Source organism: Nonomuraea sp. NPDC026600 (assembly GCF_040638335.1).
Taxonomy (GTDB): Bacteria; Actinomycetota; Actinomycetes; order Streptosporangiales; family Streptosporangiaceae; genus Nonomuraea.
Genome location: NZ_JBEZYD010000004.1, coordinates 1 through 55306, shown reverse-complemented (window position 1 = coordinate 55306; position 55306 = coordinate 1). Strand labels below are relative to the sequence as shown.

Below are 55306 nucleotides of genomic sequence, written 5' to 3'. Positions count from 1 at the left end.
TCCGCGGTGTTGCAACGCGTACAGTCCGTAGTAGGTGAGTTTGGACACTTCCTCGCCTGGCGCCCAGACTCCGAAGACGCCACAGGCGTCCTGCGGAGCACGGTCTTGGGGGTCCAGGTCATGGCCGAGCCGGCCGTCGCCTTTCAGCACGTGCTTCAGTCTAGGTTGGCCGCTCCCCTGCTCGCGCCCCGGGGGCCAGATCAGAGGGCATGTGCCGACCGGCCGGCGTTGGATCCGTCGCGGATGATCTCGCCGGTGAGGTTGCGGTTCGCCGCGGAGCCGAGGAAGACGATCAGTGCCGCCAGGTCGTCCGCCGTCGAGAGCCTCCGGGTGGGGGTACGGGCGGCGAGCGCGTCCGTGACCTCCTGCGGGACGGGCCGTTCGCTCCCGGTGAGAGTGAATCCGGCGGCGGCCACGTTCACCAGGATCCCGTCCTTGCCGGCCTCCCAGGCGAGCGCGCGGGCCATGCCGTGCAGGGCCATCTTGGCCGTGCCGTACGCCCCGGGGCCCGGCAGCCCCTCCTCCGCCGCACCCGACGACACGAACACGATCCGCCCGAAACCGTTGCGCCGCATGCCGGGCAGCACGGCCCCCACGAGGACGGCGTTGCCGACCACGTTGGCGTGCAGGGCGGCCGTCCACTCCGCCGCGGGCACGTCCTCGAAGGGGACGCTGCCGGGCATGATCGTGCCCCAGCGCACCGCGTTGGCGACCAGCGCGTCGACCGGCCCCACTTCCCGCGCGGCGGCGGTGATGCTCGCGTGGTCCGCCAGGTCGAGGCGCACGGCCGCGGCCGTGCCGCCGGCCTGCTCCACTCGCTTGACCACCTGGGCCGCCCGGTCTTCGCCGGAGTTGTAGGTGATGGTGACGCGGGCTCCCGTGGCTCCGTAGGCGACGGCGGTGGCCGCGCCGATGCCGGAAGAACCCCCGGTGATGAGTACGTGCATGATGAACCCCTCTGTTGATTAGCCGACTAATTAGCCAGCTAATCTCATCCGAGCGCCGGACCGCAAGGCGGTTTCGCTGGGAGTGAAAGGGTTCTTAGGGCATGGCACGCAGCAGGCGGGCGAACGCGTCGCGCTCCTCCGCGTCGAATGTGCCCAGCAGTTCTTCGTCCATCCTGGCCCAGATCTGTTCCACGGGCTCGCGGACGGCCTTGCCCGCGTCGGTCAGCCAGACGCGGCTCACCCGCGGCCGGTCGGGATCGGGGGTGCGGTGCAGGAAGCCGGCCCGTTCCAGGCGCTGGACGGTCTTGGTGACGGTCGGCGGCTCGACGCCCAGCCGGCCGATGAGCTCGCTCTGGGTGAGGCCGTCCTGCTGCCATAGCTGGTTGAGCAGCAGTTCCTGACCGCTGTGCAGGCCCAGAGGGACCAGGGCCGCCGCCATCTGGTTGCGTTTCGTCTTCATGACCATGATCAGCGCGTAGGTCAGGGTCTCTTCCAGCATGTCCTCATCTTGCCTGCCGCCTGCCGGTTTGGCGCATGGTGACCCAAGGATGAGGGGGGTTTTACCGTGTCGTGCGGTTTCGGTGGTGGCATGCGCGAAAGGGTGAAGTATCCGGCATGCAGACCCGTCGGGAGACGCAGACGTGACCACACCTGGAGATCCGAACCACCCCCGGCCGAACGACGGCGAGCGCCCTTCGCGGGACGAGCCCGGCCGGCCGCCGAGCGAGGACGAGCCCACCGGCAGGGCGCCCGGCGACTCCGGCACGGGCGCCAACGGGGAGCCGGGCGTCGAGGAGCCGATCACGCCCGCGCCGCCGGTGGTTCCCCCGGAGGAGCGGCCGCGTCCCGGCGGGGAGCCGCGGACGCCGTTCCACCCCGACCTGCCCACCTCTCCCGAGACGCCGGGCCCGGCCGCGGACCAGGAGGGCGGCGCGGAGGAGACCCAGGTGTTCCCGATGCCCGGGGCGCGGCCGGCCTATCCGGGCTGGGAGCGTGAAGGCGGGGAGCCCGGTGCGCCGCGGTCCACGACACCGTCGCGCTACGAGCCGGCGACCACGCCGCCGGAAGAGCCGCCGCCGTCAGCGCAGGACGACCGTCCGTCGTTCGCGCCACCCGGCGCGCAGCCGCCGCCGTCCGAGGAGACTCGCCCGTTGACACCGTCTGGTGAGGGCGCGGGCCCGTCGTACGGGGAAGCCCGCCCGCAGCCGTCTGACGAGGGGGCTGAGTGGCCGTTCGAGGACGCCCGTCCGCAGCCGCCTGGTGAGGGTGTCGGGCCGTCGTACGGGGAAGCCCGTCCGCCCGGGTCGCCGTACGAAGGCGGCCCCGGGGGGTACGGGCCTCCCCCGACGTACCGGGACATTCCACCGAAGACCGAGCCCATTCCGGCCGTCCCTGGCACCTCGCCCTCCAGCCCGTACGGCGGCCCGCCCGGCGGCGGCGGTCCCCCCTACGGCCTGCCCCCGGGGTACGGCCCCTACCAGACCGGCCAGCCCGTCAAGCCGGGCAACGGCCTGGCCACGGCCTCGCTGGTGCTGGGCGTCGCCAGCCCGTTCCTCGTCTTCGTCTGCTTCACCGGCCTGCTCACCGCGATCCTGTCGATCGTCTTCGGCAGCGTCGCGCTCAGCAGGGGCGTGGGCAAGGGCCGTGCCATCACGGGCATCGCGATCAGTGTCCTCGCACTGATCATCTTCGCCATCGTGGCCATCTGGTTCTGGAACGTGGTCCAGGAGTGCGGCCACCTCCCCGGCCAGCTCGCCGACAAGTGCTTCGAGGACAAGTTCCCTTGGATGCGGCGTAACGCCTAGAGAGGGAGATGGCCGGACAGGTCGGCACGGGCGCCGCTCGCCGAGACGGCGCCCTTCGCCATGGCCTCGGCCCACGTGAGGCGGCCCAGCGCGAGCTCGATCCAGGTGCGGCCGTCCGTCTCCACGACGTTCGGGGGAGTGCCGCGCGTGTGACGTGGCCCCGCGATGGCCTGTACGGCCGCGTAAGGCGGCACACGCACCTCCACCGTCCTCCCGGGTGCGGCGGTCGCCAGCCGGTCGAGGAGGTGGCGCACGGCCTGCCGGGCCGCGTCCCGCTCGGGCCGGAGGTCGCGCTCGTAGGCGGCGAGCACCGCTGAGACCAGCGCGCCGGCCAGTGCCGACGGCGGCCCGTCGAAGGGTGGTTCGTCCAGCGCCACGAGCTGGGCGTCCAGTGCGGCCCGCAATTTCTCTGGGTCCAGTTTCCGCGAAGGCACCTCACCATTGTGTCCCCAGGAAGCGTTCATCGTGCCGGAGGTCGTCGTTCATCCGCGGTTTCGATGACGGTCGTAGCGTCCCCGCCGGAAGACCGTACTTTTTTGGAGGACCTGTGGCGAACCGGCTGCTGCCGCTGCTGCCCACACATACATCTGGCCGATCGGCGATGACCTGCCGGTTCCGCTGCGGCAACGCTTGTGCGCACGACGTGGCCAACCCCAGCGACAACACCTACTTCGGCGACGTGGTCGCGCAGGCGATCTCCCGACGGGGCATGCTCCGCGCCGGCACCCTGGGCGCCCTGGCCGCCGGGGTCGGCGTCGCCGGAGCCGTGCCTGCCCTGGCCGAGCCCACGGAGCCGCAGGCCGAACTCTTGGGCCACTCCTCGGGGGACATCCGCTTCACCCCTGTGCCGCCGAACAAGGAGGACGCGCTGCGCGTCGCCGACGGCTACACCTCGGCCGTCGTCGTGCGCTGGGGCGACCCCGTGACGGCCGACGCGCCCGCGTTCGACTTCGACCAGCAGAGTGCCGAGGCGCAGTCCAAGCAGTTCGGGTACAACTGCGACTTCGTCACGCTCTTCCCGATGGGCGCCAACCGCGGGCTGCTGTGGGTGAACCACGAGTACACCAACGAGAACCTGATGTTCCGCGGCTACACCAACGGCGTCGCCGCCACCGAGGAGCAGATCAAGATCGCGCTGGCCGCGCACGGCGGCTCGGTCGTCGAGATCGAGCGCGTACGCGGAACCGGCCAGTGGAAGCTGGTCACCACCGGCCGCAGGCGCTACAACCGGCGCGTCACCGCCCAGACGCCGATGCGCTTCAGCGGCCCCGCCGCGGGCAGCGACCCGCTCAAGACCGCCGCCGACCCGGACGGCCGCACCCCCGTCGGCATGCTGAACAACTGCTCCGGTGGATCGACGCCGTGGGGCACGGTGCTGACCGCCGAGGAGAACATCGACCAGTACTTCGTCAACGGCGACAAGGTCCCGGCGGCGCAGTTGCCCTACATCTCCCGCTACACGATCACGAACGGCACCCCGGCGAGCAGCCGCCGGTTCGACCGCGTCGAGGAGCGCTTCGACCTGGCCAAGCACCCGAACGAGGCCAACAGGTTCGGCTGGGTCGTGGAGATCGACCCGTTCGACCCCGACTCGACGCCGGTCAAGCGGACCGCGCTGGGCCGCCTGAAGCACGAGGCCGCCAACACCACGCTGGCCCGCGACGGCCGCGTGGTCGTGTACATGGGGGACGACTCCCGCTTCGAGTACATCTACAAGTTCGTCTCGAAGAACCGCTACATCCCCGGCAACGACCGGCACAACCGGAACCTGCTCGACGAGGGCACGCTGTACGTCGCCAAGTTCACCGGCGACAGCCCCGCCGCCGAGATCGACGGGTCGGGCAAGCTGCCGTCCGACGGCGCCTTCGACGGCTCCGGCCAGTGGATCCCGCTGGTCTCGGGCGACAGGTCGTACGTGGACGGCATGACCGCCATCGAGGTGCTGGTCTACACCCGCGTCGCCGCCGACAAGGTGGGGGCGACCAAGATGGACCGCCCCGAGGACATGGAGCGCAACCCGGTCACCGGCGGCGTGTACGTGGCGCTGACCAACAACACCAACCGCACCGCGGCCCAGGTCGACGAGGCCAACCCGCGCCCGTCCAACAAGCACGGCCACGTGCTGGAGATCGTCGAGCGGCGCGACGACGCGGGGGAGAAGACGTTCGCCTGGTCGCTCCCGCTGATCTGCGGCGACCCGAACGACCCCGCGACCTACTTCGCCGGCTACGACAAGACGAAGGTCTCGCCGATCTCCTGCCCGGACAACGTGGCCTTCGACCGTGACGGCAACCTCTGGATCTCCACCGACGGCAACCAGCTCGGCAGCAACGACGGTATGTTCGTGATGCCGGTGCGCGGCAAGGAGCGCGGGCACCTGCGCCAGTTCCTCACGGTGCCGCTCGGCGCGGAGACCTGCGGGCCGATGGTCACCCAGGACCAGCGCAGCGTGTTCGTCGCGGTGCAGCATCCGGGCGAGCTGGACGGCGCCACCCCGGACAAGCCGGCCAGCCGCTGGCCCGACGGTGACCAGCCGCGTCCGTCGGTCGCCGTCGTCTGGCACGCGCAGGGCAAGAAGGTCGGCGCTTGACCTGAAGTTAAGTTGAGCTCCTAGGCTGCCATGCATGAGCATGGAAATGACCGCATGGCATCAGCTTTACTCACTGAACAATCAGACGGAGCGTCGCCCGCTGTCCAGGGCGACGCTCCGTCGCATCGCCGCCTTCGCCCGCCCGCACCGGCGAAGAGTGGTGCTCTTCCTGGCGTTGAGCGTGGTGATGGCGGCCTTGGCGGTGGTCTCGCCCGTCCTCGCGGGCCGGGTCGTCGACGCGATCGTCAAGGGTGAGGCGTTCGGCATCGTGGCTGGGCTGGCCGGATTGATCGCCGTCCTCGCTCTGGCGGAGGCCGGTCTCGGGCTGCTGACCAGATGGCTGTCGGCGGGGCTCGGCGAAGGGCTGATCCTCGACCTGCGCACCGCGGTCTTCGACCACGTGCAGCGGATGCCGATCGCCTTCTTCACCAGGACCCGCACGGGCGCCCTGGTCAGCCGGTTGAACAACGACGTGATCGGCGCGCAGCGCGCCTTCACCGACACCCTGTCCAGCGTGGCGGGCAACGTCGTGACGCTCGTGCTGACCCTCATCGTGATGATCGGGATCTCCTGGCAGATCACGCTGCTCGCGCTGTTGCTGCTGCCGGTGTTCGTCCTGCCCGCCCGCCGGATGGGCGTCAGGATCGCCCGGCTGAGGCGTGAGGCGGCCGACCACAACGCGGCCATGGGCACGCAGATGACCGAGCGCTTCTCCGCGCCGGGCGCGACGCTGGTGAAGCTGTTCGGCCGGCCCGCCCGCGAGTCGGCGGAGTTCGCGAGCCGGGCCAGGCGGGTGCGTGACATCGGCGTGCGCACCGCCATGACGCAGTCGATCTTCGTCACCGCGCTCACCCTGGTGTCCGCGCTGGCCCTGGCCCTCGTGTACGGCCTCGGCGGCTTCTACGCGCTGCGCGACCAGCTCGACGCCGGCTCGGTCGTGGCGCTGGCACTGCTGCTCACCCGCCTGTACATGCCGCTGACCGCGCTGGCCAGCGCCCGGGTGGACGTGATGAGCGCGCTGGTCAGCTTCGAGCGGGTCTTCGAGGTGCTCGACCTCGAACCGCTCATCAAGGAACGGCCGGGCGCGGTCCGCGTCCCCGACGGCCCGGTCTCGGTGGAGTTCGACGACGTGCGCTTCGCCTACCCCTCGGCCGACAAGGTCTCGCTCGCCTCGCTGGAGGAGGTCGCCGTGCTCGACTCGCGCGGCGGGGCCGAGGTGCTGCACGGCGTCTCGTTCACCGCCGAACCGGGCCAGATGGTCGCCCTCGTGGGATCCTCGGGCGCGGGCAAGTCGACGATCGCCCAGCTCCTGCCGAGGCTGTACGACACCGACTCCGGGACCGTACGGATCGGCGGCGTGGACGTACGGGACCTGACCGCCGACTCGATCCGCGACACGCTCGGCATGGTGACCCAGGACGGGCACCTGTTCCACGAGACGATCAGGGCCAACCTGCTGCTGGCCAGGCCCGAGGCCGATGAGGACGAGCTGTGGGAGGTGCTCGGCCGGGCCAGGCTGGCCACGCTGATCGAGTCCCTGCCCGACGGCCTCGACACCGTGGTCGGCGAGCGCGGCTACCGGCTGTCGGGCGGCGAGCGCCAGCGGCTGACCATCGCCCGGCTGCTGCTGGCCAGGCCCAGAGTGGTGATCCTGGACGAGGCCACCGCGGCGCTCGACTCCACCTCGGAGGCGGCCGTGCAGGAGGCGCTGGGTGAGGCCCTGCAGGGCAGGACCGCCGTGGTGATCGCGCACCGCCTGTCCACGATCCGCGCGGCCGACGTCATCCTGGTGATCGAGGACGGGCGGGTGGCCGAGCGGGGTACGCACGCCGAGCTGCTGGCCGCCGGGGGCCGCTATGAGGAGCTGTACCGCACCCAGTTCGCCGACCCGGCGATCGAGGAGGCTGCCACCGGCGAGCCGGTCACTGTCGGGGCCGCGTAAGGGGTTACGTATGGGGTTTGCCGGAGGGAGGGGGATCGCGGTGGCTGGTCACGGCCGCCGGGCGATCGCGGCGGCCGCCCGTACCAGGGCGTCGTTGCCTGGCGCCGTGGTCCCGTCGGGCAGCAGCAGGCCGTCCTCGAACCCGATGCGTACCTGCCGCCCGTCCTCGACCGCGGCCCGCAGGACCGGCCAGACGGTAGCCTCGTCCCCGTGGTAGAGGATCGGGCACCGTACCCCGCCCGCGACCAGCCGCTCGGCCATGGTGCGGGCGTGCTCCACCGCCTGGAGCGGATCGGCGTCCTGCGGCTCGATCAGGACCCGGACGTTGTCGTGCAGGACCCGCGAGGCCAGCAGCGGCGGGACGTCGTCCACGCTCCACACCGCGCTCTCCAGCTCCATGCCCTTGGCCACGACGAGCTCGGCGGTCTCGGCCGCGCCCTCCTCGCTGAAGGCCACGGAGGCGAAGTCCGGCAGTTCCTTCCAGTCCCGCACCAGCTCGTACCGTTCCTGGGGCCCTGGGCACGTCCACAGGCCCGTGGTCGTGCCCACGACGGCCGTGGGGGTGGTGGTGCGGATCGCCTGAAGGACGGCGGCGAGCTCGTCCGGCCGGATGCTCTGGCCACCCTCGGCGTCGCGCACGTGCACGTGGACCACATCGGCGCCGGCCGCGAGGACCGCGGCCGTGTCCGCCGCGATCTCGCCGAGTGTGACGGGAGTGGCCGGGTGCTCGCTCTGGCTACGCCCGCCGTTGATGGCGGCCTTGATGAACAAAGGTCATCCCTTCCTGGGATCGAGGATCAGGTTCGTCGCTCCGGTGAGCTCGCCGAGCAGGCCGCCCTGCCACAGAGCGGCGACGAGGTCCGGTTCTTCGGCGTCGTCCGCGAGCGCCTCGTCCAGCACCGCCGCCAGCCGGTGGGCGGGGGCGACGAGCACGCCGTTGCCGTCGCCGAGAACCAGGTCGCCGGGCCGCACCGGGACGCCCGCGCAGGAGATCGGGACGTTGAGGCCGCCGGCGGCGAGGCCGTGCAGCTTCGTGGTGAGCAGCGACAGGCCGCGGGCGTAGACCGGCAGGCCGACCGCGCGCAGGGCGTCGATGTCGGTGGCGGCGCCGTCGACCACCGCGCCCGCGGCGCCCCGCGCGGCCAGGGCGTTCGCCACGACCTCACCGAACGGCGCGTGCCGGAGGTCGCCGCCGCAGTCGATCACCACGACGTCACCCGGCCGCACCAGGCTCGCCGCGTGGTGCAGCATGGCCGAGTCGGTGGGCGTGATGCGTACGGTCACCGCCCGGCCGGCCAGCTTGCGCTCCCCGGCGACGCGGCGCAGCGCCGGATCGCAGAACCCCTCCTCCAGGTAATGACCCAGAGTGGGGAAGTCCACGCCCAGCAGCCGGTCGAGCAGTTCGGCGTCGGCGGCGGGCGGCAGCTCGCGAATCTGGATGGGCACGGTCACCTCGGTCCGATGATGATGCGGCGGTTACGCAGGACGGGAAGCCGGGTGCGGGCGTCGTCCATCCGCTCCCGGTCGGCGTCGACCACGAGCAGGCCCCGGCGTTCGCCGCCGAGGGCGGAGCGGACCACGCCGAGCGGGTCGATCGCCGTGCTCATCCCGATGCAGTCGGCCGCGGATGACGACGACGCCACCACCCAGCAGGTGTTCTCGATGGCCCGGCCGCGCAGCAGCGTCGTCCAGTGGTCCTCCTTCAGCGGGCCCTTGACCCAGGCCGCCGACACCGACAGCAGGTCGGCGCCCATCTCCACCAGCAGCCGCGAGAACTCGGGGAAGCGCAGGTCGTAGCAGTTGACCAGGCCGACGTTGAACTCGCCGATCCGCACCACGCAGGGCGCGTTCTCGCCCCGCATGATCTCCCTGGACTCCTGGTAGTCGAAGGCGTCGTACAGGTGCATCTTGCGGTAACCGGCGAGCTGCTCGCCGTGCGCGTCCACCGCGACGATCGTGTTGTACGGCAGGGCCGTACCGCTGCCCTCGTAACCCCCCGCGATCACCGCGACGCCGTGCTTCGAGGCGATGGCCTTGACCCCGCCGAGGAACCCCGGCCAGTGCTGGTCGGCCGTCTCCCGCAGGGAGGCGACCTCGCCGGAGGGCGTCATCGACTCCTCCGGGAAGATCACGAGCTGGGCGCCGGACGCGACCGCCTCGGCCGTCATCTCGTCGATGACGGCGAGGTTGTCCGAGATGTCACCGGTGGGCGCGAACTGCGCTGCGGCGACCTTCATACGTGTCTCCTTCTGTTCACTGAGGATCCGAGCTATTCGCTGAGGATCCGAGAGAGGTCGGGGGACCAGCCGATCCACACGCGCTCGCCCACGCGGGGTGCCTGGTCGGCGGGCCCTCGCTGTTCGGCGACCGCGGTGGCGCCGTTGGCCAGGCCGAGGTGGTAGCGGACGCCGTGCCCGAGGTAGACCGCCTGCTGGAGCGTGGCGGCGAGCGCGACGCCCCCGGTGGGCAGCTCGTTCTCGGCACGGGCGATCCGCACGTTCTCCGGGCGGACGGCCAGGTGGACCTCCGTGCCGTCGGGCAGGTCGGTGCCGGGGATCCGGATCGCGCCGAGGCCGTCCACGACCAGGGTTCGTCCGGGGCCGAGCCGGCCGGTCAGGAAGTTCGAGGTGCCGATGAAGTCCGCGACGAAGCGGTTGGCGGGCCGCTCGTAGATCTCCTGCGCGCTGCCCACCTGCAGGACGCGGCCCTCGTTCATGACCGCGATGCGGTCGGACATGGTCAGGGCCTCCTCCTGGTCGTGCGTGACCGACACGAAGGTGACCCCGACCTCACGCTGCAGCTTCTTGAGTTCGAGCTGCATCTCCGCCCGCAGCTTCTGGTCGAGCGCGCCGAGCGGCTCGTCGAGGAGCAGCAGGGCCGGGCGTGACACGAGCGCGCGGGCTATCGCCACCCGCTGCTGCTGGCCGCCGGAGAGCTCGCTGACCCGGCGGTGGCCGTAGCCGTCGAGCCGGACCAGGGCCAGCGCCCCCCGTACGGCCTCGTCGATCGCGGCCCGCGGCCGGCGCCGGACCCGGAGCTCGAACGCCACGTTGGCGCCGACGTGCAGGTGGGGAAAGAGCGCGTAACTCTGGAACAGCATGTTGAGGTCGCGCTTGTGCGGCGGGAGCCGGTTGGCCGCCACGCCGCCCAGCTCGACCACGCCCGTCGTCGGCGTCTCGAAGCCGGTGATCATCCGCATCAGGGTCGTCTTGCCGCAGCCCGACGGGCCGAGGATGGAGAAGAACTCGTTCTGCGCGATGTCCAGCGTCACGTCCTTGACCGCGTACTGCCGGCCGAAGGACTTGGCCACGCCGGTGAGCCGGACCGCGGGAGCCGGAGTCGTCATGGTCAGGAAGCCTTGACCTTCGTCCAGCCCTGCTGGAAGTACTGCATGGCCGTTCCGGGGTCGAGCAGGAAGTCGGCCTTGGTGATGTCGGCGTCGGGTGCGTACACGGCCGGGTTCTTCAGCGCCTTGGTGTCCTTGATGTGCTCGCGGGCCGCCTGGTTGGCGCTGGCGGAGGAGCCGTCGTCCGTCGCCTTGGCGGCCACCTCGGGGCGCAGCAGGTAGTTGATGAACTTGTAGGCGGCGTCGGTGTTCTTCGCTCCCTTGGTGAGGGCGATGCCGTCGGTCCAGATGGAGCCGCCCTCCTCCGGGATCACGTAGTGGACGTTCGGGTTCGACTGGACGACCTTGGCCATCGCCGTGCCGCTCCACGCCTGGGCGGCGCACGCCTGCCCGGTGGACAGGAGCTGGGGATAGTTGGTGGAGTTGTAGCCCGCCAGCAGCGGCTTCTGGGCCAGCAGCGTCTCGGTGGCCTTCTCGATCTGCGCCTTGTCCGTGGTGGTCGCGCGGAACCCGTTGACCTGCAGCCCGGCGATGTAGGCGGCCAGCATGTTGTCGAGCATGTAGATCTTGCCCTTGTACCGCTGGTCGAACAGGACCTTCCAGCTCGTGGCCGAGGCCATGCACTTGTCGTTGTAGGCCAGCCCGGTCGTGCCCCAGATCCACGGGACGCTGTACTTGTTGCCCGGGTCGTACGACGGGTTGCGGAACTTCGGCGCCAGGTTGTCCAGCCCGGTGATCCTGCTCTGGTCGAGCGGCTGGATGAGCTGCTGCCCGATGAGCTGCTGCACGCTGTACTGGCTCGGCTCGACCAGGTCGTAGGCCGCGGCGCCCGCGCTGAGCTTGGCGGTCATCGTCTCGTTGCTGTCGAAGGTGTCCAGGGTGACCTTGATGCCGGTCTCCTTCTCGAACCCCTCGACCACGCTCTTGGGGATCTCGTCGGCCCAGGCGTAGACGTTCAGCGCCTTGCCGCCGCCACCCCCGCCGCTGCCGGCGGCGGGCTGCGACCCGCCACAGGAGGTGACGGCCAGCGCCGCCGCGGTCAACAGGGCTGTGGACAGGAGTGTTCTACGCATGATGGGGCCTTTCGCGGTGATCATGAGGAGGACCGGCCGATGAGGATCTGGCGCATCTGCCGCAGGCCGACCACCAGGATGACGAGGAAGGTGAAGAGCACGAGCAGCGTGCCCAGCGCGTTGATCTCGGGAGTGAGACCGCTCTTGAGCAGCGAATAGACCCGCAGCGGAAGGGTGGTGCTGCCGACGCCGCTGGTGAACGTGGACATCACGATGTTGCCGAAGGAGATCGTGAAGCAGAGCAGCCACGCGGCCACCAGCGCCTGCCTGAGCAGCGGCAGCGTGACCCGGCGGAACGCCTGCCAGGGGTTGCAGCCCAGGTCGGCCGCGGCCTCCTCCAGCGAGGAGTCGAGCGCCTGGTGCGCGCCGAAGACGATCATCGTGGCGTACGGCAGCGTGACCACGAGATGCGCGGCCACCAGCGTGGTCACGCCCAGGGTCGCGTCCATCGCGCCGAACACGGACAGGAGCGCCACGCCGAGGACGATCTCCGGGATGACCAGCGGCAGGAACATCGCGCCCGAGAACAGCGCCCGGAGCCGGGGACCGAGCCGGACCAGCCCCATGATCGCGAGCATGCCGGTGACGGTGGCCAGCGTCGCGGAGATGGCCGCCACCTCCGCGCTGGTCCGCAGCGCCTCCAGCAGGCTGGTGTCGCCCATCAGCTCGCCGTACCAGCGGGTGCTGAAGCCTGCCCACTTGTACGTGATGTCCGAGTCGTTGAACGACAGCACGACCACGGCCACGATCGGCACGTACAGGAAGACCAGCACCCCGCGCGCCACCCAGGCGGCGGCCGCGTCCAGCACGCGGCGGCTCATGCCCGGCTCCGCACGCGCCTGGCCCCGAGGCCGAACAGGGCGAGGGAGATGAGCATCAGCAGCAGCAGCACCACGGAGGCCGCCGCCCCCATCGGCTGGTTACGGAACTCGGTGTACAGCGTCACGATGAGGTTGCCTACCAACTGGTCCTTGCCCCCGCCGAGCAGGACGGGGATGACGAAGACGCCGAGCGTCGGGATGAAGGTGAGCAGCGCGCCCGCCAGCAGTCCCGGGCGGGCGATCGGCAGCAGCACCCGCCGGTGCACGCCCCACCAGCCGCAGCCGAGGTCGCGGGCCGCCTCGCCGAGCCGCGGGTCGATCCCGCGCAGCGAGGCGTAGATCGGGAAGACCGCGGTCGGCACGAACGCGTACACCAGCCCCACGAACGAGGCCCCCTGGCTGGGAATCCACTGCACCGGCCCATGGGTCAGCCCGATCGCGTCGGTCAGGCCGTTGATCGGGCCGCCGGGGCTGAGCAGGTTGATCCAGGCGAAGGTGCGGACCAGGAAGTCGGTCCAGAACGGGACGATGATCAGCAGCAGGATCAGCATCTGCCGCTGCGGCGGGCGTCCCACGACGTAGTACGAGACCACGTAGCCGAGCACCAGGCAGACCGCGGTGTTCAGCGCGGCCATGGCCAGGCTGTAGCCGAAGACCTTGAGGTAGACGGGGTCGAGGAGGTTCCCGTAGTTCTCCAGGGAGAATCCGGGCTTGATGCCCCCGTAGGCGTCGGGGAGGGCGAAGCTGTCGCGGACCACCAGCAGCAGCGGCATCAGCACCAGCCCGGCGATGGCCAGCCCGGCTGGGGCGAGCAGCGCCGAGGTCAGCAGACCACGCCTTGGGATCACGTTCACGCGTCCGGACTCCTTGCACGAGTCGTGGGAAGTGCACTCATCCTCAAGGTGGCGATACGGTGGCCACCAGGGGAAACGCGCGCGAAATCAGTGGATCTAGGCGCCTGTCTTCGCGAATTTCGCAACCGGGCGGCCGGAGGGCATCGGATGACGATCGACGATCAGGACCGTCAGATCATCGATCAGTTGCGGATCGACGGCCGGCGCTCGTTCGGCGAGATCGGCCGGTTGATCGGCCTGTCAGAGGCCACGGTGCGGGCCAGGTTCGGCCGTTTGCGCAGGCGCGGTGTCCTCCAGGTCGTCGGCATGACCGACGCGGTCAAGATGGGCGAGATCGAGGTGCACCTGGCCGTGAAGGTGTCACACCTGCCGGTCGCGCTCGTCGCCCGCGAGCTGTCGCGGATGCCGGAGCTGCGCTTCGTGGCCTCCTGCGTCGGTCCCTACGACCTGATCTGCGACGTCCGCTGCCGTGACCTCGCCCACCTGTCGGAGCTGCTCACCGAGCGGGTGCGGCGGGTCAACGGCGTCGCGCACGCGGAGGCGCTCACCGTGCTGGAGGTGGTCAAGGACAGCTACCTGTGGGCGGGTTTCCGCGAGCTGCCGCCCGCCCCTACCGAGCGGATCCTTCCTCCGTGATGGCCTGGCCGACCGCGCTGGACAGGCCCTCCCACGAGTAGTCCTTGAAGAGCTGGAGCAGCAGCAGGACCTGCACGTCCGACACGCCGGGCAGCATCCGGATGTCGTCCATGAGCTGGACGAGCTGGGCCTGGTCGCGGCAGGTGCCCTCCAGGAAGATGTCCTGCCCGCCCGCGCACAGCGCCACGTGATTGATCATCGGCATCCCGGCCAGGCTCTTCGCCACCGCCTGCGGCGTGAGGTCGCGGCACCGGATCATCAGCCGGACCGCCTGGTGGCCGAGGGTCAGCGGGTTCGACAGCGCCACGATCCGCAGCGCCCCGCTGTCCAGGAACTTCGTCACCCGGTGCCTGACGGTGGCCTCGGAGACGTGCAGCTCCCGGGCCAGCGCGGTGAACGGCGTGCGGCCGTCCTTGGCCAGGATCCTGACGATCCCCCGGTCTATCTCGTCCATCGCCTCACGTTAACCGGTGGTCGCCCGCTCCCGGCGGTCGGCCTGGGGCTGGTCCGCCGGGTCGCTCGTACGGCGGGTGCGGAGCGCGTACAGGCTGACCGGGACCGCCGCCAGGACGAGCACGGCCGCCAGCACCAGCGTGAACTGGTAGGCGTCGAGGAAGGCGGTCAGCGGCGGCCGGTCACTGGCGCTCTGCCTGGAGTTCAGGATGGCGCCCAGGACGGTGATGCCGAGCAGCCCGAACACCTCGCGTGACACGTTCAGCACCCCGGAGGCCACGCCCGACCGGCCCGCGGGCATGCCGGTGAGGATCGCCGAGGTCAGGGGCACCAGCAGGCCGCCGCCCAGGCCGTACAGCAGGAACCAGGGCAGCACGTCGCCGTACCCGCCGTCGGCGCCGATCCCGGAGAGCATGAGGATGCCGCCGCCCATCAGCGCCATGCCGAGCGCGACGGTCGGGCCGATGCCCAGCCGCGCGCTGATCCGCTGCGACAGGATCGCCATGACCGCCATGAGCAGGGCCATGGGCACGAACGCGGCGCCGGCCTCGGTGGGGGAGAAGGCCAGCACGTTCTGCAGCCAGAGAGCGCTGAAGAAGTAGATGCCGAACACGCCGAACGACCAGATGCCCATGGTGAGCAGGCCGCCGCTGAACACCCTGGCCCGGAACAGCGACAGGTCGATCATCGGCTCCGCGGCCCGCGCCTCGACGAGCAGGAACGCCAGCGCCGCCGCGAGCGAGAGGCCGAAGGCGGCCAGGATCTCCGGTGAGGTCCATCCGGCGCCGTCGCCCTCGATGAGCGCGTAGGTCAGAGCGAACAGCGCGAGCGCCGAGGTGGCCAGGCCCGGCAGGTCGAGGCTGCGCCGTACCCGGGTGAAGGCGGGACGGACGGCCCACAGCGCGAGGCCCAGCGTGACGCTCCCGATCGGCACGTTGATCAGGTAGATCCAGCCCCAGTGCAGGTGCTCGCTGATGAAGCCGCCGGTCACCGGGCCGAGCGCCATCGACAGCGCGCCGGAGGCGCTCCAGATGCCCACGGCCCGGCCGCGCTCGCCCGGGTCGGGGAAGATCTGCGTCAGCAGCGCGAGCGCCGTCGGCGTGAGCAGCGCCGCGCCGACCCCCTGCACGGCGCGGGCGGCGATCAGCGTGGTGCCGTCACCGGCCAGCCCGGCGGCGAAGGACGACAGCGTGAAGATCACCAGGCCCGTCGCGAAGACCCGCCTGGCGCCGAACACGTCGGCCAGCCGGCCGCCGACCAGCATGAGCCCGGCGAACACCAGGATGTAGCCGCTCACGATCCACTCCAGGCCGGAGAGCGTCAACTGGAGCTCTCGCTGGATCGTCGGCAGCGCCACGTTGGCCAGGTTGTTGTCGAGGTAGGTCATGAAGGTCCCGAGCGTCACCGCGGTGAGCGCCCACCATCGCCGGTCCATGTCTGTCTCCTATACGTCGTACTTGTACGTCGTATAGTTCAACTTGTACGTCGTATAGTTGTCAACCGTGATGGGAAAACTGACCGCGCGGGCCATCGTCGAGCGGGCCCTGGAGATCGGTGACGCCGAAGGGCTCGACGCCGTGACGATCAGGCGCCTGGCAGCCGACCTGGGCGTGACGCCGATGGCCCTCTACTGGCACTTCAAGAACAAGGACCAGCTGCTCATCGGCATGGCGGACCACCTGATCCTGGACTTCGTGGTCGGCGGCGGCGCGGACCGCCCGTGGCGCGACCGGCTGAGGGGGCTGGTCGAGGGCCTGATCAGAGTCCTGCGCACCCACCCTTGCGCGAAGAACGTGCTGGAGCAGGTGGACCAGGGCGGGGTGCCCAGCTTCCTGGCGGTCTGGGACGAGGCCCTCGGCCTGGCCCGGACGGCGGGGTTCACCGTGGAGGAGTGCTGCCTGATCTCCAAGTACCTGCTGCAGAGCGCCATCTCCATCGCCGACGCCCCGGTCCACTTCCGCTCCAGCCACACCACTGAGGAGATCGCCGAGATCGTCCGGGTGAAGCGCCTGGGCCTGCAGTCACTGCCGGCGGAAAAGTACCCGAACCTGGTGGAGATGGCGGGCCCGATGGTCGGGGGGCTGACCGCCGACTTCTACGACTCGTTCGGCGTGGACCTGGTGGTCAGCGGCGTGGAGGCGCTGGCGGCCAGACGCTAAAGTGCCGATCATGGCATTCGAGCTGGTCTGCGAGATCGAACCCCCCACGAAACCCGATCTGAAGCATGTCCGGCATCAGATCGGCACGATGAGCAAGATCGCGCACTCGTTCCTCATCCCAGACAACCACATCGGCCGGGCGACCGTGTCCAGCGTGGCCGTCGCGCATGAGGTCGAGGCGATGGGCGGGCGGAGCATCGCCTGCCTCAACTCCCGCGACCGCAACCTGCTCGGGTTCCAGCGTGATCTGCTGACGGCCGCGGCCTATGGGGTCGACCAGTTCCTGTTCGTCTACGGTGACAAGCCGGCGAGCGGCGGCCGGACCAGTGACCTGACCGTGCGCTCGATGATCGACGAGGCCAGGAACTTCGACGGCGGGTTCCGCGTCGGCGCGGCGGCCGGGCTGCGTCCGCTGCCCGCCTGGAAGCGCGCGGCCGACTTCCTGTTCCTCCAGGTCGGCTTCTCGCTGGAGGCCCTGCTGCGCTGGCGCGAGGCCAACCAGGTCGACGTACCGGTCTACGCGGGCGTGATGGTCCTGGCCAGCGAGCGCCACGCCCATGCACTGGCCGCGGCCATCCCCGACATCGCCATCCCCGACCGGCTGATCAGCGCGGTGGCGGCCGACCGCATGGCGGGCGTGGAGGCGGCCTGCGAGCAGGTCCTGGCCATCCGCGACTCGGGCGCCTTCGACGGCGTCCACCTGATCCCGGTCAGCCGCTACCGCGACGTCGAATCGAGACTGGCCACCGCGTTCAGATGAGGCCCAGTTTCAGCATCAGGGCGCGGTCCATTTCCGCGGCCTCGTGTGCGTCCAGTGTGCCCATGAAGTCGGCGCCCCCGCTGCTCGCGGTCCCGAGCGCCAGGAATGGCCTTGATCTCGTAGATCGCACCACGAAATATCACTCGGTGACGCCCATGAAGCGCTGGATCGCGAGCATCTCGGCCTGATCGTCGGGATCGTCGCGTAGCCGTTCGGCATCGGTTGCGGCCTGTTCCAGCAGCATCTCCCCGTAGAAACGCACCGCCTCTGAGTGCCTGCCGCCCGCCGCGCGGAGTGCGCTCTCCCTCGCTTCATCAGGGCTGACGTTGCACATGGTGTCAGGTGTAACACACTCTGTGGTTGTCAGGACTGTCGCGACCGCGCCAGGGAGGCGAATAAGGCGCCGGTCAGAGCGACCGCGAACAGCACCGCGTACGTTCGCTGGAACCCGTGCATCACCTGCCCCACCGCCACCGGCGACAGCTTCGCCAGAGTCCCCGCATATACCTGGGCCCGTTCGGCTGGGCCGACCGAGGCCGCCAGGACGCTCAGCGACACGCCCACGCTGATCACGATCCCTACGTTCATGATCATCACTCGGAATCCGTTGACCACCCCCAGGCTGTCCCTCGGCAGGGCCCGCATGACCTGCGTGGTGTTGCCGGTCAGGAACGTGCCGCTCCCGCACCCGGCCACGAACAGACCGACCCCGATGATCCAGTACGGCGTGGCGGGGTCGGCCGTCAGCATCAGGATGCCCAGGCCCAGAGCGCTCATCAGCGTGCCGCCGATCGACACGACGTACGGGGAGATCTTCAGCGAGCCCGCGAGCGGCGAGGCCAGGGCCATGCCGACCGGCACCGGCAGCACGCTCAGCCCGGCGGTGAAGGCGTCCACGCCCCTGGCCGCCTGGAAGTACAGCGCCACGACCAGGATCAGCGCCGAGCGGGCCAGCGCGTTGCAGAACGAGGCCAGGTTCGCGAAGGCCAGCAGCCGCCCGCCGAACAGCCGCAGGTCGAGCACCGGATGCGCGGCCCGGCGCTCCACCAGCACGATCAGCGGCACCAGCACCGCGAACACCGCCGCCCCGGTCAGCACCGCAGGGCTCGACAGCCCGGCGGAGCCCGCCTCGGAGAGGGCGATCAGCGCGGCCGAGAGCGCGGCGAACAGCAGCGCGTTGCCCAGCGCGTCCACCGGTTCGCGTGGGCCACGGGGCATCTTGCGCAGGACGACCGCACCCCAGCTCAGCGCGATCAGGCCGGCCGGCACGTTCACCCAGAAGATCCACTGCCAGCCGGCCGTCTCCGCGATGAGGCCGCCCAGCGTCGGCCCGGCGAGCTGCGCCACCGACAGGGTGCCGATGTAGACGCCCATGCCCTGGCTGAGCCGGTCGGGCGGGAATGCGTCGGTGATGATGACCGTGCCGTTGGCCAGGATCATCGCGGCGCCGATCGCCTGCAGCACGCGCATGGCGACCAGGAACCACACGCCCGGCGACAGCCCGGCCAGCAGCGAGGCCACGGTGAACAGCGCGAACCCCGTCAGGTAGACCTCCCGCCTGCCGAGCAGATCGGCCACCCGCCCGAAGAACACCAGGCTCGCGGTGTTGACCAGCAGGAACGACAGCAGGATCCAGCCCGACTCGAACGCGCTGGCGTGGAAGTGCCGCACCACCGTGGGCAACGCGACGTTCAGCGTGCTGCCGGCGATGCCGATGAGGACGAGCCCCAGGCTCGTCACCGAACACACTCGCCAGGCATAGCGGAGACGGCTGTCGTAACCGGGGGAGACCGCGACCATGCCCTCCACTATGACGTACGTCGTACGTCCGATTTGTCGCAGGTGGTCACCTGGCCCGCTTGCGCAGCCCTTCGAGATCGTGGATCACCACGCGCCGCCGCCCGGTCTCGATCAGCCCGCGGTCGCGCAGCGTCCGCAGCGCCTTGCTGACGGCCTCGCGCGAGGCCCCGGTCCACCCGGCCAGCTCGTCCTGCGAGAGCGGCAGCGCCACGCGTACGCCGCTGTTGGTCTTCTCGCCGTAGCGCTCGGCCAGCTCGATCAGCCTGGTCGCCACCCGGCCCGTGGTGTCGAACGCGCCGTACTCGATCCGCTTCCTGTCGGCGTCGCGCAGCCGCCCCGTGACGAGTTGCATGAGGAGTACGGCGATGCGCCCGTGCTCCTGCAGGAACGTGGGGAAGTCGCGGATCACCATGCCCGCGATCGGCTCCAGCGCGGTGACCGTGGCCGAACGCGGGGAGCCGTCGATGGCCGACATCTCGCCGAGCAGCGCGCCCGGCCCCCGCACGGCCAGCACGACCTCGGTGCCGCTGCTGGTGTGCGACGACACCTTCACCCGGCCCTCGGTCAGCACGAGCACCCAGTCGGAGGTGTCGCCCTCGCTCATCACGGTCGTGCCGCGCTCCCACCTGCGCGGGCGTCCCGCGGTGCGCATCTCCTCGACCTCGTCGGCTGTGAGCATGGTGAGGAACTCGCCGGGATCTGCGTTCATGCGCCGATTATGTCGGTACGGACATCGCCCTTCCAGGTCCTTCTAAGCCCTTCTAGGTCAGAGACGTCAGAACGTAGGCGCCCACGAGCTCTTCCTTGCCCTTGAGGCTCAGCTTTCCCAGAGGGTTCACCGTGACGCCGGCACCCAGTTGCTTGCGGGTCGTCTCGCCGATCACCACCGTGCCCGGTTCGGCGAGGCCCTGCAGCCTGGCGGCCACGTTCACGCAGTCGCCCATCGCGTTGAAGCCGCGCAGCTCCGGGCTGCCGATGTTGCCGACCAGGGCGGGGCCGGTGTTGACGCCGACGCGGAACGTCGGCCACGCCTCCGCGTCCTCCCGCTTCCAGGCGATCTCCTCGGCCACCTCGGCGGCGGCCTCCTGCATGGCCAGGGCCGCCCGGCAGGCCGCCCTGGCATGGCCGGTCTGCGTGGCCGGAGCGTTGAACAGGGCGAGCAGCGCGTCGCCGACGAACTGCACGATCGTGCCGCCGTTGGCCAGGATGCAGGGCACCGCGGCCGTGTGATAGCGGTTGAGCATCTCGACGATCTCGCCGGGCGTGACCCGCTCCGAGAACGTGGTGAAGCCCTTGAGGTCGGCGAAGAGCGCGGTGAGCTCCTTCATCTGGCCGCCGAGCGCCGCCTGGGTGGGGTCGGCGAGCAGGGCGGCGGCCACGTCGGGCGACATGTACTGCCGGAACAGCGTGTTGAGCTCCTGGTAGAGGCGGGCGTTCTCCAGCGAGATCGAGATCTGCCCGGCCAGGGTGGCGGCCAGCGCCTCGTCCTGCGACGTGCGGCCGACCGGCACCTCCAGCACTCCCGCCAGGTGGCCCTTGACGGTCAGCGGGAAGGCGAACAGGTTGTCGCGTCTGATGGGGGCGTCTCCGGAGAAGTCGTACTCGCGGGAGCCGATCTGCGTTCTGCCGTCGGCGATCAGGCCGATCCGCACGTCGCCGTACGCCTGCCGGACCCGTTCCAGCGCGGTGGCCAGGAGGTCGGTCTCGGACAGGTGCACGCGGGTCTGGGCGCTCACCGCCACCAGGGCGCCTAAACGCTGGGAGAGCTCGCGCTCGCTGGCCAGCGCCTCGCCGGCCCGGTCGAGAATCGCGGTCTGCCCCTCGGTGAGCCGGAACTTGCCCGACAGCCGGGTCGCCGCCAGCGGCTCGCCGCGCCGTACGTGCTCGACCAGCTCCTCCAGGACCTCGTCGTACTGCCGCTGGATGCGGGCCACGGTCGCCGACAGCGCGACCGAGTCGAACAGGCCGGCGCTCGACCCCTCACGCATGAACTGCAGGTACGCGCTGTAGGCGACGAAGACGAAGGCCAGCGTCAGCAGGATGTGCCACTCCCACCAGGACAGGTGCCAGTTGAGCTGCGACATCCCGGCGATCATGGCCTCGGCGAGCAGCGCGTAGGCGGTGATCAGGCTGATCAGCATGGCCGACGGCCGCTGCCTGTGGAGCTGGAACATCATCACACTGGCCGCGCCGTACAGGCCCAGGCCGGGCAGCGACAGCCAGACGAGCCAGTCGACCGGCTCCTTGAGCGGTGGCTCGCTGAGCGGCGTCAGCCCCGGGATCAGCGAGGCCGCTCCCCAGAGGATCATGAACCCGAAGAGCACGCCCCGGATGAAGTGCTGCGACTTCAGCACGGTCTGCGCCGCCCGCTCGCCCAGCGGAAAGGCCGAGACGAACGCGAACGCCGAGGCGATCGTGAGCCCGACCTGCTGCCCGAGGTCGAACCCCATCGATCCGGTGGGCAGGATGACCTGCGGCGTGGCCAGGCCGTGCAGGAAGAAGAACCCGGCGCTGGCCAGGAACACCATGGAGACCAGGAAGAGCCGGGCGTCCTGCCGTCTGCGCGACGCTTCGCTGATCAGCGTGCCGAGCACCACGTTGATGCCGGCCACCGCGATGATCATCAAGAAGTGGCTGGAGTGGTGCTCCCACATGATGTTGAGGTGGTCCTGGGCCAGGAGCAGCCAGAGGCCGAGCAGTGGCAGGACCAGATGGATGGCCCAGACCACCCCGCGCACCGGCTGCGTGGCAGGAGGGAGGTAAGGACTGGCGGTCGGCAAGGTCATCCTCCGTGGAATACGTGCGCCCCCGAACAGTCCCGATTATCCACGGCCGACAAGGCTCGCCAATGCGTCCTTTTACCCACAGCCGACTTTCATGACCCGTCAAGTAGCGTCATACTTATTGTCACGCAATGAACACGTTATGTAGTTTCTGTCATCCGTTGGAACGGTTGAAACGTGATTCTCATGCTCACCTTGAGCAACACACGTTCCTCGGAGGAAACCCGTGGCTATCAAGATTCGCGGTGGACGCACGCTCACCCTCGCCACTGTCGGAGCGCTGGCCGTGTCGCTCCTCGCCGTCGGCGGAGTCGCCACCGCGTCGTCGGCGTCAGAGGTGTACGCCTGCGTGCACAAGAAGACGCGATACGCCCGCATCGTCAACCCCACCACTCCGTGCAAGAAGACGGAGATCCGGATGGTGATCGGCGGCGGCGGTCAGTCGACGACCACGATCACGGAGGGCACCAAGGGCGACACCGGCCCGCAGGGCCCGAAGGGTGACACCGGCCTCCAGGGCAGGCAGGGCTTCCCCGGCAAGAACGGCAAGGACGGTCTTCCGGGCAAGGATGGCCTGCCGGGCAAGAACGGCACCGACGGCAAGGACGGCCTCCCCGGCAAGGACGGCCTCCCCGGCAAGGACGGCAAGGACGGTCTGCCGGGCAAGAACGGCACCGACGGCGTCGATGGCAAGGACGGCCTTCAGGGCAAGACCGGCGCTGACGGTAAGGACGGCAAGGACGGCCTGCCCGGTAAGGACGGCAAGGACGGCGCTGACGGCAAGAACGGTCTCCCCGGCAAGGACGGCGCCGACGGCAAGAACGGTCTCCCCGGCAAGGACGGTAAGGACGGCAAGGACGGTGCCGACGGTAAGGGCAGCACCTACACGACCTACACCCGTTCGAGCTCCTTCAGCTCGGGCAGCGGCTCCGTCTCCTGCTCCAGCGGCGACGTGGCGACCGGCGGCGGCTTCACCATCAGCGGCAGCGGCAACGTCACCAGCAGCGCCCCCAGCGGCGGGTCGGGCTGGTCGGTCACCGCGGTCAAGGACGACAACAACAACATGGCTACCCAGAACAGCGGCAACCACGGCATAAGTGGCACCGTCTACGTGGTCTGCCTCAAGAAGTCCTGACAGAAACGACGAAGGCCGGTACGGCGGTAACCCCGTACCGGCCCTCGCGGAAACCTCAGCCGAACAGCGCGGGCAGCGTGCCGGAGTGCGTCTCGCGCAGCTCCGCGACCGGCACCTCCAGCACCCCCTCGACCACCAGCGACGTGCCACCGGTGGTGCCGAGCCCGTAGCAGGGCACCTCGTGGTCGGCGCAGAGCGCGGCGAACCGGTCGAACGCCTCCGGCCGGATCACCACCAGCGCGCGCGCCGACGACTCGCTGAACAGGTCGGTGAACGCGTCGCCGCTCAGCGCCACCGTCGCTCCGATGCCCCGCGCCAGGCAGGACTCGGCGAGCGCGATGGCCAGGCCACCGTCGGACAGATCGTGGGAGCCCTCGACGAGCCCCTGCTCGGCGGCCTCCACCAGCACGGTGGCCATGGCCTGCTCGGCCGCAAGGTCGGCCTCGGGCGGCAGGCCGCCGAGGTGGCCGTGGGCGACGTGCGCCCACTCCGAGCCGCCGAACTCCTCCTTCGTCTCACCGAGCAGCGCGATGCGCAGGCCCTCGGCGACGAACCCGGTGGCGACCCGCTTGGCCACGTCGTCGATCACACCGAGCACACCCACGACCGGGGTCGGGTGGATCGGGGTCGAGCCGGTCTGGTTGTAGAAGGAGACGTTGCCGCCGGTGACCGGCACCCCCAGGGTCCGGCAGGCGTCGGCGAGCCCGCGTACGGCCTCGGCGAACTGCCACATGACCTCGGGGTCCTCGGGCGAGCCGAAGTTGAGGCAGTTGGTGACGGCCAGCGGGCGGGCCCCGGTGACGGCGACGTTGCGGTAGGCCTCGGCCAGCGCGAGCTGGGCGCCCGCGTAGGGGTCGAGCCGCGCGTAGCGGCCGTTGCCGTCGGTGGCCAGGGCGATGCCCCTGGTCGTCGGCTCGGCCCCGGCCATGATCTCGGAGATGCGCAGCATCCCGGCGTCGGCGGGCTGGGCGAGCACGGTGTTGGACCGGACGTAGCGGTCGTACTGGGAGGTCACCCACTCCTTGGATGCCAGGTTCGGCGAGCCGAGCAGCTCCAGGAGGGTGGCGCGCAGGTCGGCGGGCCGGTCGAGGCGGTCGGGGGTGTCGGCGTTGAGCGCCGACTGCCCGGCGGGCTCGTGGAACGGCCGCTCGTAGACCGGGCCGTCGTCGGCGGCGGTGCCGGGCGGGATGTCGACGATCGTCTCGCCGTCCCAGGTCATCACCAGCCGGCCGGTGTCGGTGACCTCGCCGATCACGGTGGCCGGGACATCCCACTTCTGGCAGATCGCCATGAACGCCGAGATGTCCGACGGCCGGACCACGGCCATCATCCGCTCCTGCGACTCGCTCATCAGGATCTCCTCGGGCCTGAGCGAGTGATCGCGGAGCGGGACCAGGTTGAGGTCGACGTGCATGCCGCCGGTGCCCTTGGCGGCCAGCTCGGTGGTCGCGCACGAGACGCCGGCCGCGCCGAGGTCCTGGATGCCCACGACCACGTCGGCCGCGTACAGCTCCAGGCAGCACTCGATGAGCAGCTTCTCCATGAACGGGTCGCCCACCTGCACGGCGGGCCGCTTGGCGTGCGACTCGTCCTCGAAGGTCGCCGAGGCGAGCACCGACGCGCCGCCGATGCCGTCGGGCCCGGTCGAGGCGCCGAACAGCACCACCTTGTTGCCCGGCCCCGGCGCGGTGGCCAGCTTGATCTGGTCCTTGCGCAGCAGGCCCACGCAGAGCGCGTTGACCAGCGGGTTGCCGATGTAGCAGGGGTCGAAGACGACCTCGCCGCCGATGTTGGGCAGGCCCAGGCAGTTGCCGTAGCTGCTGATGCCCTCGACCACGCCGGGCAGCACGCGCCGGGTGTCGTTCTGGTCGGCGCCGCCGAAGCGCAGCGCGTCCATGACCGCGATCGGGCGGGCGCCCATCGACATGATGTCGCGGACGATCCCGCCCACGCCGGTGGCGGCGCCCTGGTGCGGCTCCACGTAGGACGGGTGGTTGTGCGACTCGATCTTGAAGGTGGCGGCCCAGCCGTCGCCGATGTCGACGACGCCGGCGTTCTCGCCCATGCCGACGAGCAGTGCGTCGGACTTGGGGGCCTTGGTGGCGAACTGCCGCAGATGCACCTTCGACGACTTGTACGAGCAGTGCTCGGACCACATGACGCTGTAGATGGCCAGCTCGGAGCCCGTGGGACGGCGGCCGAGGATCTCCTTGACCCGGTCGTACTCCTCCTGCTTCATCCCCAGCTCGGCGAACGGCATCGGCTCGGCGGGTGTTTCGACGGCCCGCTTGACGCTGTCGGTGCTCACGCGTTCACCAGCTTCTTGAGGATGGAGGTGAAGAAGCCGAGCCCGTCCGTGCTCGGCGCGCCGACCAGGCTTTCGACGGCGTGCTCGGGGTGCGGCATGAGACCGACCACGTTGCCCGCCTCGTTGCGGATGCCGGCGATGTCGTTGAGGGAGCCGTTGGGGTTGCCGAGGTAACGCACGACCACGCGGTTGTCCGCCTCGAGCGCGGCGAGCGTCTCGGGGTCGGCGACGTAGCGGCCTTCGCCGTGCTTGATGGGCAGCACGACCTCCTGGCCGGGCTCGAACGAGTTGGTCCAGGGCGTGCCGGTCGACTCCACACGGAGCCGCTGGTCACGGCAGACGTAGTGCAGCGACGCGTTGCGCGTCAGCGCGCCCGGCAGCAGGTGCGCCTCGCACAGGATCTGGAACCCGTTGCACGTGCCGAGCACGGGCAGCCCCTCGCGGGCGGCCGGGACGAGCTCCCGCATCAGCGGGGCGAACCGGGAGATGGCGCCACACCGCAGGTAGTCGCCGTAGGAGAAGCCGCCGGGCAGGAAGACGGCGTCCACACCCTTGAGGTCGTGGTCGCCATGCCACAGCGGAACGGCTTCCGCACCGGACAGTCTGATCGCTCTGGCGGCGTCCTGGTCGTCGAGAGTTCCTGGAAAGGTGACTACCCCCACGCGGGCGCTCATGTCTTGCGTCTCCTCCAGCGTTTCGTGGTGTGCACAGCAAGGCTATCTGGTGCTCGTCCATGCCATTCAACGGCGTCATCCCGTACGGCGGGAGCCACGACAGGCACGCGCGCGTCGAGACGGGCCGTCGTGACGGCCCGTGGAGGGGTTGAGAGATCGGCTAGACCGCGGCCAGCTCGCGGGAGCGGCGGTTCGCCGTTTCCTCCCAGGCGAGGGTCTTGCGGAGGTGGACCGTGGTGCCACGGCCGGGAGTGATGCCGAAGGAGATCTCATCCACGACCGAGCGCATGATCAGCAGGCCGCGGCCGTTCTCGGTGTCGGGGGGCGGAAAGGTCATGGGCATCGAGGGGATGCCGACGCCGTTGTCGACCACGCGCACATCGCAGCGGCCGGCCCCGATCGAGGCCGTGACCTCGTAACGGTTGGCCGGGCCGCCGTGGCGTACCGCGTTCGAGCACGCCTCGGAGACCGCGAGCAGCATGTCGGAGATGCACGCCTCGCTCACGTTGAGCGAACGCATCGCATCTCCCAGCACTCGCCTGACCATCGGTATGCCGATCGCATCCCGAGGCAGCGCCAACGAGAACTCAATATCCACCGGACTCCTCCGGGCTCCGGAATGTCACCTGGAGTAGGTTTCCCCGTGAAATCGGGGCTAACCGCAAAATCACGTTGTTGTTATTTACTGTTGGCAAGCCCGTGGCATTGTGGCACGCCCGAAGCCGACTTTAGCCGGTCGCGGGTATTTCGAGGCGTCAAATGTGCCGTTCTACTGTTCAACTCGCACGGTGTAGTCCTCGATCACGGTGTTGGCCAGCAGGGTCTCGGCCATCTTTCGGACGTCCGCAAGTGCCGCCTCGTCGGCCGGCCCCTCCAGGTCGACCTCGAAGCGCTTGCCCTGGCGTACGGCTGAGACTCCGGAGAAGCCCAGCCTGGGCAGTGCGCGGGCGATGGCCTGGCCCTGCGGATCGAGAATCTCGGGCTTCAGCATGACGTCTACGATGACGCGCGCCACTGCGTTCCTCCTGGGTGCGGCGGGAGATGGGAAAGCCAGCCTACCGGCGCGTGTGGCAGGCAACACAACGGGAAGTGGGAGGGCATGGGGCTTGCGCGAAGGGCTGTGACGTCTGCCACCATGTCCCCAAACGCGTACGAACCACCACCACATGGTCCGACGCTCGAAAGGCTGGCCTAAGGTGGCAACCCCATCGACCCCGGCCCTGACCGCACAGGAGTGGCACGTGACACTCGACGCCTCTCGTGGTGCGCAAGCACCCCCGGAGCTCGTCCAGCTCCTCACCCCCGAGGGTGAGCGGGTCGAGCACCCCGACTACGACATCGATCTCAAGCCAGAAGAGGTCAGGTCCCTCTACCGCGACCTCGTACTCGTCCGGCGCATAGACCTGGAAGCCGTCGCTCTGCAGCGGCAGGGCGAGCTCGGCATCTGGGCGTCACTGCTCGGCCAGGAGGCCGCGCAGATCGGCTCCGGCCGCGCGCTGACCGACGCGGACATGGCCTTCCCCACCTACCGCGAGCACGGCGTGGCCTGGTGCCGTGACGTCGACCCGGTGAAGCTGCTCGGCCTGTTCCGCGGGGTGAACCACGGCGGGTGGGACCCCAAGGAGCACAACTTCCACCTGTACACGATCGTGATCGGCAGCCAGACCCTGCACGCCGTCGGCTACGCGATGGGCATCCAGCGCGACGACGCGACCGCGGCCGTCATCGCCTACTTCGGCGACGGCGCCACCTCCCAGGGCGATGTGAACGAGTCGTTCATCTGGGCCAGCGTGTTCAACGCGCCGATCGTGTTCTTCTGCCAGAACAACCAGTGGGCCATCTCCGAGCCGCTGGAGAAGCAGAGCCGCATCCCCCTCTACCGCCGGGCCTCCGGGTTCGGCTTCCCCGGCATCCGGGTCGACGGCAACGACGTGTTCGCCTGCCTCGCCGTGACCAGGCAGGCGCTCAAGAACGCCCGCGAAGGCCAGGGCCCGACGCTCATCGAGGCGTTCACGTACCGTATGGGCGCCCACACCACCACGGACGACCCGACGCGCTACCGCGTGGCGAGCGAGCTGGAGGCGTGGAAGCTCAAGGACCCGATCGAGCGGGTCAAGGCGTACCTGTTCAAGAACGAACTCGCCGACCAGGCCTTCTTCGACTCGGTCGAGAGCGAGGCCGACCAGCTCGGCGCCGACCTGCGCAGGCGCTGCCTGGCGATGCCCGACCCCGCACCGCTCGACATCTTCGACCACGTGTACGCCGAGCCGCACGCGCTGATCGACGAGGAACGTGCCCAATACGCGGCTTACCTGGAAGGCTTTGAGTCATGACCGTGCTCAGCCTGTCCAAGGCGCTCAACGAGGGCATGCGCAAGGCCATGGAGGACGATCCCAAGGTCCTCATCATGGGCGAGGACGTCGGCAAGCTCGGCGGCGTGTTCCGCGTCACCGACGGCCTGCAGAAGGACTTCGGCGAAGACCGGGTCATCGACACCCCGCTGGCCGAGTCGGGCATCATCGGCACCGCGATCGGCCTGGCGCTGCGCGGCTACCGGCCGGTGTGCGAGATCCAGTTCGACGGCTTCGTCTTCCCCGCGGCCGACCAGATCATCACCCAGCTCGCCAAGATGCCGATGCGCTCGCTCGGCGCGATCAAGCTGCCCGTGGTCGTCCGCATCCCCTGCGGCGGCGGCATCGGCGCGGTCGAGCACCACAGCGAGTCCCCCGAGGCGTACTTCACGCACACCGCCGGGCTGCGCGTGGTGGCCTGCTCCAACCCGGCCGACGCCTACACGATGATCCAGCAGGCCATCCGCTGCGAAGACCCGGTCATCTTCTTCGAGCCCAAGCGGCGCTACTGGGAGAAGGCCGAGGTCGACACCGTCGACACCGACTGGTGGATGCCCCTCGACCGCGGCAGGACCGTGCGCCAGGGCACCGGCATCACGCTGATCGCCTACGGCCCGATGGTGAAGACCTGCCTGGAGGCCGCCACGGCCGCCGAGGCCGACGGGCGCTCGGTCGAGGTCATCGACCTGCGCTCGCTCAACCCGCTCGACACGCCGCTGGTGATGGACTCGGTACGCCGTACCGGCCGGGCCCTGGTGGTGCACGAGGCGCCGGTCAACAGCGGCTTCGGCGCCGAGCTGGCGGCCCGGATCACCGAGCAGTGCTTCTACCGGCTGGAGTCACCGGTGCTGCGCGTCGGCGGCTTCTCCACGCCCTACCCCCCGTCGAAGCTGGAGGAGCACTACCTGCCCGACCTGGACAGGGTGCTCGACGCCGTCGACCGTGCCTTCGGCTACTGAGGAGGGGCCTCATGCGACGTGAATTCAAGCTCCCCGACGTCGGCGAAGGCCTGACGGAGGCGGAGATCGTCCGCTGGCACGTCAAGGCCGGCGACGCGGTCAAGGTCAACCAGATCGTCGTGGAGATCGAGACGGCCAAGTCCATCGTCGAACTGCCGATCCCCTGGGACGGCGTGGTCTCCGGCCTGATGGCCGACGAGGGCCAGACGATCGACGTCGGCCTCCCGATCATCGCCGTCGACACGGATGAGCCGGACGACGACGCCGGCCAGGCGGCCGACGCCTTCGGCGATGAGGCCGCCCGGGTCGAGGCGCTGGTGGACGACCTGGTCCCGCGACCCCCGGCCGAGGGGGCCGTCGAACCCGGCGCCCACGGCAGTCCCGCTCCCAAGGAGGAACGCCAGGCGGTCCTGGTCGGCTACGGCGTCAAAACCGGCGCCACCAAACGCCGCCCCCGCAAATCCCGCCCTGACAAGCCCGCCGGCTCCGGCCAGCCGCCGGTGATCCCGGCCACTCCGGTCGCGAACCCGTCCCGCATCGAGGTCTCCACCGTGCCCGTTGCCGCCCAGGTCGCCGTCCTGGCCAAACCGCCGGTACGCAAGCTGGCCAAGGACCTGGGCGTGGATCTGGCCGGCCTGGCGGGTTCGGGCCCCCACGGCTCGATCACCCGGGACGACGTCCACGCCGCCGTGGCGGGGCCCGCCCCTCAGACGGCACCCCAGCAGGGCGAGGAGCGCATCCCCGTCAAGGGCGTCCGCAAGATGACCGCCCAGGCCATGGTGGCCAGCGCCTTCACCGCCCCGCACGTCACCGAGTTCCTCCAGCTCGACGTCACCGAGACCATGGACGCGGTCCGGCGTCTGCGCACGCTCCCGGACTTCGCCGAGGTCAAGGTCTCGCCGCTGCTCCTGGTCGCCAAGGCCGTGCTCACGGCCGCCAGGCGGCACCCGATGATCAACTCCTCGTGGGACGAGGCCGCTCAGGAGATCGTGGTCAAGCACTACGTCAACCTGGGCATCGCCGCGGCCACCCCGCGCGGTCTCGTCGTCCCCAACATCAAGTCCGCCCACCAGCTGTCCCTCCCCGAACTGGCCGCCGAACTGGGCCGGCTGGCGGAGACCGCCAGGGCGGGCCGCACCCAACCGGCCGAGATGGCGGGCGGCACGATCACGATCACGAACGTGGGCGTGTTCGGCGTCGACACCGGCACCCCGATCCTGAACCCGGGCGAGGCCGCCATCCTCGCCTTCGGCCAGATACGGGACATGCCGTGGGTGGTGGACGGCGAGCTGGCGGTACGCAAGGTCACGACCCTGGCGCTCTCCTTCGACCACCGGATCGTGGACGGCGAGCTGGGGTCGCTGTTCCTGCGCGACGTCGGCGCCATGCTGGAGGACCCGCTCCGCATGCTCGCCTGGAGCTGACCGACGGCGACCCGCCCGTCTGACCGACGGCGATCCGCTCGTCTGACCGAGGGCGGGCGCGAGGGTCCGCTCGTCTAACCGAGGGTCCGCTTGTCTAACCGAGAGTGGGCGCGAGGACCCGCTTGTCCGCTGAGGTCGGGCCGTATGACCCGACCCAGACGGGCGCGCCCAGGGCGTCCGCCACCGCCGCGGGCCAGTCGGTGACGGCGTCGCCGTACACCGGCTTGGCCCGCAACAGGCGAGCGGTGAGCGCGGCCCCGTCACCAACCTGGAGGTCCGTCTCGTACGCGGGGCCCTCATCCGCGACGCCCTCGTACGCGTGGCACAGTCGCGACACCGGCGCGTCCAGGTGCGTGAGCGCCAGCCCGTCGACACCTCCTGCCACCGCCACCGCGTACCGATGCGCCACGGCGTCGAAGTGCCCCACCCGGAACGGCCCCTGCCACGGCCCCGTGCCGTTGTGCCGCTCCGGCAGCTCCAGCGTGGGGTCCTCCGTGACCAGCGGCCCCGGCCCGTGCCGGGGCGTGTAGGTCCGCAGCACGCCGAGCCGGACGGCCCCGGCCCCGCCCAGCAGCTCCAGCGCGTTCGCGAACGTCGTGGTGCTCCAGGTCGTGTACGGGTCGAACCCGTGGTTCTCGTCCAGCAACACCCCCTGCGCCCCCTCGAACACCACCGGCCCCCGCCTGAGCAGGTCATCAGTGGAATCCACCAGCCGGACCCGCGACGCGAACCCCCGGTAGGCCGCCACGCAGTCCGCCACCGGCGGCCCGTCCACCCCCAGCGCCTCCCGCAGCACGCCGAGCTTGCGGGTCAGCGTCGCGGGAGAGTCGCCCGCGCGCGGGGCGAGCGGGCCGTGCGCCAGCGCGTACGCCATCGTCTCGCCGATGCCCATCCCGCACGACCCGTGCCGCTCCGCCCCGCGCGCCAGCTCCCGCCGGCGGCCCGCCTCGATGTGGTAGGGCGTGGCCAGCAGGCAGTCCCGATGGACCGTGAGCAACCCGAACGGATCAGGCACGCCGAGCCGTGCCAGATGGGCGGCTTCGGCGGAGAGCGCCAGCGGATCGACCACCACGAACCTCGACAGATGCGTCGGCACACCCCGCAACGTCCCCGAGCCGAACTGCGCGAACGTGTGGTGCCGGCCATCCGGCAGCACCACGTTGTGCGCCGCCTGCGCGCCGCCGTTGAAGCGGACCACCGCGTGGACCGGCCGGGTGGCGCACAGCCAGTCCACGACGGTACCCTTGCCCGCGTCGCCGTACCCGAGGTCGGCGACGATGACGTGTTCGCTCACGCGTCCGGCCCGTCGAGCGGTTCTGAGATGACGTGCTCGCTCACGCGTCGAGCCCGTCGAGCGGCTCCGACACCACGAGGGTGCCTCGGTCGAGCTTGGCCAGCGCCTTCGACACCGAGGCGCCGGCGCGCGAGCCGAGCCCGGACAGATCGTTGAGGCCCTCGTCGAGGCCGATGGCGTCCTCGCCGAGCCCGACCGTGAGCGCGATCGTCTCGCAGACCGCGTCCAGGTCGTCGAGCTCCAGCACGTTCTGGCCGAGCAGGCCGCGCCAGGTGCTCAGCACCTTCGCGTTCCCGGCGTAGCTGGCCCCGGCGGGCAGGATGTAGTAGACGTCGTACTTCTGGGTCAGCTCGGCGACCATCGCCGCGACGTCGATGTCGCGCTGGCGCGGGTCGCCGATCAGCTTGTTGACGGCCTTCCCGCTGACCCGCGGATAGGGCAGCTCGTCGCCGATCATGAACAGGTATCCCCGCTTGCCGCGCTTCTCATAGCAGTCGATCGAGGTGTGCCTGGCCATGAAGTACATGGCCAGCTCGTACGACTCGCACATCTGGCCGCCGCCCCCGCCCTCCAGCAGGATCTGGCCGAGCTGGTCGTCCATGCGGTTGTCGGACTCGAACTGCCCGACCTGGAGCGGCGCCCGGTCACAGGTGGCGTCACCGATCGCGCCGAACATGATCTGCGGATCCGTGGCGTACCCCTTGCGCAGCAGCAGCCCGAGCAGGTCGGGCAGCTTGGCCTGCAGCGTGCGCGGGACGTTGCCCATCGAGCCGGTGACGTCGAAGAGCACGGCGACGGCCAGCGAGTCCGGGTGTTCGTCGGAGTCGCGGCTCTCCCGGGTGATGCCGAACGGGTCGAGGTCGGGGTGGGTGGTGGAGGCGCCGCCGTCGCTGTAGGCGAAGGCGCTGGCGCCGGTGGCGGCCCGGTAGTGGGCGGCCGAGCTGTAGACGTCGGTGGACCAGATTCCGCTGCCCATGATCTTCTCCTTAGAGGTGAAGGGGCCGGTAGGTACGCGGCCCGTAAAGGTCTTCGAGGAGCTCGTCGAGCTCGGTGAGCAGCGCCCACGCGTCGGCGGGCGGGCGCCGCAGGCAGCCGCGGACGAAGGCGCGCATCGCCCGGGGGTGGTCGCCGAGCAGCCCGGCGACGCATCGGGTGACGCCCAGGACGTCGTCCGCGGCGTCCTCTGATGCGTTGGAAAGCTGCGATGCGCACCAGTCGACGAGGACGAGTCCGTGGTCGATGGGGTGGACGAGTACGTGGCGGGGGAGCACGGCGCCGTGCGTGACTCCGGCCCGGTGCGCCAGGCCGGTGGCCACCAGCAGCCGCCGCCAGATCCAGGCCACGTCCCGGGGGTCGAGGCCGGTGCCGAGCCGGGTCAGGGTGACGAAGCCGCTGGGTGCCCGGCTGAGGACGTTCGCCTGCCGCACGGTCCGCCCAGCTTTATGCCGAAATTTCGAGACAAGGCGGGGGATGTACGGCAGGAAGCGCGGGTCCGCGTCCGAGGCGATCTGAGTGAGTGCGGCGGCCTCCCGCACCAGCAGGTGGTTGTCGGCCGGGTCGCGCGGCAGCTTGAGCACCGCGTCCCCGTCGGCCGGGTACAGGACGGCGGTGCCGCCCCGATGCAGGAGCGGCCCGATCCGATAGGGCCCCACCCGCTGGCCGCGGTTGTAGTCGGACCACAGCTCGGCCAGCCTGGCGAACGCCCCCGCGGTCCCCGGAGACACGTCCGGGTGGAGCAACCGGGCCAGGCGCCGGTAGACCCGCGCGGGGGAGTCGCCCGCGAAGAGGTCGCCGGCCGAACGCGCCCCTGTGACGATCGACGCGGCATCCTCTGCGTTCACCGGATCTCCTCCTCCCGCGAAGGCCGCAGCAGGGCGGGATGCAGCAGCCGGGCGTCGCCCGCGCGGTACAGCTTGGCCCGCGGCCCGCCCTTGGGCCCGCCGGTCTGCGTGGTCTCGCCGGTGCCCTCCACGAACCCGGGCACCGACAGCACCTTGCGGTGGAAGTTGCCCGCGTGCAGGGGCGTGCCCCACACGCTCTCGTAGATCAGCCGCAGCTCGGAGATCGTGAACGTGTCTCCCGCGAAGGTCGTGGCCAGCGGGGTGTACTCCAGCTTCGACCGGGCCCGCTCCACGCCGTCGGCCAGGATGCGCTGATGGTCGAAGGCCAGTCGCGGCACGTCGTCGACCGGATGCCACACGGCCGCCGCCGCGTCGGTGCCCGCCCGGGGGTCGGGCAGGTCGGGGGCGAAGGCCAGGTACGAGATCGACACCACGCGCATCCGCGGGTCCCTGCCGGGCCCGCCGAAGCTGGCCAACTGCTCGATGTGCGCGGGCGCGGTGTCCAGCCCGGTCTCCTCGGCCAGCTCGCGTACCGCCGCCTCGGCCAGGTCCTCGTCGGGCCGGATGAAGCCGCCGGGCAGTGCCCAGGCGCCCTCGTACGGCTCGACGCCGCGCTCCACGATCAGGACGTGCAGCCGCCGGTCGCGGATGGTCAGCGCCACCACGTCGACCGTCACCGCGACCGGTGGGTACCGCCGCGGGTCGTAGCCGGCCAGGAACTCTTCCATCGCACGTCCTTCTCAAAGTGAGTCAATCTCTCTCTGAGAATAACCAGCCAACCCCAACATGTCCACAAATTTGGGCATTTACGAGATCGCGTTTAGTTGTTAAGAAGGTTTATTAACAAACTCCATCGAGCTTGCGAGGACCCATGGCCCGCTCCCGGCTCATCCTCATCCTGCTCTGGACCTGCACTTTGCTGGTCAGCGCAGGGGGTGTCGCCCTGGCCGCACCGGCGGCGACCGCCTCCTCTACAGCCCTCTCCGGCTACAAGATCCAGTCATCCGCCAAGGTGTCGGACTCCGGCACCGCGATCTCCACTCCCGGCTACGCGGCCTCCGGCTGGTATCCGGTCGGCCCGCGCTCGACCGTCCTGGCGGGGCTGCTGGAGAACAACGTCTACTCCGACCCGTTCTTCTCCACGAACATGCAGTCGATCCCGACCGCCGACTTCGACGTGCCCTGGTGGTACCGCTCGGACTTCACGCTCGGCTCCGAGACCGGCTTACGCACGTTCCTCGACTTCAGCGGTGTGATGTCGAGCGCCGACGTGTGGGTCAACGGCAGCCAGGTGGCCACCGCCGCCCAGGTCGCCGGCGCCTACACCCGGCACGAACGCGACGTCACCGCACTGGTCCACCCGGGCGTCAACTCGGTGGCCTTCCGCGTCAACGCCAACAACCCGAACAACCACCTGACGATCGGCTGGATCGACTGGGTGCAGGTTCCGCGTGACGACAACACGGGCATCTTCCGTGACGTGCTGATCAGGCGCAGCGCCGACGTCTCCTTACGCGACGCGCACGTGATCACCAACCTGGCCGTGCCCGCGCTCGACCGGGCCGACCTCACGATCAAGGCCGACGTACGCAACGGCACCGGCAGCGCGGTGACCACCACGGTCAGCGGCACGATCGGCTCGCTCACGTTCTCCCAGAACGTCTCGCTCGCGGCGAACGAGACGAAGCGGATCACGTTCAGCCAGACACTGACGAACCCACAGGTCTGGTGGCCCTACCAAATGGGCGCCCAGCCGCAGTACGACCTCGGCCTCACGGCGACCGTCGGCGGCGCGGTGAGCGACACGCTGACCCAGCGCTTCGGCGTCCGCAAGGTCGAGTCGGCCAAGAACGCCAGCGGCCGCCGCTTCTACAAGATCAACGGCCGGTCGATCCTGATCAGGGGCGGCGGCTGGTCACCGGACATCTTCCTGCGCAAAGACCTGCGCTACCTGGAGGACAAGATCCGGTACGTCAAGGACCTCGGCCTGAACACCATCCGGGTCGAAGGCCACCTGGACACCGACGAGCTCTACGACCTGGCCGACAAGTACGGCATCCTGACCATGCCCGGCTGGGAGTGCTGTAACAAGTGGGAAGGCACCTTCGCCACGGCCGACTACCCCATCGCCAAGGCGTCGATGCAGGCGGAGGCCACCAGGCTGCGTAACCACCCCAGCGTGATCTCGTTCCTGATCGGCTCCGACAACCCGCCGTCGGCCCAGAAGGAGACCAACTACCTCGACGCGCTGACGGCCGCCGAGTGGCCGCTGCCGATCGTCTCCGTGGCCTCGGACAAGTCCAGCCCGCAACTGGGCAACTCGGGCCTTAAGATGCCGGGCCCGTACGAGTGGGTGCCGCCGAACTACTGGTACAACAAGCGCGAAGGCGGCGCGTTCGGCTTCAACTCCGAGACCAGCGCCGGCCCGGACGTCCCGACGCTCGACTCGCTCAAGCGAATGATGACCACCGCACAGATCAACTCGCTCTGGCAGAGCCCGAGCGCGACGCAGTATCACCGCTCCCCGTCGAGCACGTTCAACAACCTGACGATCTATCACAACGCCCTCAGAGGCCGGTACGGCGTGCCGTCCAGCCTGACGGACTACGTGAAGAAGGCGCAGCTCGCCCAGTACGAGGCGGTCCGCGCGCAGTTCGAGGCGTACGGCCGCAACTTCACCGACTCCAGCAACCCCTCGACCGGCGTCATCTACTGGATGCTCAACAGCGGCTGGTCGTCGCTGCACTGGCAGTTGTTCGACTACTACCTCGACCAGGGCGGCTCCTACTGGGGCGCCCGTGAGGCGAACAGGCCGCTGCACGTGCAGTACTCCTACGACAACAAGTCCGTCGTCGTGGTCAACTCGGGCACCTCGGCAGCCTCGGGCCTGACGGTCAAGACCGACGTGTTCAACATGGACGGCACCTCGAAGTACACCAACACGGCCACGGTCACCGTCCCCGCCGACGGCGGCAAGGCCACCGCGGTCACCGTCCCGTCGATCAGCGGCCTGTCCACGACCTACCTCGTACGGCTCACCCTGCTGCGGGGCGGCGAGGAGATCGACCGCAACGTGTACGCGCTGTCCACGGCGAGCGACGTCATCGACTGGGACAACAACGACTGGTACTACGTGCCGACCACCAGTTACGCCAACCTGACCGGGCTCAACAGCCTGGCGCAGGCCCCGATCACCGCCACCGCCACGTCGCCGTCCCCCGGGACCGTCGCGGTGACGATCAGCAACACCGGCACGGGCAAGATCCCGGCGTTCATGCTCGACGCGCACGTCGTGGACGCGTCAGGCAAGCCGGTGCTGCCGATCCAGTGGTCGGACAACGCGATCAGCCTCTGGCCGGGCGAGTCGAAGACCCTGACCGCCACCTACCGGGCCACCGACCTGAGCGGCGCGGCGAGCGTCAGGGTCTCCGGCTGGAACACCGCGACGCTCACCGTCCCGACCGGCCCCCCGGACACCGAGAACCCGACCACCCCCGGGAACCTGCACAGCACCGCCAAGACGTCCTCCAGCGTCTCGCTGGCCTGGGACGCCTCGTCCGACAACACCGGAGTGACCGGCTATGACGTCTACAACGGCACGACCCTGGCCACCACGGTCACCGGCACGACGGCCACGGTCTCGGGCCTGACGGCCGCCACGGCGTACACGTTCACGGTCAAGGCCCGCGACGCGGCCGGCAACACCTCGGCCGCCTCGAACGCGGTGACCGAGACCACCGGCAGCGGCCCGGTCGTCTACCAGGCCGAGGACGCGACGATCTCCCAGGGCGCGGCGGAGTCGAACCACGACGGCTACACCGGCACCGGGTTCGTCAACTACGACAACGTGACCGGCAGCTACGTCGAGTGGACGGTCAACGCCCCCGTGGCGGGACCGGTCACTCTGGAGCTGCGCTACGCCAACGGCACCACGGTGAACCGGCCGATGGCCATCGCGGTCAACGGCGGCACGGCGGTCAACCGCGACTTCAACGGCACCGGCGACTGGGACACCTGGCAGACCTCCACCCTCACCGTCAACCTCACGCAAGGAGCCAACAAGATCAGAGCCACCGCCACCACGGCCAACGGCGGACCGAACGTCGACCGGATCTCGATAGGCTGACCCCATGATTCGCCACGTCGTGCTGTTCACCTGGACCGAGGACGCCACCGAGGAGCAGAAAGCCACGGTCGCGACAGAGTTGCGCAAACTGCCGGGGATCATCCCGGAGATCCGGTCCTACACGGCGGACGCCGACGCGGGCATCAACCAGGGCAACCACGAGTTCGGGGTGGTCGCCGACTTCGACAACGTCGACGACTACCTGGTGTACCGCGATCACCCTCAACACCAGAAGGTGATCGCGGAACACATCAGGCCCATCATGGCGAGCCGCGCGGCCGTGCAGTTCAGCTCTTAGGCACCTCGTCGGTCCAGCCCAGCCGCTTGAGCAGGAAGGCCTCGAACGGGGGGCCGACCGGAAGGATCGGCAGCAGCCCCTCCTTCCGCCAGGTCAGCCTGCTCTGTACGGCGAGCAGATCGCCGCTCTCCCGGTCGATGACGATCTCCTGCCGCCTGGAGTCGCCGAACATCAAGGCGACGCCGGCGCGCCCCTCGTCGTCCTTGGCCCCGTCGACCACCCGCACGCCGGGCAGACCGGCGAGCATCCGGTAGACCGCCGCCCGCGTGCCCTGGGTGCTCGGCGCGTCGAGGAGCAGCCAACTGCCCGCCTCCCAGAGCCAGCTCTCCTGGCTGTCGATGCCGTTCGCGGGATACCGCCGCTTCAGCAACTCGGCCTTGAGCGCGTCGGCGTCGGTCGGTAGCTGCGCCACGGGCTTCAGCGTTTTGGTGTCCACGGAGGTGAAGAAGATCTTGCTGATCGTGCAACCGCCCCCGGGGTCGCAGAGCGGTGGCGAGCCGGCCTCCTTCCACGCCCGCTTGTCGGCCGGGCTGAACGGCACGGCGGTCACGTCCCCGTTCTCGGTCCGCTCCTCCCCCGCCCGGTTCACCCACAGCACTTTGCTGCCCCGCCGCTCGATGAGGTAAGTGGGGTTCTCGGACGTGGCGATCCGCCGCTCCACCCGGAGCATCTCCCGCCGCCACCAGGCGCCCGTGCCCTCGGGCTGCGCGGCCAGCCGGTCCGCCGCCGCCCCGAGCACCGCGGGGACGTTCGAGGTGGTGGCCGTGTCGACCTCGCCCCGGCCCAGCCTGGGCACCACAACGAACCCGCCGACCAGCACCAGGGCCACGGACGCGGCCGCCAGCGCCACCCCGGACCAGCCAGGCAGGCGGCGGCGCGGGGGGCCGCTCAGCACCCGGGCGCGGACCGCCATCACCCGGGCCGGGTCGGCGGGCCGCACGTCCGGCATCACGTCGTCGATGAGCGCGGACACCGCCTCATCATCGAGCTGGAACTTCTTCATCACACCTCAACTCCCAACGCGTCACGCAGCTTGGTCCTGGCCCGGCTCAGCCGCGAGGCGACGGTGCCGTAGGCGACGCCGAGCGCCGCGCCCACCTCGTCGTAGGTCAGCCCGCCGAACGCGACGAGCAACAGCACGTCGCGCTCCCCGCGCGACAGCCCGGCCAGCGCGGCCGACAGTTTCTGGACGCTCACCCCGGCGGCGACCCGATCCACGACCCGCTGGTCGTGGCCGCCGTCGTCGGGTGAGGGCCCGGATCTGGCCAGTGCCCGGTAGCGCCGCATCTCGGCCCGCCGGTGCCTGCCGATGAGGTTGGTGGCGATGCCGTACAGCCATGGCCTGATGCCGCCCTTGGCGGCGTCGAAGCTGTCGCGACGGCGGAACGCGACGAGGAAGGTCTCGGCGGCGAGGTCCTCGGCGATGTCGAGATCGAGGCGGCGGCCGATGTAGCGGCGGATCTCCTCGTAGTGCGCGTCGAAGACCGTGGCGAACCGCTCGGGATCGGCGACCGCTCCGTCAAGAGACGTGATCATGCAAGGGTCTCCCTTGCCGGGGAACAGGGACACCTGTGATTGCCCGCTCCCGGGAGACCCTTCCGGTTAGATTTCCGGCGGGTTGTTCTCGCGGTGCATCAGCTGGTGGTCGGAGGTGCGGCCCCGCCTCGGGGCCAGCACGATGCTCAGGACCACGCCCACCCCGCCGACGATCATGAAGATGACGCCGATCGTGTCCATGTGCACGCTCTGGCCGAACACGTCCGGCTCGATGGCGAATCGCAGGATGGCGCCGAGCGTGAGGAAGAAGATGCTGACCCCGACACCCATGACGACCTCCAGAACGGCAAAGAGCACGTACGCCCTCGGTCATACCCGGGTATGCGTGATCACACGCTCAGGCGAGACAGGAGAGTGGCTTTCCGCCATTAAACGTGATCATGTCGCTGATGGCGGCGACAAGGTCGATCTGGCCGCCCCGCGGCAGTCCGTCCAGCTCGGCGTAGGCGCGGTGCAGGTTGCCGACGATGCGCTCGGCGTCGAGCAGCTCACCCCACTCGCCCAGGTCGGTCTCACGGGCCGCCTCCAGCGGGGCCAGTCCCGCCGCCCGGCCGCGCTCGGCGGTCGCCAGCACGAACTCCAGGTAGCCCCGCACCCGGTCGAAGACCTCGGGCCCGCACACGTCGCCGTGCCCCGGCACGACCGTCTCCGCGCCCAGCTCCTTGAGTTGGTCCAGCGCCTCGATCCCGCCCGTCACCGAGCCCATCAGCACGAACGGCGTGCCGCCGTTGAAGGCCAGGTCGCCCGAGAACAGCAGCCGCCGCTCCGGGATCCAGACATAGGAGTCGTTGGTGGTGTGCGCGGCGAAACCGACATGCCGCACCTCGCACCGCAGCTCGTCGGAGTAGACCGTGACCCGGTCGCTGTAGGTGAGGAACGGCGCCACCGCCTCCAGATGGCCCCACTCCACGTCCGGTGACCAGGCGAACGTCCGATACTCCGGGATGCCCTCGGCCATGATCAGCTCGCGGGTCCGCTCGTGGGCGACGATGGTGGCCTCGGGGAAGAGGTAGTTGCCGAACGTGTGGTCGCCGTGGTGATGGGTGTTGATCAGCGTGGTGATCGGGCGGGCGGTGACCTCGGCGATGGCCCGCCGGTACGTCCGCGTGCGCCGCTCGGTCGAGCAGGCGTCGATGGCGATCACCCCGCGCCGCCCGGCCAGGAAGCCCGTGTTGTTGATCCACCAGCTCCCGTCAGGCTGGATGTAGGCGTAGACGCCTGACGAGACCTCTTCCACCCGGGGCGGCGGCAGGGGCTGGTGGTCGTGGTGAGAGGCGCTCATGTCGCGAACGTACCGCGTCCGGGCCGTACGGACTGTGCGATTTACAGCAGAACGCCCGCTCCACAGCGGAGCGGGCGTTCAGCGGGAGGCGGATCCAGAGGTGGATCCAGAGGTGGAGCTAGAAGGCGTCCTCCGGGAGGTCCATCAGGTCCTGGCCGGTGGCGGTGAGCACCCGGCGCTCGGTGGCCAGGCGGGGCAGCACGGTGTTCGCGAAGAACGAGGCGGCGGCGACCTTGCCCTGGTAGAAGGGGTCCTCGCCGTCGGCGAGCCGGGCCAGCGCGATCTCGGCCTGGCGCAGCAGCAGCCAGCCGATCACCAGGTCGCCCAGGGCCAGGAGCAGCCTGGTCGAGTTGAGCCCGACCTTGTAGACCTCTCGCGGCGTCTCGAGCGCGCCCAGCGCCCAGCCGGCCATCGTGTCGCCCATGGCCTTGATGTCGGCGGTGGCCTCGGCGAGCAGCTTGCGCTCCTCCTTGAGGCGGCCGTTCCCGGCGTCGGAGGAGGCGAAGGCGTTGATCTCGGCCAGCAGCGAGCCGATGGCGGCGCCCTGGTTACGCAGGATCTTGCGGAAGAACAGGTCCAGGCCCTGGATCGCGGTGGTGCCCTCGTACAGGGAGTCGATCTTGGCGTCCCGGATGTACTGCTCGATCGGGTAGTCCTGCAGATAGCCGGAGCCGCCCAGCGTCTGCAGGGACCGGGCGAGCAGCTCGTACGAGCGCTCCGAGCCGACGCCCTTGATCAGGGGCAGCAGCAGGTCGTTCATGTCGCGCGCGTGCCGGTCGTCGGGGTCGATCTGGATGGCGTCCTGGAACGTGGCCGTGTAGAGCACCAGCGCGCGCATGCCCTCGACGTACGACTTCTGCAGCATCAGCTCGCGGCGTACGTCCGGGTGGTGGGTGATCGGCACCCGGGGAGCGGACTTGTCGGCCATCCTGGTCAGATCGGCGCCCTGGGCGCGGCTCTTGGCGTACTCCAGGGCGTTCAGGTAACCGGTGGAGAGCGTGGCGATGGCCTTGGTGCCGACCATCATGCGGGCGTGCTCGATCACCATGAACATCTGCCTGATGCCCTCGTGCACCTCGCCGACCAGCCAGCCGACGGCCGGGTGCTTGTCGCCGAAGGTGAGCTCGCAGGTCGTGGAGACCTTCAGGCCCATCTTCTTCTCGACGTTGGTGACGTAGGCGCCGTTGCGCTCGCCCAGCTCACCCGTCTCCAGGTCCACGTGGAACTTGGGCACCAGGAACATCGACAGGCCCTTGGTGCCGGGTCCGTGTCCCTCGGGGCGGGCCAGCACCAGGTGGAAGATGTTCTCCGCCATGTCGTGCTCGGCGCTGGTGATGAAGCGCTTGACGCCCTCGATGTGCCAGGTCCCGTCGGGCTGCCGGATCGCCTTGGCGCGGCCCGCGCCGACGTCGGAGCCCGCGTCGGGCTCGGTCAGCACCATGGTGGCGCCCCAGTCGCGCTCGATGGCCAGCTCGGCGAAGCGCTTCTGCGCGTCGGTGCCGACCTCCCACAGCGTGTAGGCGAAGTTGGGGCCGGCGCCGTACATGTAGAGGCCGGGGTTCGCGCCGAGGAGCATCTCGGCCGTGGCCCAGGCCAGGCTCCGCGGGATGCCGGGGCCGCCCAGCTCGCGCGGCAGGTCGAGGTGGGACCAGCCGCCGTCGACCAGCGCCCGGAACGACTTCTTGACGCCCTCCGGCATGGTCACCGAGCTCGTGGCGGCGTCGAAGACCGGCGGGTGCCGGTCGCCCTCCTCGAACGACTCTGCCAGCACACCGGTGGCCAGTCTGTTGACCTCGTTCAGAATGCCGCGGGCGACGTCCTCGTCGATATCCGCATACGGCCCGGTGCCGAGGATCTCGCGTCGCCGGAGCACCTCGAAGAGGTTGAACTCCAGGTCACGGACGTTGCTCTTGTAGTGGCCCATGGTGTCGATCTCCTTGAACCGGGGGCGTTATGTACTGGCGAGTAACCTTACTCGAAATGCTACCCGCGAGTAACCATGAATATGCGTGGCATGCTCATCTCCATGGACGCCGAAGAACTCGCCGCCCGGTGGCGAGAGCGACTGGATTCCTGGGCCATCCCCGCCGAGATCATGGCCAAGGCACCGGTCGACCCGTGGGGTCATTCCCCGGCGCGCTTCGCCACGCGCACTGACAGAGCGCTCGCGGAGCCCGACGACGGCCCCACCGCGACGCACCTCATCGAGGCGCTGGGCGAACGCGCCACGCTGCTCGACGTCGGCGCGGGCGCCGGCGCCGCCTCGCTGCCCCTGCACGACCGCATCTCCACGCTGTACGCGGTCGACCCATCCGCCGGGATGCTCGACGAGCTCAGTCTCAGGGCGGACAAGCTCGGCGTCCCGCTCACCGCGGTCCAAGGCCGCTGGCCCGACGTGGCCGAACAGCTGCCGGTCGCCGACGTGGTGATCGCCGCGCACGTCATCTACAACGTGCCGGACCTGGCCGACTTCCTCCGCGCGCTGAACGCCCACGCCAGGCGCCGCGTCGTCCTCGAACTCCCGCACCGCCATCCCATGAGCTGGATGGAGCCGCTGTGGCAGCACTTCCACAACGTGAGCCGCCCGTTCAGGCCCGTCGCCGAGGACTGCGTCGCGCTGGCGGCCGCGCTCGGCTACCGCGTACGGGTGGAGGAGCGCGAGGCGCCGCTGGACCGCTACACCTCCCTGGAGGAGCTGGCCGACAGCGTCTGCCAGCGCGTCTGCCTCGACCCGTCGCGCTCGGCGGAGGTCGGCGCGACGGCCCTCGAACTCGGCATGTGGCCGCTCCCACGCGAACGCTGGGTCACGATCTGGTGGGACTAGCTTGCCAGAATGATGTTCTATCGGTGAGGCTGTCCGGATGAGGGCGGTCGTCTGCACCGAGTACGGCAAACCGGTCGAGCTCGTCGAGCGGCCCGATCCTGTCGCGGGTCCCGGCCAAGTAGTGGTCGAGGTCGAGGCGGCCGGGGTCAACTACGTTGACGGGCTGATGGTCGGCGGCACCTACCAGATCAGGCCGCCGCTGCCGTTCACGCCGGGGTACGAGGTGGCCGGGCGGCTGGCCGACGGTACCAGGGTCCTCGCCATCACCGGGATCGGCGGCTACGCGACGCACGTGGTCGTTCCGGAGGCGCAGGCCGTACCCCTGCCGGAGGGCTTCGACCCGCGGACGGCGGCCGCGTTCGCGCAGAGCTACTGCACGGCCATGTACGCGCTCAAGGAGCGCGCCCGGCTGCGGCACGGCGAGCGGGTGCTGGTGCTCGGCGCGGGCGGTGGAGTGGGACTGGCCGCGATTCAGGTGGCCGGGGCGATGGGGGCCGCCGTTCTGGCGGCCGCGTCGACGCCGGAGAAGCGCGAGCGCGCGGCACAGGCCGGGGCGGACGAGGTCATCGGCTACGAGGGCCTGAAGGCCGCCGCCAGACGCTGGGGCGTGGACGTGGTGGTGGACCCCGTAGGGGGCCAACTGTCCGAGGAGGCGCTGCGCTCGCTGCGCGAAGGCGGGCGGCTCCTGGTCGTCGGCTTCGCCGGGGGCGGCATTCCGCGGCTGCCCGCCAACCAGGTGCTGCTGCGTAACAGGGCGGTGGTGGGGGTGGATTGGGGCGCGTGGTCGCTGAGCCACGCGGCCGCCAACCGGCTGATGCTCCAGGAGCTTCTCACGATGCCCGGGATCGACCCGGCAGCACCGGAGGCAAGGCCCCTGGAGGAGGCCGGGCGGGCGATGGACGACCTGATCAACCGCCGGGTCACTGGGAAGATCGTGCTCGTCCCTGCATCGTGAGCGTCAGGACGCCGGCGATCAGATAGACCAGGGCGCCGTGCCAGAGCGACTCGAAGGCCGAACCGAACACACCCTCCCCGTCCAGCACCAGCTGCACCGGGTAGTCCAGGACCGCCGTGATGGCGGCGGGCAGCAGCGCGAACCGCCACGGATGCTTCAGCGCCCACAGGCGCGCCTGGCGGGTCACCCGGTCGCCCTCGTGCGGCTTGGACACCGCGCCGATGGCGGCGACCAGCGCGAACACGCTGATCCCCAGGCCGAGCGCCCACACCAGGTCGGCGGAGCCGGGCAGGAGCACGCCCAGCCCGAAACTGCCCGCGGCCGTCGCGCCACCGCCGATGGCGGCGGCCTTCCAGGGGGCGCCACGCAGCGCGGCGCCGGACAGCGAGACCTCATCGCGTCGACTGATTTCGTTCATGTCCTCAGAGTGCCTTTTGAGACCCCCCGATGGCATCGGGGACCTACCCTGATTTCGACCCTGGTAGTTAAGCCAGGGCTGCCCTTCACGCTGGCGGCCTGACCGCTGAGAGCCACTGGCGCGGGCGGGAGGTGCCCACCAGTGGCTCTCGTGCTGTCCGGAGTACCTCCGAGGGCTTCGGAGACGCACTCCCGGCTACACACGCCTGCGGCTGCTGGGCAGAGTGCGGAGCAAGGTCGGCTCGTGATCCCTCGCCCATGAGATGTCGTAGACGTGGATGTCGCCGTACTGGCCATCGCCGATGTGCGTGTCCAGCCAGTCGAACGCCTCATTGACATCGACGCTCAGTGCCTGCTCGACGGGGGAGACCTTACCGACCTTGTACACCCGAGCCAGGTAGGCCAGCGAGTGCATGAACTCGGGAACAGTGAGGGTCTCGCCCTCGATTTTGATCTCGATCTGGAATGGCGGTCGCATTCCTCCAGCGTAGGGGCTCGTACATACTCGTTCAAGCTCGTTTATGCTCGTAGTCAAATGATGATGCTCTGACCTGTATGTCTACGGTAAAACTGTGATGGAACTACGGGCTGACCAGCCGAAATGGAGGCAGGTCGCGAAGATCCTGCGATCGCGGATCGAGTCGGGCGAGTACAAGCGTGGTGTTCCGCTGCCGTCCGAGACCGCCATAATGCAGGAGTTCGACATTGCCCGTGGGACGGCTCGCAAGGTGATCGCCTGGTTGAGGGACGAGGGCTTGATCTACACGGTTCCGCAGATCGGCTCGTTCGTCGGCCCACCGCCTGAGGACGCCTGACTTGGCCGTGGAGGTTCCTGTCGAGATGCTGCGCGACCTGTGATCTCAGCGAACCTGGGCGAGCTGTTCGCCTCCTCCACACGCGACGTATTCCGACAGGAAGTCCGCCAGTCCTACAAGGTCGCAGGCGAGGAGGCGCGGCTTGCCGCGTGGAGAGCAGGGGTGGGGTGGCCTGCTGGCGTAACCCCCTGGCAGGAGCGGCTCAAGACGCTGATCCCCAGGGACGTTCGGATGCGACGCGTTCACGTGGTCGACTTGCCGCTGAGCGAGTATGTCCGTTGGGAGATGGAGAGCTACGCCAGGAACGCCAAGTTCGGTGAGGAGATACGCATCTTGCCGAGGCAGCAGGCGCCCCTCACTCTGCCCGACATCGACTTCTGGCTGTTCGACGAGCGCGCCGTCGCGTTGATGCACTACGACGACGAGGGCGAGCTGACCGCACGGGAGCTGTACCAGGGCGATGCGCAGGCATATGTCCTCGCTCGTGACCTTGCCTGGCAGGCGGCCCAACCGCTGGCATAAGCGGCAAGCGGCTCGCAGCGGTGGCCGACAGCGGGGGAGCACCCTGAGCCGCCCCTGACGTACTCCGGCATGATTCGGGCATGGACGAAATCTGGACCATCCGCCCTGCCCGTGCCGATGATGTGCCCGCCGTCGTGGCGATGCTGGCCGACGACCCGCTCGGCGCCCAGCGCGAGGGAGATCCGGCCGATGAGCGGTACCTGGCGGCTTTCGCGCGGATCGACGCCAACCCCTACGACGAGCTGATCGTCGCCGAGCGCGAGGGCAAGATCCTGGGGACGATGCAGCTCACCTACCTGGCCGGGCTGTCGCGGCTCGGCGCCGAGCGCTGCCAGATCGAGGCCGTCAGGGTCGACGCCTCAACCCGGGGTCAGGGTCTGGGGCGCGAGATGATGCGGTGGGCGATCGACCGGGCGCGGGCCCGGGGCTGCGCGATCGTCCAGCTCACCTCGGACAAGTCGCGCGTCGACGCGCACCGGTTCTACGACTCGCTCGGCTTCAAGGCCTCGCACGAGGGCTACAAACTGTCGCTGAGCTGATAAGGGCTGACCTCGACAAGGTTGTCGTGGTAGGAGGGACCCCGGCCCATGTCGGCGTCGCGTTCCGCCACGACCGTGTTGGGGTTCGCGCCGCCGGGGTTGTGCTTGGGCCAGCTCCCCTTGGGCGAGGCCACCACGCCACGCGCCACCCGGTCGCTCACCTCGACGTCGGCCAGGAACTCGCCGCCCGCGTTGTGCACCCGCACCCGCTGCCCGCTCACCAGCCCGCGCGCCTCGGCGTCGGCCGGGTTGACCAGCACCACGGGGTCCTTGGCCCGGCGCCTGAGCTCGGGGTTGTTGCCGAAGATCGTGTTGAGGAAGGTGTGCGCCGCCGGTGTCACCAGGGTCAGCGGGTACGGCGAGGTGCCGGCCGTACGCACGGAATGGGATGGAACGTACGCCTTGCCGTGCGGCGGGAAGCGGAGCCGCCCCGAGGCGGTGGGGAAGCCGTCGGCGAACGGGGTGAACGGCCGGGGGTAGTTCATCCGCACCCAGCCCTCCTTGCGCAGCCGGTCCAGCGTGACGCCCTCCAGCGACGGGTGGCCGCTGCTCAGCAGTTGCTCGGCCAGCTCCAGGTCGGAGTCGTACAGCGACGGCTCCGTCATGCCCATGTGCGCGGCCAGGCGGCGGAACGTCTCGGCGGTGGACAGGCACTCGCCGGGCGGCGCCACGGCGGGCTCGTTCCAGAGGAGGTAGAGATGGCCGTATCCCGCGTGCAGGTCCATGTGCTCGGTCTGCATGGTCGCGGGGAGCACGATGTCGGCGTAGTCGACCGTGTCGGTGGGGAAGTGTTCCATGACCACGGTGAACAGGTCCTCGCGGGCCAGTTGCCGCCTGATCCTGTTGGTGTCGGAGGTCGAGCCGACCGGGTTGGCGGCGTAGACCCAGAGGCACTTCACCGAGTCCAGCTCGGAGGCCAGCCGGGTCATGGTCAGCGTACGGACGGGCTTGGCCAGCAGGTCGTCGCGGGTGTCGATGCCGAGGTGCACGTGGCCGCTGGTGGAGTAGGCCACGCCGCCGCCCGGGTGGCGCCAGTCGCCGGTCACGCCGGGGATCGCGCCGATCGTCCGCAGCGCGGTGCCGCCGCCCGCGTGCCGCTGGACGCCCATCGTGGCCCGGATCGCGGTCGGCCGGGTGTGCGCGACCCGCATCCCGAGCTCGCGGATGTCGGCGGCGGGGATGCCGGTGATCTCCGCGGCCCGCTCGACGGGGTACTCCAGGATCTCCGCGCGGAAGGACTCCCAGCCCTGGGTGTGCTCGGCGAGGAACTCCTCGTCCTGGGTGCCCTCGGCGAGCACCACGTTCAGCAGCGCCAGCGCGAGCACGGCGTCGGTGCCCGGCCTGACCGCCAGGTGCTGGTCCGCCTGGTCGGCGGTCCTGGTGCGGATCGGGTCGATGGCCACCACGTGGGCACCGGCGGCGCGGGCGTCCTGGATGAACTTCCACAGGTGATGCCCGCTGGTCAGCGTGTTCGTGCCCCACAGCAGGATCAGTTTGGACAGCGCGAGGTCCTCGGGGTCCATGCCGGCGGGCGTGCCGTTGGTCAGGGTCAGCCCGGCGCCGCCGGCCGTGGCGCAGATGTTCAGCCAGTGCTTGGACGCGCCGAGCATGTTCCAGAACCGGCGCCCGGCGACGCCCTCGGCGCCCTGGAGGTAACCGAGCGAGCCCGTGCCCACGTACGGCCAGATCGCCTCGCCGCCGTGTTCGTCGACTATGCTCCGCAGCCTGGTCCCGATCTCGTCGAAAGCCTCGTCCCAGGTGATGCGCTCGAACTGCCCCGACCCCTTGGGCCCGGTACGGCGGAGCGGGTACAGGATGCGGTCGTTCGCCTGGGTGTGCTCCAGATACCGGTTGACCTTCACGCAGAGCGCGCCTCTGGTGTAGGGCTGCTCCGGGTTGCCGCGCATCTTCACGGCCTCGCCGTCCTCGACGGTGACGATCCAAGAGCAGGTATCCGGGCAGTCCAGAGGACATGCCCCCAAAACCCTCAATTCACCCGACATGCCACACAGCTTACGTGGCGCTCCGCCAGGCGATATGGGACGCCACGGCACGCGCCGACTCGCGGTAGAAATCAAAGGTGAAGGATTGGCAGGACCCAAAGATCGTACGGTCGGTCGGGAAGGTGCAGAATCTCTGTCGGTGGCCGAGATCAGGGAACGTGATGACGCGGAGGACCTCGCGGAGGGGGATCCAGCCGTGGACGAAGCGCGCGCTCACCCGGACGTCTACGTAGTCGAGCCGCTGCTGCCCCAGCGCCTGCGCCGGCCCTCGGACCTGCTGCGCTTCCTCTCCACGCTGGTCGTGCTCGCCGCGGTCGTCCTCGTCGCCCTGGTCGCGAAGCAGACGCTGAACGGACTCGAAGCGGACGTCAAAGAGGGCGCCACCCTCGTCCCCGATCTGCTCAGCCGCGTCGCGACGTTCCTCGGCGGCGCGGCCGTGCTCATCGTGCCGGTCGCCTTCGCCGTCGAGCGCGTCTTCCACCGCGACGGCCTGCGCGTCGCCGAGGGCCTGATCGCCGCGATCATCGGCATGGTCGGCTCGTTCCTGCTCGGCCAGTGGCTGATCGGAGGCAGCGTCGAGGACCTGCGCATGCTGCTGACCGGCGGGCGTTCCATCGAGCCGCTCAACACGCTGCTCACCTCTGTGGTGGCCTACGCCACCGCCGTGCGCATCTCGCGCCGCCCCACCTGGCGCATGCTCATGTGGACGGTGATCGCGCTCGACATCTTCGCGCTCTTCTCCGGCCGACAGATCACGCTGCCGGGCGCGATCGTGCCCGTCCTGGTCGGCATGGCCGTGGGCTACGGCACCCTGTACGGCGTGGGCAGCCCCAACACCCGGCCGCCCGGCAACGCGGTCATCGCCGCGCTCCGCAAGCTCTCCTTCTCCCCGGTCTCGGCCCGCCGCATCGAGGACGACCACCAGGGCAGCCGCCGCTACGCCATCGGGCTCAAGGACGCGAGCCGCCTCGACGTCACCGTGCTCGACCGCGACCGGCAGGTCGCTGGCCTGCCGTACCGGCTCTGGCGGCGGATCCGGCTCAACTCCGAAACCAGGCGCAGGGCGATCAGGTCGCTCCGTGCCGAGCTGGAGCGCGAGGCGCTCATGGCCTACGCCGCGCAGGCGGCGGGCGCGAGCACGCCGCGCCTGCTCGGCACCAGCGAGATCGGCACCGAGGCCGCGCTGCTCGCCTACGAGCACCTCGAGACGCGCCCGCTCGACGACGTGCCCGACGCCGACATCGACGGCGCCCTGCTCGCGCAGATCTGGGAACAGGTCGCGCTGCTGCAGATCCAGCGGCTCGCCCACCGGCGGCTGACCGGCGACAGTATCCACCTCGACCAGGCCGGCCGGGTCGTGCTCACCGACGCCCGCAGCGGCGAGATCGCCGCCGGCGACCTGCTGCTCCGGCTCGACGTCGCGCAGCTGCTCACCTACCTGGCGCTACGCGTCGGCGCCGAGCGATCCGTCAGGGCCGCCGCCGCCGTCATGGGTCCCGACGCGCTGGCCGCCGCGATGCCGCTGCTGCAGCGCATCGCGCTCACCCGCGAGACCCGATCGGCGCTGTCGAAGGACAAGGGCGCGCTCGCCGCGCTCCGCGAGCACATCGTCGCGCTCAAGCCGCAGGGCAAGGTCGAGGAGATCCGGCTGGAGCGGTTCCGGCCGCGCACCCTGGTCACGATCATCGCCAGCACCCTGGCCGCCTACTTCCTGCTGTCGCAGCTCAGCCGGGTCAACCTGGTGCAGGTGGTCACCACCGCCAACTGGGCCTGGTCGGGGCTGGGGCTGGTCGCCTCGTTCGTCAGCTTCGTGGCCGCCGCGCTGATGCTCAGGGGCTTCGTACCCGAGCATCTGCCGCTCTGGCGCACGGTGCTCGTCCAGTTCGCGGCCTCGTTCGTCAAGCTGGTCACGCCCGCCGCCGTCGGCGGCGTCGCGATCAACACGCGTTACCTGCAGAAGCGCGGCATCTCGCCGGCGCTCGCGGTGGCCAGTGTGGGCGCCTCGCAGCTCGGCATGATGGTCTTCCACATCGCGCTGCTGCTGCTGTTCGCCTACATCACCGGGTCCAACACCGCCACCGCGTTCAGCCCGTCACGCGGGCTGGTCGTGGTGATGCTGGCGGTGGCGGTGCTGGTCGTGGTGCTGTTCGGGGTGCCGCCGCTGCGCCGGTTCATCACCGGGCGGATGCACACGCTGTTCGCCAACGTGCTGCCCAGGCTGCTCGACGTGCTGCAGTCGCCGCGCAAGATGATCGAGGCCTGCGCGGGTACGCTGATGATCACGATCGCGTTCGTCGTCTGCCTCGACGCCTGCGTCGAGGCCTTCGGCGGCGAGATCGGCTTCACCACCGTCGCCGTCGTCTACCTCACGGCCAACGCGATCGGCTCGGCCGCGCCCACACCTGGTGGCCTGGGCGCGGTCGAATACGCGCTCACGCTGGGCCTGACCGTGGCCGGGCTGCCCGCCGAGCTGGCCACGTCGGCCGTGCTGCTGCACCGGCTGCTCACGTTCTGGCTGCCGGTGCTGCCGGGCTGGGCCGCCTTCACCTACCTCCAGCGGCACGAGGCCCTGTGACCTTGTCGATGGCGTCGAGCTCGTCCTGAGTGAACGCCGGGCCGTCGACGCAGGCCACGTTGTCCTCCAGTTGCCGCACGCTGCTCGCGCCGATCAGCACGCTGGTCACCCGCGGATCCCTGATCGCCCACGACAGCGCCATCTGCGCCAGCGACTGGCCGCGGCTCCCGGCGATCTCGTTGAGGTCGCGCGCCAGATCACGGTCGATCCGGTCGGCGCTCAGGAACCTGCTGGTCGCCGCCCGCGAGTCGGCGGGCACGCCGTCGAGGTAACGGTCGGTCAGCAGCCCCTGGGCGAGCGGTGAGTACACGATGCACCCCATGCCCGCCTCCTCCAGCACGTCGAGCAGCCCGTCCTCGATCCAGCGGTTGATCATCGAGTAGGACGGCTGGTGGATGAGCAGCGGCGTGCCCAGCTCCGCCATGATCCGCGCGGCCTGCGCGGTCTGCTCGGCGGAGTAGTTGGAGATCCCCGCGTACAGCGCCTTGCCCGAGCGCACCGCCCGGTCCAGCGCGCCCATGGTCTCCTCCAGCGGCGTCTCGGGATCGGGCCGGTGGCTGTAGAAGATGTCGACGTAGTCGAGCCCCATCCGCCCCAGCGACTGGTCGAGGCTGGCGAGCACGTATTTGCGCGAACCCCACTCGCCGTACGGCCCAGGCCACATGTCGTACCCGGCCTTGGTGGAGATGACCAGCTCGTCCCGGTGGCCGGCGAAGTCCTCGCGGAAGATCCCGCCGAAGTTCCGCTCCGCCGAGCCGTACGGCACGCCGTAGTTGTTGGCCAGGTCGAAGTGCGTGACGCCCAGGTCGAACGCCCGCCGCAGGATCGCCCGCGAGTTGTCGATCGGCCGGTTGTCGCCGAAGTTGTGCCACAGGCCGAGCGAGACGGCCGGCAACTTCAGGCCGCTCCTCCCGCTGCGGTTGTACGGCTGGCGCTCGTAACGGTTGTCGTCCGGCTGGTAGGTCATGCGGTGCCCCTCTCAATGATCCAGGAGAGCGCGAAGGCCTCTTCGCGCCAGGCGTCGTAGCGCCCGCTCCGGCCGCCGTGCCCCGCTCCCATTTCCGTCTTCAGCAGGAACGGCCCGCCGCCGGCCGTCGCCCGGAGCCTGGCGATCCACTTCGCGGGCTCGTGGTACATGACCCGGGTGTCGTTCAGGCTGGTGATCGCGAGAATCGGTGGGTACGGGCGGCCGTCGACGTTCTCGTACGGCGTGTAGCTCTTCATATACGCGTAGACATCAGGGTTGTGCAGGGGATCGCCCCACTCGTCCCATTCGATCACAGTCAGCGGCAGCGACGGGTCGAGGATCGTGTTGAGCGCGTCGACGAACGGCACCTCGGCCACCACACCCGCGAACTCCTCCGGCGCCAGGTTCGCCACCGCGCCCATCAGCAGGCCGCCGGCCGAGCCGCCCCTGGCGATGACCCGCTCGCTCCAGCCCGACGCCTTCAGGTGCCTGGCCGCCGCGACGAAGTCGGTGAAGGTGTTCTTCTTCCTGGTGAGCTTGCCCTCCTCGTACCAGCGGCGGCCCATCTCGCCGCCGCCCCTGATGTGCGCCACAGCGAAGATGAAACCGCGGTCGAGCAGGGACAGCCTGGGGACCGAGAAGCCGGGGTCGATGGAGGTCTCGTAGCTGCCGTAGCCGTACAGGACGGTGGGGGCGGGCTTCGCGGTGCCCTTGCGCTTGACGAGGGAGATCGGGACCCGGGTGCCGTCCTCGGCGGTGGCCCACTCGCGGAACTGCTCGTAGTCGGCCGGGTCGTAGCCGCCCAGGACCGGGCGCTGCTTGAGCAGGATGAGCTCGTGGGTGGCCAGGTCGTAGTCGTAGACGCTGGCCGGGGTGATCATGCTGGTGTAGGCGAGCCTGAGCCGGCCGGTGCTGAACTCCGGGTTGCCCGCGGGGCCGACCTCGTAGAGCGGCTCGGGGAACTCGATCTCGTATTCGGCGGCCTCGGACGGCAGGACGCGGATGCCGGTCAGCCCGTCGCGGCGGAAGTGGAGGACGGCGTGGCCGGCGAACGCGTCGATCTCCAGGAGCCTGGTGTCGGCGCTGTGGGCGATCAGCGGCGTCCAGGTGTCGGGGGTGTCGAGCGGGGCGGTGGCCAGCTCGAAGTTCTCGGCGTTCTCGTTGTGGAGCACGTAGAAGAAGTCACCGGCGTGCTCGATGCCGTACTCGACACCTGTCTTCCTGGGGCGGACGACCTGGAACTCGCCCGTCGGGTCCTTCGCGTCGAGGATGCGGACCTCGCTGGTGATCTTGCTGCCCGCGCCGAGCACGAGGTACTTCTCGCTCCGGGTGAGCCCGATGCCGACCCAGTAGCGCTCGTCGGTCTCCTCGTAGACCAGGACGTCGTCGCGCGTGCCGAGTGTGTGCCGGTAGACCTGGAACGGGCGCCAGGCGTCGTCGACGCGCGTGTAGAAGAAAGCCGACCCGTCGGCCGACCAGGCGCCGCCGTAGAAGACGTTCTCGATCTCGTCGTCGAGCAGCTCGCCGGTCTCGAGGTTCTTGAACCTCAGCGTGAAGCGCTCGTCGCCCTTGTAGTCGGTGGAGTAGGCCAGCAGTGTCCCGTCGGGCGTCATGGCGCTGGTGCCGACGGAGAAGAACGGGCTGTCGCCCGCCAGCTCGTTGCCGTCGAGGAGGACCTGCTCCTTGTCGAGCCGCTCGCCCGGGGTGACCGCCGGCGGGGTCTCGCCGTCCGCGGGCACGCGGCAGGAGACGGCGTACTGCTTGCCCTCCTCGGTGCGGCTGAAGTACCACCAGGCGCCCTTACGGCTCGGCACCGACAGGTCGGTCTCCTGGGTGCGCCCCTTGATCTCCTGGAAGACCTGCTCCTGGAGGTCGCCGAGATGAGCGGTCTGGTCTTGAAGGAACGCGTTCTCCGCCTCCAGGTAGGCGATCGTGTCGGGATCGTCCTTATTGGTAAGCCAGGCGTACTCGTCGATCACGGTGTCGCCGTGATGGGTGCGCTCAGTCGGAGATTTCTTCGCCACAGGCGGTGTGTTGCTGCTCACGTGGGGAGTCTATGTTCCTGGCCGTGATCGTTCTGTGGCCGTTGATCGGAGTGAAGGCGTCTCGAGTGGTCGGGGGCGCTGCTAATCTTTAGAAGCCGCCAGGGTGTGGCGCAACCAACCTCTTCCACTTCGGTGGTTTTGATGTGCGTTGCGCTGTGCTGGGCGGCAGTCGCTTCGATTCGCTACCCGGTCTACGGGATGGTAAATTGAAGAGGCGGTCGACATTCTAAGCAAGTCCGGTCAGTTTGACAGAAAAACGGACTGGTGAAAGAATAGAGACACAACGAAGACGAAAACAAAAACGAAATGAGCGCCTCTCGCAGGTTGGGGAGTACGCGTCCGTTTCTTGAGAACTCAACAGTGTGTTAAAAGCCAGTGCATGATGCACAACCCCGTCATGTCCATGCTTTCGGGTGTGGATGACGG

53 protein-coding genes (1 of these 53 cut by a window edge) are annotated in these 55306 nt (G+C 69.7%); 18 read left to right on the top strand and 35 right to left on the bottom strand.

Annotated elements, in window-relative coordinates; translation table 11 throughout:
* From purF to AB0F17_RS10415, 3 genes are all read right to left on the bottom strand, one after another.
* A protein-coding gene (purF, locus tag AB0F17_RS10425; protein WP_358019460.1) for an amidophosphoribosyltransferase crosses the window boundary here: on the bottom strand, positions 1-150 show its beginning. It extends 1287 nt beyond the left edge of the window; only the first 150 of its 1437 coding nucleotides appear in the window; the start codon lies at positions 148-150; its stop codon lies off the left edge, out of view.
* Between the two features lie 50 nt (positions 151-200).
* Positions 201-947, bottom strand: a complete 747-nt coding sequence (locus AB0F17_RS10420; protein ID WP_358019457.1) for an SDR family NAD(P)-dependent oxidoreductase — start codon at positions 945-947, stop codon at positions 201-203.
* Between the two features lie 94 nt (positions 948-1041).
* Positions 1042-1446 carry a MarR family transcriptional regulator gene (locus AB0F17_RS10415; RefSeq protein ID WP_358019454.1) on the bottom strand — a complete coding sequence of 135 codons (405 nt, stop codon included), beginning with the start codon at positions 1444-1446 and terminating at the stop codon, positions 1042-1044.
* Positions 1447-1588: 142 nt separating this feature from the next.
* Between AB0F17_RS10415 and AB0F17_RS10410 the strand changes: the two genes are divergently transcribed.
* Entirely contained in the window at positions 1589-2752 is a 1164-nt protein-coding gene (locus tag AB0F17_RS10410; RefSeq protein ID WP_358019451.1) for a hypothetical protein, read from the top strand.
* On the opposite strand, the gene AB0F17_RS10405 is transcribed toward AB0F17_RS10410, so the two are convergent.
* Positions 2749-3216 carry a sterol carrier family protein gene (locus tag AB0F17_RS10405; RefSeq protein ID WP_358019449.1) on the bottom strand — a complete coding sequence of 156 codons (468 nt, stop codon included), beginning with the start codon at positions 3214-3216 and terminating at the stop codon, positions 2749-2751. The two genes, AB0F17_RS10410 and AB0F17_RS10405, sit on opposite strands and share 4 nt — an antisense overlap.
* A gap of 137 nt (positions 3217-3353) precedes the next feature.
* Between AB0F17_RS10405 and AB0F17_RS10400 the strand changes: the two genes are divergently transcribed.
* Both AB0F17_RS10400 and AB0F17_RS10395 read left to right on the top strand, forming a co-directional pair.
* The gene (locus tag AB0F17_RS10400) at positions 3354-5342 is read left to right on the top strand and encodes a PhoX family phosphatase (protein ID WP_358020852.1); all 1989 of its coding nucleotides are present in this window, start codon (positions 3354-3356) and stop codon (positions 5340-5342) included.
* A 34-nt stretch (positions 5343-5376) separates the two neighbouring features.
* Positions 5377-7284 (top strand): ABC transporter ATP-binding protein, encoded by a 1908-nt coding sequence (locus AB0F17_RS10395; RefSeq protein WP_358019446.1) that lies wholly within the window; start codon positions 5377-5379, stop codon positions 7282-7284.
* 48 nt (positions 7285-7332) lie between these two features.
* On the opposite strand, the gene AB0F17_RS10390 is transcribed toward AB0F17_RS10395, so the two are convergent.
* From AB0F17_RS10390 to AB0F17_RS10360, 7 genes are read right to left on the bottom strand one after another with little or no spacing between them, the layout of a single operon-like run.
* Positions 7333-8055 carry a 3-keto-5-aminohexanoate cleavage protein gene (locus AB0F17_RS10390; protein ID WP_358019443.1) on the bottom strand — a complete coding sequence of 241 codons (723 nt, stop codon included), beginning with the start codon at positions 8053-8055 and terminating at the stop codon, positions 7333-7335.
* A 3-nt stretch (positions 8056-8058) separates the two neighbouring features.
* Positions 8059-8736, bottom strand: a complete 678-nt coding sequence (locus AB0F17_RS10385) for an RraA family protein (protein ID WP_358019440.1) — start codon at positions 8734-8736, stop codon at positions 8059-8061.
* The gene (locus AB0F17_RS10380) at positions 8733-9521 is read right to left on the bottom strand and encodes a carbon-nitrogen hydrolase family protein (RefSeq protein ID WP_358019437.1); all 789 of its coding nucleotides are present in this window, start codon (positions 9519-9521) and stop codon (positions 8733-8735) included. The genes AB0F17_RS10385 and AB0F17_RS10380 overlap by 4 nt, the downstream gene beginning before the upstream one ends.
* Before the next feature lie 32 nt (positions 9522-9553).
* On the bottom strand, positions 9554-10630 hold the full coding sequence (locus AB0F17_RS10375; RefSeq protein WP_358019434.1) for an ABC transporter ATP-binding protein: 1077 nt from the start codon (positions 10628-10630) through the stop codon (positions 9554-9556).
* Between the two features lie 2 nt (positions 10631-10632).
* Positions 10633-11703 (bottom strand): spermidine/putrescine ABC transporter substrate-binding protein, encoded by a 1071-nt coding sequence (locus AB0F17_RS10370; protein WP_358019431.1) that lies wholly within the window; start codon positions 11701-11703, stop codon positions 10633-10635.
* Positions 11704-11723: 20 nt separating this feature from the next.
* Positions 11724-12524, bottom strand: a complete 801-nt coding sequence (locus AB0F17_RS10365) for an ABC transporter permease (RefSeq protein ID WP_358019428.1) — start codon at positions 12522-12524, stop codon at positions 11724-11726.
* Entirely contained in the window at positions 12521-13378 is an 858-nt protein-coding gene (locus tag AB0F17_RS10360) for an ABC transporter permease (protein ID WP_358019426.1), read from the bottom strand. Before AB0F17_RS10360 ends, AB0F17_RS10365 begins: the two co-directional genes overlap by 4 nt.
* A 147-nt stretch (positions 13379-13525) precedes the next feature.
* On the opposite strand from AB0F17_RS10360, the gene AB0F17_RS10355 reads away from it, so the two are divergent.
* Entirely contained in the window at positions 13526-14014 is a 489-nt protein-coding gene (locus tag AB0F17_RS10355; protein WP_358019423.1) for an Lrp/AsnC family transcriptional regulator, read from the top strand.
* On the opposite strand, the gene AB0F17_RS10350 is transcribed toward AB0F17_RS10355, so the two are convergent.
* Positions 13989-14468 (bottom strand): Lrp/AsnC family transcriptional regulator, encoded by a 480-nt coding sequence (locus AB0F17_RS10350; RefSeq protein WP_358019420.1) that lies wholly within the window; start codon positions 14466-14468, stop codon positions 13989-13991. The two genes, AB0F17_RS10355 and AB0F17_RS10350, sit on opposite strands and share 26 nt — an antisense overlap.
* A 9-nt stretch (positions 14469-14477) precedes the next feature.
* The gene (locus AB0F17_RS10345; protein ID WP_358019417.1) at positions 14478-15902 is read right to left on the bottom strand and encodes an MFS transporter; all 1425 of its coding nucleotides are present in this window, start codon (positions 15900-15902) and stop codon (positions 14478-14480) included.
* 70 nt (positions 15903-15972) lie between these two features.
* On the opposite strand from AB0F17_RS10345, the gene AB0F17_RS10340 reads away from it, so the two are divergent.
* Positions 15973-16626, top strand: a complete 654-nt coding sequence (locus tag AB0F17_RS10340; RefSeq protein WP_358020849.1) for a TetR family transcriptional regulator — start codon at positions 15973-15975, stop codon at positions 16624-16626.
* Between the two features lie 10 nt (positions 16627-16636).
* A complete protein-coding gene (locus AB0F17_RS10335; protein ID WP_358019414.1) occupies positions 16637-17386 on the top strand; it encodes a methylenetetrahydrofolate reductase in 750 nt (249 codons plus the stop codon).
* Between the two features lie 139 nt (positions 17387-17525).
* Here the strand turns inward: AB0F17_RS10335 and AB0F17_RS10330 are convergent, their stop codons facing one another.
* From AB0F17_RS10330 to AB0F17_RS10315, 4 genes are read right to left on the bottom strand one after another with little or no spacing between them, the layout of a single operon-like run.
* Complete coding sequence (locus AB0F17_RS10330) at positions 17526-17720, bottom strand: hypothetical protein (RefSeq protein ID WP_358019411.1); 195 nt, start codon at positions 17718-17720, stop codon at positions 17526-17528.
* A gap of 29 nt (positions 17721-17749) precedes the next feature.
* The gene (locus AB0F17_RS10325; RefSeq protein WP_358019408.1) at positions 17750-19186 is read right to left on the bottom strand and encodes an MFS transporter; all 1437 of its coding nucleotides are present in this window, start codon (positions 19184-19186) and stop codon (positions 17750-17752) included.
* Between the two features lie 46 nt (positions 19187-19232).
* Positions 19233-19895 carry a Crp/Fnr family transcriptional regulator gene (locus AB0F17_RS10320; RefSeq protein ID WP_358019405.1) on the bottom strand — a complete coding sequence of 221 codons (663 nt, stop codon included), beginning with the start codon at positions 19893-19895 and terminating at the stop codon, positions 19233-19235.
* A gap of 52 nt (positions 19896-19947) precedes the next feature.
* A complete protein-coding gene (locus tag AB0F17_RS10315) occupies positions 19948-21972 on the bottom strand; it encodes an adenylate/guanylate cyclase domain-containing protein (RefSeq protein WP_358019402.1) in 2025 nt (674 codons plus the stop codon).
* Positions 21973-22195: 223 nt separating this feature from the next.
* Here AB0F17_RS10315 and AB0F17_RS10310 point away from each other — a divergent pair, with 223 nt between their 5' ends.
* A complete protein-coding gene (locus tag AB0F17_RS10310) occupies positions 22196-23104 on the top strand; it encodes a hypothetical protein (protein ID WP_358019400.1) in 909 nt (302 codons plus the stop codon).
* Positions 23105-23159: 55 nt separating this feature from the next.
* Here AB0F17_RS10310 and purL read toward each other — a convergent pair whose 3' ends face one another.
* The 4 genes from purL to purS form a co-directional block, all read right to left on the bottom strand.
* Positions 23160-25364 (bottom strand): phosphoribosylformylglycinamidine synthase subunit PurL, encoded by a 2205-nt coding sequence (gene purL / locus AB0F17_RS10305; RefSeq protein WP_358020846.1) that lies wholly within the window; start codon positions 25362-25364, stop codon positions 23160-23162.
* A gap of 44 nt (positions 25365-25408) precedes the next feature.
* On the bottom strand, positions 25409-26086 hold the full coding sequence (gene purQ / locus AB0F17_RS10300) for a phosphoribosylformylglycinamidine synthase subunit PurQ (protein ID WP_358019398.1): 678 nt from the start codon (positions 26084-26086) through the stop codon (positions 25409-25411).
* A gap of 160 nt (positions 26087-26246) precedes the next feature.
* On the bottom strand, positions 26247-26633 hold the full coding sequence (locus tag AB0F17_RS10295) for an ATP-binding protein (protein ID WP_358020843.1): 387 nt from the start codon (positions 26631-26633) through the stop codon (positions 26247-26249).
* Between the two features lie 222 nt (positions 26634-26855).
* Positions 26856-27101, bottom strand: coding sequence for a phosphoribosylformylglycinamidine synthase subunit PurS (purS, locus tag AB0F17_RS10290; RefSeq protein ID WP_214643517.1), 246 nt, complete (start codon positions 27099-27101; stop codon positions 26856-26858).
* 226 nt (positions 27102-27327) lie between these two features.
* On the opposite strand from purS, the gene pdhA reads away from it, so the two are divergent.
* Genes pdhA through AB0F17_RS10275 form a run of 3 tightly spaced genes read left to right on the top strand, consistent with a single transcriptional unit; the run spans position 27328 to position 30820 of the window.
* Complete coding sequence (pdhA, locus tag AB0F17_RS10285; protein ID WP_358019394.1) at positions 27328-28419, top strand: pyruvate dehydrogenase (acetyl-transferring) E1 component subunit alpha; 1092 nt, start codon at positions 27328-27330, stop codon at positions 28417-28419.
* Positions 28416-29396 (top strand): alpha-ketoacid dehydrogenase subunit beta, encoded by a 981-nt coding sequence (locus AB0F17_RS10280; RefSeq protein ID WP_358019391.1) that lies wholly within the window; start codon positions 28416-28418, stop codon positions 29394-29396. Before pdhA ends, AB0F17_RS10280 begins: the two co-directional genes overlap by 4 nt.
* A gap of 11 nt (positions 29397-29407) precedes the next feature.
* Positions 29408-30820, top strand: a complete 1413-nt coding sequence (locus AB0F17_RS10275; protein ID WP_358019388.1) for a dihydrolipoamide acetyltransferase family protein — start codon at positions 29408-29410, stop codon at positions 30818-30820.
* A gap of 94 nt (positions 30821-30914) precedes the next feature.
* Here AB0F17_RS10275 and AB0F17_RS10270 read toward each other — a convergent pair whose 3' ends face one another.
* The 4 genes from AB0F17_RS10270 to AB0F17_RS10255 are packed head-to-tail and all read right to left on the bottom strand — an operon-like array spanning position 30915 to position 34683.
* Positions 30915-32114, bottom strand: a complete 1200-nt coding sequence (locus AB0F17_RS10270) for an adenylosuccinate synthetase (protein WP_358019386.1) — start codon at positions 32112-32114, stop codon at positions 30915-30917.
* 40 nt (positions 32115-32154) lie between these two features.
* Positions 32155-33090 carry a hypothetical protein gene (locus AB0F17_RS10265; RefSeq protein WP_358019383.1) on the bottom strand — a complete coding sequence of 312 codons (936 nt, stop codon included), beginning with the start codon at positions 33088-33090 and terminating at the stop codon, positions 32155-32157.
* Positions 33091-33100: 10 nt separating this feature from the next.
* Entirely contained in the window at positions 33101-33955 is an 855-nt protein-coding gene (locus tag AB0F17_RS10260; RefSeq protein WP_358019380.1) for a molecular chaperone DnaJ, read from the bottom strand.
* A complete protein-coding gene (locus AB0F17_RS10255; protein WP_358019377.1) occupies positions 33952-34683 on the bottom strand; it encodes an NUDIX hydrolase in 732 nt (243 codons plus the stop codon). Before AB0F17_RS10255 ends, AB0F17_RS10260 begins: the two co-directional genes overlap by 4 nt.
* Before the next feature lie 143 nt (positions 34684-34826).
* Here AB0F17_RS10255 and AB0F17_RS10250 point away from each other — a divergent pair, with 143 nt between their 5' ends.
* Together AB0F17_RS10250 and AB0F17_RS10245 are read left to right on the top strand one after the other, a co-directional pair.
* Complete coding sequence (locus tag AB0F17_RS10250) at positions 34827-38081, top strand: fibronectin type III domain-containing protein (protein WP_358019374.1); 3255 nt, start codon at positions 34827-34829, stop codon at positions 38079-38081.
* Positions 38082-38085: 4 nt separating this feature from the next.
* The gene (locus AB0F17_RS10245; RefSeq protein ID WP_358019371.1) at positions 38086-38379 is read left to right on the top strand and encodes a Dabb family protein; all 294 of its coding nucleotides are present in this window, start codon (positions 38086-38088) and stop codon (positions 38377-38379) included.
* Here the strand turns inward: AB0F17_RS10245 and AB0F17_RS10240 are convergent.
* From AB0F17_RS10240 to AB0F17_RS10220, 5 genes are all read right to left on the bottom strand, one after another.
* A complete protein-coding gene (locus AB0F17_RS10240) occupies positions 38369-39382 on the bottom strand; it encodes a CU044_5270 family protein (protein ID WP_358019368.1) in 1014 nt (337 codons plus the stop codon). The two genes, AB0F17_RS10245 and AB0F17_RS10240, sit on opposite strands and share 11 nt — an antisense overlap.
* A complete protein-coding gene (locus tag AB0F17_RS10235) occupies positions 39382-39915 on the bottom strand; it encodes an RNA polymerase sigma factor (RefSeq protein ID WP_358019365.1) in 534 nt (177 codons plus the stop codon). Before AB0F17_RS10235 ends, AB0F17_RS10240 begins: the two co-directional genes overlap by 1 nt.
* A 66-nt stretch (positions 39916-39981) precedes the next feature.
* A complete protein-coding gene (locus tag AB0F17_RS10230) occupies positions 39982-40206 on the bottom strand; it encodes a hypothetical protein (protein WP_358019362.1) in 225 nt (74 codons plus the stop codon).
* Positions 40207-40273: 67 nt separating this feature from the next.
* The gene (locus tag AB0F17_RS10225; RefSeq protein ID WP_358019359.1) at positions 40274-41218 is read right to left on the bottom strand and encodes an MBL fold metallo-hydrolase; all 945 of its coding nucleotides are present in this window, start codon (positions 41216-41218) and stop codon (positions 40274-40276) included.
* A gap of 118 nt (positions 41219-41336) precedes the next feature.
* Positions 41337-43142 carry an acyl-CoA dehydrogenase gene (locus tag AB0F17_RS10220; protein WP_358019356.1) on the bottom strand — a complete coding sequence of 602 codons (1806 nt, stop codon included), beginning with the start codon at positions 43140-43142 and terminating at the stop codon, positions 41337-41339.
* A 90-nt stretch (positions 43143-43232) separates the two neighbouring features.
* Between AB0F17_RS10220 and AB0F17_RS10215 the strand changes: the two genes are divergently transcribed.
* The gene (locus AB0F17_RS10215; RefSeq protein WP_358019353.1) at positions 43233-44042 is read left to right on the top strand and encodes a class I SAM-dependent methyltransferase; all 810 of its coding nucleotides are present in this window, start codon (positions 43233-43235) and stop codon (positions 44040-44042) included.
* A 37-nt stretch (positions 44043-44079) separates the two neighbouring features.
* On the top strand, positions 44080-44997 hold the full coding sequence (locus AB0F17_RS10210; RefSeq protein ID WP_358019350.1) for a zinc-binding dehydrogenase: 918 nt from the start codon (positions 44080-44082) through the stop codon (positions 44995-44997).
* Here the strand turns inward: AB0F17_RS10210 and AB0F17_RS10205 are convergent.
* Both AB0F17_RS10205 and AB0F17_RS10200 read right to left on the bottom strand, forming a co-directional pair.
* A complete protein-coding gene (locus AB0F17_RS10205) occupies positions 44963-45415 on the bottom strand; it encodes a hypothetical protein (RefSeq protein ID WP_358019347.1) in 453 nt (150 codons plus the stop codon). The genes AB0F17_RS10210 and AB0F17_RS10205 overlap by 35 nt on opposite strands.
* Before the next feature lie 195 nt (positions 45416-45610).
* Positions 45611-45892: a hypothetical protein gene (locus AB0F17_RS10200; protein ID WP_358019344.1), complete on the bottom strand. Its 282-nt coding sequence runs from the start codon at positions 45890-45892 to the stop codon at positions 45611-45613.
* A gap of 97 nt (positions 45893-45989) precedes the next feature.
* Between AB0F17_RS10200 and AB0F17_RS10195 the strand changes: the two genes are divergently transcribed.
* The 3 genes from AB0F17_RS10195 to AB0F17_RS10185 all read left to right on the top strand — a co-directional run bounded on the left by AB0F17_RS10195 (position 45990) and on the right by AB0F17_RS10185 (position 47290).
* The gene (locus AB0F17_RS10195) at positions 45990-46229 is read left to right on the top strand and encodes a winged helix-turn-helix domain-containing protein (RefSeq protein ID WP_358020841.1); all 240 of its coding nucleotides are present in this window, start codon (positions 45990-45992) and stop codon (positions 46227-46229) included.
* 39 nt (positions 46230-46268) lie between these two features.
* Positions 46269-46751, top strand: a complete 483-nt coding sequence (locus AB0F17_RS10190; RefSeq protein ID WP_358019341.1) for a DUF6879 family protein — start codon at positions 46269-46271, stop codon at positions 46749-46751.
* 80 nt (positions 46752-46831) lie between these two features.
* A complete protein-coding gene (locus AB0F17_RS10185) occupies positions 46832-47290 on the top strand; it encodes a GNAT family N-acetyltransferase (protein ID WP_358019339.1) in 459 nt (152 codons plus the stop codon).
* Here the strand turns inward: AB0F17_RS10185 and AB0F17_RS10180 are convergent.
* Positions 47269-49293: a molybdopterin oxidoreductase family protein gene (locus AB0F17_RS10180; protein WP_358019336.1), complete on the bottom strand. Its 2025-nt coding sequence runs from the start codon at positions 49291-49293 to the stop codon at positions 47269-47271. The two genes, AB0F17_RS10185 and AB0F17_RS10180, sit on opposite strands and share 22 nt — an antisense overlap.
* Positions 49294-49432: 139 nt before the next feature.
* Here AB0F17_RS10180 and AB0F17_RS10175 point away from each other — a divergent pair, with 139 nt between their 5' ends.
* Positions 49433-51868 carry a lysylphosphatidylglycerol synthase transmembrane domain-containing protein gene (locus tag AB0F17_RS10175; protein ID WP_358019333.1) on the top strand — a complete coding sequence of 812 codons (2436 nt, stop codon included), beginning with the start codon at positions 49433-49435 and terminating at the stop codon, positions 51866-51868.
* On the opposite strand, the gene mgrA is transcribed toward AB0F17_RS10175, so the two are convergent.
* Both mgrA and AB0F17_RS10165 read right to left on the bottom strand, forming a co-directional pair.
* Positions 51837-52835, bottom strand: a complete 999-nt coding sequence (mgrA, locus tag AB0F17_RS10170) for an L-glyceraldehyde 3-phosphate reductase (RefSeq protein WP_358019331.1) — start codon at positions 52833-52835, stop codon at positions 51837-51839. The genes AB0F17_RS10175 and mgrA overlap by 32 nt on opposite strands.
* A complete protein-coding gene (locus AB0F17_RS10165; RefSeq protein WP_358019328.1) occupies positions 52832-54880 on the bottom strand; it encodes a S9 family peptidase in 2049 nt (682 codons plus the stop codon). The genes mgrA and AB0F17_RS10165 overlap by 4 nt, the downstream gene beginning before the upstream one ends.
* Positions 54881-55306: the final 426 nt, after the last annotated feature.

Excerpts from the sequence above, each read along its gene's own strand:
- AB0F17_RS10420 (WP_358019457.1), bottom strand. The coding sequence starts at position 947 with ATGCACGTACTCATCACCGGGGGTTCTTCCGGCATCGGCGCGGCCACC.
- AB0F17_RS10415 (WP_358019454.1), bottom strand. The coding sequence starts at position 1,446 with ATGCTGGAAGAGACCCTGACCTACGCGCTGATCATGGTCATGAAGACG.
- AB0F17_RS10405 (WP_358019449.1), bottom strand. The coding sequence starts at position 3,216 with ATGAACGCTTCCTGGGGACACAATGGTGAGGTGCCTTCGCGGAAACTG.
- AB0F17_RS10400 (WP_358020852.1), top strand. The coding sequence starts at position 3,354 with ATGACCTGCCGGTTCCGCTGCGGCAACGCTTGTGCGCACGACGTGGCC.
- AB0F17_RS10395 (WP_358019446.1), top strand. The coding sequence starts at position 5,377 with ATGAGCATGGAAATGACCGCATGGCATCAGCTTTACTCACTGAACAAT.
- AB0F17_RS10380 (WP_358019437.1), bottom strand. The coding sequence starts at position 9,521 with ATGAAGGTCGCCGCAGCGCAGTTCGCGCCCACCGGTGACATCTCGGAC.
- AB0F17_RS10375 (WP_358019434.1), bottom strand. The coding sequence starts at position 10,630 with ATGACGACTCCGGCTCCCGCGGTCCGGCTCACCGGCGTGGCCAAGTCC.
- AB0F17_RS10370 (WP_358019431.1), bottom strand. The coding sequence starts at position 11,703 with ATGCGTAGAACACTCCTGTCCACAGCCCTGTTGACCGCGGCGGCGCTG.
- AB0F17_RS10365 (WP_358019428.1), bottom strand. The coding sequence starts at position 12,524 with ATGAGCCGCCGCGTGCTGGACGCGGCCGCCGCCTGGGTGGCGCGCGGG.
- AB0F17_RS10355 (WP_358019423.1), top strand. The coding sequence starts at position 13,526 with ATGACGATCGACGATCAGGACCGTCAGATCATCGATCAGTTGCGGATC.
- AB0F17_RS10350 (WP_358019420.1), bottom strand. The coding sequence starts at position 14,468 with ATGGACGAGATAGACCGGGGGATCGTCAGGATCCTGGCCAAGGACGGC.
- AB0F17_RS10345 (WP_358019417.1), bottom strand. The coding sequence starts at position 15,902 with ATGGACCGGCGATGGTGGGCGCTCACCGCGGTGACGCTCGGGACCTTC.
- AB0F17_RS10340 (WP_358020849.1), top strand. The coding sequence starts at position 15,973 with ATGGGAAAACTGACCGCGCGGGCCATCGTCGAGCGGGCCCTGGAGATC.
- AB0F17_RS10335 (WP_358019414.1), top strand. The coding sequence starts at position 16,637 with ATGGCATTCGAGCTGGTCTGCGAGATCGAACCCCCCACGAAACCCGAT.
- AB0F17_RS10330 (WP_358019411.1), bottom strand. The coding sequence starts at position 17,720 with ATGTGCAACGTCAGCCCTGATGAAGCGAGGGAGAGCGCACTCCGCGCG.
- AB0F17_RS10325 (WP_358019408.1), bottom strand. The coding sequence starts at position 19,186 with ATGGTCGCGGTCTCCCCCGGTTACGACAGCCGTCTCCGCTATGCCTGG.
- AB0F17_RS10320 (WP_358019405.1), bottom strand. The coding sequence starts at position 19,895 with ATGAACGCAGATCCCGGCGAGTTCCTCACCATGCTCACAGCCGACGAG.
- AB0F17_RS10315 (WP_358019402.1), bottom strand. The coding sequence starts at position 21,972 with ATGACCTTGCCGACCGCCAGTCCTTACCTCCCTCCTGCCACGCAGCCG.
- purL (WP_358020846.1), bottom strand. The coding sequence starts at position 25,364 with ATGCCGTTCGCCGAGCTGGGGATGAAGCAGGAGGAGTACGACCGGGTC.
- purQ (WP_358019398.1), bottom strand. The coding sequence starts at position 26,086 with ATGAGCGCCCGCGTGGGGGTAGTCACCTTTCCAGGAACTCTCGACGAC.
- AB0F17_RS10295 (WP_358020843.1), bottom strand. The coding sequence starts at position 26,633 with ATGGTCAGGCGAGTGCTGGGAGATGCGATGCGTTCGCTCAACGTGAGC.
- AB0F17_RS10280 (WP_358019391.1), top strand. The coding sequence starts at position 28,416 with ATGACCGTGCTCAGCCTGTCCAAGGCGCTCAACGAGGGCATGCGCAAG.
- AB0F17_RS10275 (WP_358019388.1), top strand. The coding sequence starts at position 29,408 with ATGCGACGTGAATTCAAGCTCCCCGACGTCGGCGAAGGCCTGACGGAG.
- AB0F17_RS10265 (WP_358019383.1), bottom strand. The coding sequence starts at position 33,090 with ATGGGCAGCGGAATCTGGTCCACCGACGTCTACAGCTCGGCCGCCCAC.
- AB0F17_RS10255 (WP_358019377.1), bottom strand. The coding sequence starts at position 34,683 with ATGGAAGAGTTCCTGGCCGGCTACGACCCGCGGCGGTACCCACCGGTC.
- AB0F17_RS10250 (WP_358019374.1), top strand. The coding sequence starts at position 34,827 with ATGGCCCGCTCCCGGCTCATCCTCATCCTGCTCTGGACCTGCACTTTG.
- AB0F17_RS10245 (WP_358019371.1), top strand. The coding sequence starts at position 38,086 with ATGATTCGCCACGTCGTGCTGTTCACCTGGACCGAGGACGCCACCGAG.
- AB0F17_RS10240 (WP_358019368.1), bottom strand. The coding sequence starts at position 39,382 with ATGAAGAAGTTCCAGCTCGATGATGAGGCGGTGTCCGCGCTCATCGAC.
- AB0F17_RS10235 (WP_358019365.1), bottom strand. The coding sequence starts at position 39,915 with ATGATCACGTCTCTTGACGGAGCGGTCGCCGATCCCGAGCGGTTCGCC.
- AB0F17_RS10230 (WP_358019362.1), bottom strand. The coding sequence starts at position 40,206 with ATGGGTGTCGGGGTCAGCATCTTCTTCCTCACGCTCGGCGCCATCCTG.
- AB0F17_RS10225 (WP_358019359.1), bottom strand. The coding sequence starts at position 41,218 with ATGAGCGCCTCTCACCACGACCACCAGCCCCTGCCGCCGCCCCGGGTG.
- AB0F17_RS10220 (WP_358019356.1), bottom strand. The coding sequence starts at position 43,142 with ATGGGCCACTACAAGAGCAACGTCCGTGACCTGGAGTTCAACCTCTTC.
- AB0F17_RS10215 (WP_358019353.1), top strand. The coding sequence starts at position 43,233 with ATGCTCATCTCCATGGACGCCGAAGAACTCGCCGCCCGGTGGCGAGAG.
- AB0F17_RS10210 (WP_358019350.1), top strand. The coding sequence starts at position 44,080 with ATGAGGGCGGTCGTCTGCACCGAGTACGGCAAACCGGTCGAGCTCGTC.
- AB0F17_RS10205 (WP_358019347.1), bottom strand. The coding sequence starts at position 45,415 with ATGAACGAAATCAGTCGACGCGATGAGGTCTCGCTGTCCGGCGCCGCG.
- AB0F17_RS10200 (WP_358019344.1), bottom strand. The coding sequence starts at position 45,892 with ATGCGACCGCCATTCCAGATCGAGATCAAAATCGAGGGCGAGACCCTC.
- AB0F17_RS10195 (WP_358020841.1), top strand. The coding sequence starts at position 45,990 with ATGGAACTACGGGCTGACCAGCCGAAATGGAGGCAGGTCGCGAAGATC.
- AB0F17_RS10185 (WP_358019339.1), top strand. The coding sequence starts at position 46,832 with ATGGACGAAATCTGGACCATCCGCCCTGCCCGTGCCGATGATGTGCCC.
- AB0F17_RS10180 (WP_358019336.1), bottom strand. The coding sequence starts at position 49,293 with ATGTCGGGTGAATTGAGGGTTTTGGGGGCATGTCCTCTGGACTGCCCG.
- mgrA (WP_358019331.1), bottom strand. The coding sequence starts at position 52,835 with ATGACCTACCAGCCGGACGACAACCGTTACGAGCGCCAGCCGTACAAC.